Origin of the sequence: Pseudovibrio sp. W74 (assembly GCF_001623085.1) — a bacterium.
In the GTDB taxonomy this organism is placed as follows: domain Bacteria; phylum Pseudomonadota; class Alphaproteobacteria; order Rhizobiales; family Stappiaceae; genus Pseudovibrio.
This window is the reverse complement of the sequence record NZ_LMCJ01000060.1, coordinates 97,675-155,345: the sequence shown is the minus strand read 5'-3', so window position 1 is coordinate 155,345 and position 57,671 is coordinate 97,675. Positions and strand designations below refer to the sequence as shown.

Sequence of the window (57,671 nt, the reverse complement as noted above, 5' to 3'; positions counted from 1 at the left end):
TGAACATATTCTGGATGCAGTCGAGCGTCTGGTTTGCATTGAAGGAACTCGTAAGCTGACCATTGATGCCGTGGCGGCTGAGGCCGGCATGTCTAAAGGCGGGGTGCTTTACAATTTCCGAAGCAAGCATGAGCTGTTGCTGGGTGTGATCCGCAGAGTTGTTTCTGAGGTTCGTGAACGGACTTACACGCTGAGCGACAAGTTGACAGAGCAGGGAGTGGCCTGTCCCATTTTGCGGGCCAGCTTCCAGATCTACAAAGAGTACAGAGAGAAGACCGCTCCGAAAGCATTGTTTGCTCTTGCTGCTCAAGAGCCTGAGTTGATTGTTGAATTTCAGGAGATGAGTGCTGAATTTGGAAGAGCAATCAACTGTGAGGTTAGTGACCCGGTTACGGGGCATATGTGTTTGCTCATAATAGACGGGCTTTATTATCGCCAAGCGCTGGGTATTGAACAAAACAGCACTGGTGAAATTGATGAACTTATTGATCGCGTGTTGGAAATCACCTCCCAGAATAACCGGTACGCCGAACTGAACGCTGAAGCTGGAAACTAAGGTAAAATGCAGAAAATAAGCGGAAAAAGTAGAATAGGACGCCTGAGTGCTCCTGTTTTTGTTGGGGCACTTGCTCTGCTGCTTGCAAGTTGTCAGGAGCAGGAAGTTGTTGAAGCACCGAAAACGGTTGCTCCTCGTCCTGCTCGTGTCATGGTCGTTTCTGAGATTGATGATCTCTTTACGCGTAACTTCACTGGTCGTGTCGATGCGGTTCAGACCGTCGATCTGGCGTTTCGTGTGTCTGGTCAGCTTGTTGAAATGCCAATCATTGAAGGGCAGCGCATTGCAAAAGGTGATCTGATTGCAGCGCTTGACCCAACTGACTACGAAAACACTGTTCGTGAAGCTCAGGTCAACTTTGAACAAAAGAAGAAAGATCTGAAGCGCTTTGAAACGCTGAAAGACAAACAGGTTATCTCTGAAGGTCAGTACGACAATGCAAAGACTGCATTTGACCTTGCCGAAGTGACCCTTGATAAAGCCAAGCAAAACCTTGGTTATACGAAGATTGTTGCGCCTTACGATGCAATCGTGACCTCTCGTTCACTTGATAATTATGCGATCATCAGTGCTGGTACCAGCATTGCCCGGTTGCAGGATGTGAGTGAAGTTCGTATCGATATCAACGTGCCTGAAACACTGTTTGCTCAGGCGACTGAATCTTCTGTTCTAAAGATGACTGCTGAGTTCCCTTCCCACCCGGGTAAGGTGTTCTCATTGGAATATCGTGAGCACAGCACGGAAGCAGACAAGGTTGCTCAGACCTATCGTGTGACTTTGGCCATGAATAACGATGATGGTTACAACATCATTCCTGGCATGACTGCGAGCGTAAAAGTTAAGCTCAATGGTCTTGATAAGTCTCAGACCACCGCCTTCTTCGTGCCGACATCTGCAGTTGGCTCTTCTCCTGACAAGAGCCCGTATGTGTGGGTTGTTGATGAAAGTGAAAAGCGTGTTGGTCGTCGTAAAGTTTTGCTTGGAACTGTGCTTGGCAGCTTCATTCCGGTGCTTTCCGGCTTGAAAGACGGCGAGATGATCGTAACGGCTGGTGTGAGCCACCTGAGCGAAAATCAGCTGATCGTGCCTAAGCTGTAAGAGTAGCGTCTAGGAGTTATTGATATGGATATTGCACGCTACTCGATCGAGAAGCCGGTCAATGTCTGGATGGTTGTTCTGATTGCTCTGCTTGGGGGCATTTGGGCTCTGGGCGGCATTGGACGACTGGAAGATCCGGCATTTACCATTAAAGAAGCGCAGGTGATCACCTCCTATCCGGGTGCCAGCGCTGCGGAAGTTGAAGAAGAAGTTACTGAACGGCTGGAAAGTGCCATTCAGCAGATGCCTCAGCTGAAAGAAGTTCGCAGTACCTCTGAACCGGGTCTCTCCCGTATTCAGGTGGAAATGAAAGACACCTATGATGGCACTGAGCTGCCTCAGGTGTGGGATGAGCTGCGTCGCAAAGTGAACGACGAAGTGCCAAATCTGCCAAATGGTGTCCGTACTCCGATTGTTTATGACAGCTTCGGTGATGTGTTCGGCATGTACTATGCTCTGACGGCTGATGGATACTCCAACCGGGATATCCGTAAGACCGTGAAAGAGCTGCGTCGTGAGCTGCTGACTGTCGATAATGTTGCTAAGGTTTCTATTCTTGGTGAGCCTGAGGACGAGATCATCATTGCGATGGATCAGGACCGTCTGGCACAGCTGGGAATTACCATTGCGGACGTACAGAATGTGCTGAATGCGGAAAACGCTATTCAGGCGAACGGTACGACTGTTTCCGGTGATCTGCGCATTCGTATCTCGACAGTTTCTGCCTTTGACAGCTACCGTAGTATTCAGGATCTCGTGATCGGTAATCCGGGTTCTACAGCGATGGTTCGTTTGTCTGATGTGGCGACGCTTTCTGTGCAAGAGCCTGAAAATCCAAAGGTTTTGGTTCGTCATAATGGCCAGCGCGCGGTTACTCTTGGTGTTGCTGCTGTTGAAGACACAAACGTTGTGGCCGTTGGGCAAGACGTTGAAGCGCATCTGAATGACTTGCGTGCGAACCTGCCTATTGGCATGGAAGTCATCCCTATCTACGAACAGCACAAAGTGGTTGATCAGGCCGTTGGTTCCTTTGTTTGGAACCTTGTGATGTCTGTTTCCATCGTGATTGTGGTGCTCGGCATCTTTATGGGCTGGCGTGCAGCTGTGGTGGTTGGCTCGGTTCTGTTGCTGACCGTTCTTTCTACGATCTTGCTGATGAAGCTGGGCAGTATTGAGCTTGAACGTATTTCGCTTGGTGCGCTTGTTATCGCCATGGGTATGTTGGTGGACAATGCGATTGTTGTTGCCGAAGGGATGATGATCAACATGCAACGCGGTATGCGGCCTATCAAAGCTGCGTCGACCGTTGTTGAACAGACCAAATGGCCACTTCTGGGTGCAACCGTTATCGGCATTATGGCGTTCTCAGGTATTGGTCTTTCCAGTGACAGTACAGGTGAGTTCATGTTCTCGCTGTTTGCTGTGGTTGGCATCTCCCTCTTGATGTCCTGGTTGTTTGCGATCCTTGTTACGCCGTTGTTTGGTAGGTACTTCTTCAAGATGGCTGCCATCTCCGGTGATGAGCATGATCCTTACCGCGGCTTCATGTACACCATGTTCCGTAAGATCCTGGTGCTGACGCTGAAACTGCGTTGGTTGTCTTTGGCAGCTCTGATCGGTGTGACTGTGGTTTGCTTCTGGTCCTTCCAGTTTGTTGCAAACTCTTTCTTCCCGAACTCTGCGACGCCGCTGTTCTACGTGAACTACTGGTTGCCGCATGGTACCGACATTCATGCGACTGCGCGTGATATGGAGAAGCTGGAAAACGAGATCTTGTCTTTGCCAGGTGTCGTTTCGACCAACTCCTTCATCGGGCAGGGTGCGACCCGCTTTATGCTGACTTACTCAGCTCAAGACGGTAGCTCCAACTATGGTCAGGTGATTGTTCGGACTGAAAACACTGATATCATTAATGATCTTGCACTGAAGATCCGTGCATTCGGTGTTGCTGAGTTGCCTCAGGGACAGGTGTATACCGAGCGTCTGGTGTTTGGTCCGCCATCTGGTGCTGATGTTCAGGCTCGTATCACTGGTCCGGATGCTGATATTCTGCGAGCTATCTCTGAAGAGATGATCCAGATCTTCAAGGATCCTCAGTATCGCTTGAGTGATGTTCGTACCGATTGGCGTGAACGTGAGCTGGTGATGCATCCGAAGTTTGATGAGCAGCGGGCTCGTATTGCTGGCATCACGAGACAGGACCTTTCTACTGCGGTTCAGTTTACCTCTGATGGTATCCGTGCAGGCGACTATCGTGATCTGGATGAAGACATTCCGATCATCGTGAAACGTAAGCGCGGCGAAGGTGAGACTGCGTCCGAAGCCCTTATAAACACACTGGTTTGGAGCTCTCAGCAGCGCAAGTATGTGCCGATTGATCAGGTGACTTCCGGCATCTCTACTGAAGCTGAAGATACTTTGATCCGTCGTCGGGATCGTGTGAAGACGTTGAGTGTGCTTGGGGCGAGTGCTCCGGATGAGTTGGCGTCGGTTGCTCATGCTCGAATTCGGGGTGCGATTGAGAGTGTTCCGCTTCCTGATGGGTATTCCATGGAGTGGGGTGGTGAGTACGAGAACTCTCAGGATGCGAATGCGTCGCTGGGCAGTAAGGTACCTGTTACCTTCCTCGTAATGATTGTTATCTCCATCCTGTTGTTCTCTAAGGTGCGGGAACCACTCATCATCTGGCTGATCGTACCGATGTCTATCAACGGTGTTGTGATTGGTCTGCTTGGGACAGGTATGCCGCTCGACTTCATGGCGATCCTTGGTGTGTTGTCGCTGTCAGGTATGTTGATCAAGAATGCGATCGTGCTTCTGGAAGAGATCGATTTGCAGCTGGAGCTTGGTGGAGACCGGTTTGAAGCTGTTGTTAATGCCAGTGTTTCTCGTCTGCGTCCGGTGTCTATGGCGGCGATCACGACGATCCTTGGTATGGCTCCGCTGATTGTTGATCCGATGTTCGCGAGTATGTCTGTGACCATTATGGGTGGTCTGACGTTTGCGACGCTGCTAACATTGCTGGCTGTTCCGCTGCTGTTCATCATCTTCTACCGCATCCATCCAGGTGAGGGTGCAGGGAAAGGTAAGGCAGAGAAGTCTTTGAAAAAACTGGAAGAAAAACCTTCCATTGATCAGAAGGCTGAGCCGGAACCGGCTTAAGAAAAAGGTCTTCCCGGTTACCTAAAACCGGGAAGACCCATGAGATAAGCAAGGGGCGGCGTATATTTACCGCACACTCCGTCCTTTGCTCCCCCGCGTCGCCTCTGCCCCCAACACCAGAGGCGACGCATCTTTTTTGCCTTCACGGCACTTCCCACAACAACTTGATCAGGCACTTTGCGCGAATTTGCGTTGTTTTGCGCAATTTAGCGTTTTTGTGCGTTGGTTCGCGTTGCTATGTGGATCTTTACCTTAACGGAAATAGCGGAATACGGAATTCAAATCTACCGTGATCCGTGTTGACACTTCCAAGTTGGTACAGTGTCACCCGGGTACTTTGAGGCTGAGTAGACTCCGCGGGCGATGGCACGGGAGACTGTCTGAGCTGCGTATGCACCCAGTTCCAGCAGTTCGACCATTGGTTCCTGCATTTTTCGTTTGCCGGTAGAAATCACGAAGAGCAGGTCGCCGTCCATTGGTGTGTGTGCTGGCCAGAGGGCGCGGGCGTAGCCGTCGTGGGCGGCTGTGGCAATGCGTTTGGCTTCTGACTTTGTCAGGATCAGGTCCGTTGCGACAACACCGATGGTGGTGTTTGTGTTCGGGGATAAGTCGATTGTGCCGAGCGTGAACTTGGTTTGCACGGTGCGGTCCATGCCTGGCATTTCGGTTGGCCAGCCCAATCCGCCGAATTCTTCGTGCTGTTCGCTTGGAGCTGCCCAGAAGTAGGGTGTGTCGCCAATGGTGGTGCGGCCCAGTGCGTTGACGGCGATTAGCGCGCCGACGGTGCCGCCGCGGGGGAGGGCGAGGGAGGCTGAGCCCAGTCCGCCTTTTAGATCAGCGGTGGTTGCTCCGAAGCCCGCGCCTGCAGTGCCGAGTTCGAACTCGTCGGCTGCATTGTCGACGGCCTCGATGCCCATTTCGCGATAGATTGGATTTCTGCCCCACGATTTATCCCCTCCGTTGAGAAGATCGAATAGAATGGCTGTGGGGGTAATTGGAATGACAGCACTGCCAACACTGAAACCTTTGCCAAGTTCTGCCAGTCGAACCTGTGCACCGCTGCCTGCATCCAGTCCGAATGCTGAGCCGCCTGACAAGACGAGCGCGTCAATGGCATTGACGGTTTGCTCCGGCTCCAGCAAGGCAACGTCACGTGTGCCGGGGGCTCCGCCCATGATGGCGACGGAGGCAACGGCTTGCTCGTCGGGAATGAGAACGGTGACACCTGATTTGGTCTTTTCGCAATGAGCGTTGCCGACCTTCAATCCCGGAACATCGGTGATCAGGTTGCGCGGTGTTGGGGACATGGTGTTTCCCTAATTTATTATTAAAACGTACAGGAAGCGCCTTAGCGATGAAAAAACGCAGGGTACTCTAACTAATTGTCTTTATGCATATCTTGGTTTGAAAATCTGTAGGCCCTTTCGGGCAAAGATATGTCCGAAGTCCCTGTTTCAAGATAAATCTATTCCGAAAACTGGAATAGGGAACACCCTTAGACTGAATGGTAATTTCGGTCGAGGTAGATCAGAGCGGGTGCAAATTCACCCAGACGTGCAGCGACCACTTCACCAAATAGAACTGAATGGGTGCCGACTTCTGTTACTTCTTTGATATGGCAATCGAAACTGACACGTGCACTTTCCAGAACAGGACTTCCTGTTGCCAGGGTGCCCCAGCTTCCTTTTGCGAAGCGCTCTTCCATTGGCAGGTCGCCCTGGCCAGCGAAGACGTTCGACAAGTCTGTATGATCATGAATGAGTGTGTTGATACAGAACACGCCGTTGTCTTTGACGATCTGATTCACCTTTGCGCTGCGGTTGAGGCAGACAAGCAAGGTGGCGGGATCATCAGAGACGGAACACACAGATGAAACGGTTGCGCCAATGCGCCCTGCTGGGCCAGCACTGGCCAGCAAATGAACGGAAGCGCCTAAACGACTCATTGCCTCTCTAAATTCATGCGAGGCGAGACTTTTATTCGTATTTTCAGTTGGCGCCATGGTTAAAGCTGTCGTCATCCAGTTCGTTCCAAGATATTCCCACAGGTATGATCTGTGTTTCACACTGTACAATATTCATTAGTACTTTTCAGTCGCCTAAAAACGACAGGTATTTGAAATAGAGTAGTTATAGCCATTTGCTGAGAAAAGCTAGTTCTACTGCGAAAAACTGTTTAATATAACAGAGGCTATATTCTAGTTTTAGGCGCACATTTTGCTGTTCCGGAATTTTCATTGAAAATTGAAGGCCCAACAAGGTCTTCACGCGCGGGCAAATTGGAAATCTTCAAAAAATCCTGGGTACCATCTTGCAGTTTTTGTCCGGATATGGTCAGTATACAACAACTGTGATATATTACAGAATAAGGAAGAGGCTTTCTACGGATGAGGAAAATTCACGTATGGGTTGTGGTGCTCTGGTCTCAGAGACTGTCCTAGTGGATTGTCGGGAGTAGGAATAAGTCCAGATTTTGGATTGTATGAAATAAAAATGCGCCTGACGCGTATAAAGAATAGGAAAATTCCAAAATACGGACTTATAAGTATGGGTAATATACTTACAGGTCGGCTTACCATAAAATATTTGGGGTCTGAATTCGGAGGCATTCAGACTGGACAGCAACTAAAAGCTGATCTCATGCGGGGAACAAAATAAAACATGGATTACTTTCTCCAACAACTTATCAATGGTGTGACGCTGGGGTCCATTTATGGTCTCATCGCCATTGGCTATACAATGGTCTATGGCATTATCGGCATGATTAACTTCGCCCATGGCGATATCTTCATGGTCGGATCTTTCGTTGCACTTATTCTAATTGTTGCATTTGGCATTACAGCCGCTACACCGGTGCTTCTTTTGATTTTGGCTCTGGCCCTCGTTCTTGTTGTGGCCATGGCTTTGACTGCTGTTTGGGGGTGGACAGTAGAGCGCATTGCCTACCGGCCTTTGCGCGGATCATTCCGTCTTGCACCACTGATTACTGCAATTGGTGCATCAATTGCTCTTCAGAACTTCGTGCAGGTTTCTCAAGGTGCCAAGAATAAGCCATTGCAACCTCTCTTTTCCGGCAGCTTTCAGCTGACTGATGGTGGTGCAGATGGTTCTGGCTTTATCGTAAACCTGTCTTACATCCAGATCTTGATTGTTGTGACGACGGTCATTTTGATGGGTGGCTTTACTTATCTCATCAACAACACCAATCTGGGCCGCTCTCAGCGTGCTTGTGAGCAGGACCGGAAGATGGCGTCCTTGCTGGGTGTGAATGTTGACCGCACAATCTCTCTTACCTTTGTGATGGGTGCGTCTCTGGCTTCGGTCGCAGGTCTGATGTTCCTGCTGTATTACGGTGTGGTAGATTTTTACATCGGCTTCCTGGCTGGTGTGAAGGCCTTTACCGCTGCGGTTCTGGGAGGAATCGGATCGCTGCCGGGTGCAATGCTGGGTGGATTGCTGATCGGGCTTATCGAGACGTTCTGGTCTGGCTACTTCTCCGTTGAATACAAAGATGTTGCCGCGTTTTCGATCCTGGCGATTGTTCTGATCTTTATGCCGGAAGGACTTCTCGGCCAACCTGAGGTGGAGAAGGTCTGATGCAAGCAAGACAAAAAGACAGCTTGCTTGTTGCAAGTGTAAAAGACAGTTTGGGTGCTGCGGTTATTACGTTCGCCCTTGCCTGTGTCATGGTTGGTTTGCGCGTTGATGTGGCGTCAGGCCGCGGCGCGGAGCTGTTTCTGGAACACCGCTGGTTAGCGGTTGCAGTTGCAGTGCTCGTAGTGTTCGCTGGCCGTCTCGCCATGAACATCTTCTTCTGGAAACGGGAAGACCCGCCGTCTCTCAACCTCTCTGGCCTATTGCCAAAGGGTGGATTGGGAGGAGGCTCCTCTAATGTGCTTAAATATGGCCTGGTCGTTTTGGCTGTTGCGCTTCCATTTGCGTTGATGTTCTGGCTCGGTGCCCGTGGGTCGCGTCAATATATCGACCTTGCTATTTTGGTGATGACCTATGTGATGTTGGGCTGGGGCCTGAACATTGTGGTTGGTTTGGCTGGATTGCTGGATCTGGGCTATGTGGCGTTTTATGCGGTTGGAGCTTACTCCTATGCATTGCTCGCGCATTACTTTGGCTTCTCCTTCTGGCTCTGCCTGCCGCTTGCCGGTATTCTGGCAGCGTTCTGGGGTGTCATTCTCGGTTTCCCGGTTTTGAGGCTTCGAGGGGACTACCTTGCCATTGTGACGCTTGCGTTTGGTGAGATCATTCGTGTTGTGCTGCTGAACTGGTATCAGTTTACAGGCGGACCAGATGGTCTTTCCGGAATTCCGCGTCCAAGCTTCTTCGGCTTGGAATTTACCCGTGGTGAAGGCGGCTTTGCGAGCTTCTTTGGGCTGGATTACAGCAGTATTCACCGCATCATCTTCCTGTACTACCTCATCTTCGCAATGGCCTTGTTTACGAACTTCGTGACCATGCGTTTGCGCCGGATGCCGATTGGTCGTGCATGGGAAGCTTTGCGTGAAGATGAGATTGCTTGTCGGGCTCTTGGTATCAACACAACGAATACCAAACTGACAGCCTTTGCTCTTGGTGCGATGTTCGCTGGCTTTGCAGGGTCCTTCTTTGCAACGCGTCAGGGCTTCATCTCTCCTGAGAGTTTCACCTTCCTTGAATCTGCGATCATTCTTGCGATTGTGGTTTTGGGTGGTCTTGGCTCACAGATTGGCGTGGTGATTGCAGCGATTGTGATGATCGGTGGCTTTGAATTCTTCCGCGAGTTTGAAGAATACCGCATGCTTGTCTTCGGTATGATCATGGTGGTTATCATGGTTTGGAAACCGCGTGGATTGATCTCAAGCAGAACGCCAAGTGTGGCGCTTTCCAGAAACGCTAAGGGCATCTCTGCCGATCTCGTTCAGGAGGGCCACGGATGAGCACCTGGGACAACAACCCTGTTCTGAAGGTTGAGCACCTGACCATGCGCTTCGGCGGATTGACGGCGATCAACGACCTGAGCTTCAACATTGGGCGTGGTGACATTACTGCGCTGATCGGGCCGAACGGTGCGGGTAAAACCACAGTGTTTAACTGCATCACCGGTTTTTATAAGCCGACTGAAGGCCGTCTTGTCATGAACCGCTCCAATGGTGAAAAGCACCTTTTGGAACGGATGGCAGACTTCAAAATTACGGCGGACGCGAAAGTTGCCCGTACGTTCCAGAACATCCGTCTGTTTGGCGGCATGACCATTCTGGAAAACCTGATGGTGGCACAGCACAATCCGCTGATGGTTGCTTCCAACTGGACCATTGGTGGTCTGCTGGGGCTTGGTGGTTACAAAAAGTCCAATGTGGACGCGATTGAAACTGCCAAGTACTGGCTGGAGCGCATTGATCTGATCGATCGTGCGGATGCACCTGCGGCTGATCTTTCCTACGGCGATCAGCGCCGGTTGGAGATTGCCCGTGCCATGTGTACCGGCCCTGAACTTCTTTGTCTGGACGAACCAGCTGCTGGTTTGAACCCGAAAGAAAGTCTGGAGCTGAACAATCTGCTTCAATACATCCGCAAAGAGCATGACACTTCGGTTGTTCTGATCGAGCACGACATGTCTGTTGTTATGGAAATCTCCGACCACGTTGTGGTGCTGGATTACGGCGTGAAGATTTCTGATGGCTCTCCTGAGTTCGTCAAAAACGATCCGCATGTGATCGCGGCGTATCTGGGGGTTGAGGATGATGAAGTCGATCAGGTTGAAGAGGAGGTGGGCATAGCATGAACGCTCAACAACCACTCCTGAGCATTCGCGGAGTTAAAACCTTCTACGGCAAGATTCAGGCACTGCATGGTGTTGATCTTGATGTGTATGAAGGTGAGATCGTGACGCTGATTGGTGCGAACGGTGCAGGCAAGTCTACGCTGATGATGACCGTTTGCGGCACGCCGCAGGCTCGTAACGGGTCTGTGACGTATTGCGGTGAGGACATCACCTACAAGCCAACCTACGAGATTATGCGCACCGGTATTGCTCAGTCACCAGAAGGTCGCCGTATCTTCCCACGCATGACGGTTTTAGAGAACCTGATGATGGGCGGTATGGTTGCCGGGAATGAGCATTTTGAGGAAGACCTGCGTCGTGCGTTTGAGCTGTTTCCGCGTTTGAAAGAACGTCAGCAGCAGCGCGGCGGGACTTTGTCGGGCGGTGAACAGCAGATGCTGGCGATTGCCCGTGCCTTGATGAGCCGTCCGCGTCTTTTGTTGCTGGATGAACCGTCTCTGGGGCTTGCTCCGATCATCGTGTCGCAGATTTTTGATGCTATCCGTGAGCTGAACCGGGCCGATGGTCTGACCGTGTTCCTTGTTGAGCAGAATGCGTATCACGCACTCAAGCTGGCTCATCGGGGCTACGTGATGGTCAACGGTACAATCACCATGACCGGCACTGGTAAGGAGCTTTTGTCTCGTGAAGAGGTGAAGGCAGCTTATCTTGAAGGCGGCGCGCACTAAGGAGGCGAAGAGATGGGTATTCTTTATGGCAGCTCAATGCCTGCCTTTATCATGCTGGTTGTTGTGTTAGGCGGTCTGGCTGCTGCTGCGACGGGGCGCTCTATTGCGACCACGTGGCGGCCTTTGCCGATCCTGTTCTGGTTCATCTTCCTGTTGTCATTGGCCATGCGATTCTTGTCGTTTGCGCTGTTTGAAGAGCCTCTGCTTTCCATTCAGTACCTGGTGGTGGATTACGCCATTCTCATCGGCATTGCGTTGGCGAGTTATCGCATGACACGGACTAAGCAGATGGTGACGCAGTACAGCTGGCTTTATGACAAAACAGGTCCCTTTGGCTGGAAGCTGAAGCCGGGCCAGCAAGATAATTACTAATTCGCAAAATTACTTAGATAATTGTTGCGCATTCGGTCAGTTCTGGGTCACACTGGTGACTGGCTAGGCATCCAGATGATGAGTACGGAGAGGTCTCATTGTCGGAAGCATTGAGCAGGCGAGGGGTTTGCCTGCTCTGGTGGGAGACGATTGCGTTTCCCGCTCAATTTCAATTGAGAAATGCACCTGACTCGGGGAGTTTTTTATGAAAAAGTATCTTTTGGCAAGCGTTGCCGGTGTTGCTGCTATGGCAATCTCTGGCGCGGCTATGGCTGAAATCACTATTGCTACTGCAGGCCCAATGACTGGTCAGTACGCATCGTTTGGTGCGCAGATGAAAGCTGGTGCTGAACAGGCTGTTGCTGACATCAATGCTGCTGGCGGTGTGAACGGCGAGATGCTTGTTTTGGAAGTTGGCGATGATGCATGTGACCCTAAACAGGCTGTTGCTGTTGCCAACCAGATGGTTGGTAAAAACGTAGCCTTCATGGCTGGTCACTTCTGCTCCGGTTCTTCCATCCCAGCTTCTCAGGTATATGCTGAAGAGGGTATCATCCAGATCACTCCAGCATCCACCAACCCGAAGTATACTGACGAGCGTCCAGGACCTGGTACCTACCGTGTGTGTGGTCGTGATGACCAGCAGGGCAGAGTTGCCGGTACGACGCTTGCGACTGAGTTCGGCGGTCAGAACATTGCTGTGATCCACGACAAGACTGCTTACGGTAAAGGTCTTGCTGACGCGACTAAGGCTGTGATGAACGCTGCTGGTAAGCAGGAAGCGCTTTATGAAGCTTATACCGCTGGTGAAAAAGATTACACCGCGCTGGTTTCCAAGCTGAAGTCTGAAAAAGTCGACGTTCTTTACGTTGGTGGTTACCACACTGAAGCTGGTCTGATGAAGCGTCAGATGGTTGATCAGGGCATGGACACCATTCTGGTTTCCGGTGATGCTCTTGTGACTGATGAGTATTGGTCCATCACTGGCCCGGCTGGTGAAGGCACACTGATGACCTTCCCGCCGGACCCACGTAACAACGCTGAAGCTGCTGCTGTTGTGGCTGCTCTTGAAGCTGCTGGCAAAACCACTGAAGGCTACGCACTTTACACCTATGCTGCGATCCAGACATGGGCGAAAGCTGCGGCTGAAGCTGGTTCTACCGACTATGATGCAGTTGTAGAGAAGCTGAACGCTGGCAAGTTCGACACCGTTCTTGGTGAGCTGTCCTTCAACGAGAAGGGCGATGTGTCTCTGCCAGGTTACGTTTGGTACGAGTGGAAAGACGGTTCCTACGGTTACCGCTAAGATTTAAAGCCTGAGTTTATTCAGGTTTTGTGAGGGTTCCGGGGCGATGCTCCGGGACCCTTTTTTGTTGGAGTTTAGGGAGGTTGGAAGAGCCCTATTAAGGTTGAATGCGCTCTGTTCTTATTGGCTACTTCTGACTTAAGGTTCCGCGCGTACACTGGCGCCTTGTTTATTGAAGGTGCCCAATGATCATTCGATGTTTGGTGTTGATTGCATTTCTTTGTTCTTCCGGCGTTGCTGCCGCGCAAGGGCCTAACACGCCGCGACCTGAAGAAATCAAGGAGTTTCATGAGTGCCTGCGAAAAGGGGGGCTTGTGTTCAACGACAGAGTTCAGTGCATTGGAAAGGTCTTTGAACATTGCGCCATGAAGTTGCAGGACCAGACCAGCATGGGTATGCGGGAATGCTACTCGCGCGAGACAGCCCTTTGGGAAAAGATGATTTTGAATTCTGAGAAGGAGTTGAGGCGGAATGAGAACAAGCCCACCAAGACCGCGCTTGTTGAAGCTGGTCGGAACTGGAAGGCCTTTCGCAACAACACCTGCAATATTCCGTATGCCATGAACCCAAAGGGAACGCTTGCTCCTGTACTGGGCATGGAATGCTACAACCGTTTAACCGCGCTTTGGGCGCTACAGCTTTCTGAATTTGCGACACCATTAGGGAACTAGGACCATATGAGATTATGGGTATGTGTGATTGTCTTTTCAGTTTTTGGGGTTGGCTCCGTAGAGGCGGCCCAGCAGGTTGACCTGCCACTTTGTAAAGCAGGGGATGGCAAGACGCCTGTCCCGCGTTGGGAGGTGACTGCAATGCCTGTTGACGTGCCTGCCGGCGAAGAGGCGAGGCCGTTTGCTTACAGTGTCACCGCTCCACCACCTGCCTATCATGGTCTGATGGGGCATCTAAGGGTGAAGCTGGGCAATCTGGATGAACAGTATTGTTCTGCTTTGCGCGAGGAGCTTACCCAGATCAAGACCAGTACCGGGCAGTCTACACCACTGGTTATCGAATGGCTGGTTGATGACAATGGCCCGCAGGACGCAGTGCGCTCCCTGGACTTTTACGAGCTGCCTGAGTTTGTGCAGGATGGATGCTGGCTGGATGGTGTCTATCAATTTGTTGCGCTTGGACACTCAGGTGTGGAAGCCGACCAGTACATGCTGAATCTGGTCCCTCTTGAGGCAATCCAGGAATCCGGATCCTTTTGTCGCCCTGTCCAGGAAGGGTGATCCGCCTTTCAGTCCTGTGCAACTTCCCCTAGCGCGTACTTGCGTTCACCGAAGCTCATTTTCGCCTATCTTTACTCTTGAACCGGGTTCCCCTTTTGAGAAAAGCGAGTAGGATTGGTTATTGCTTACGCAAGGGCATAAAGGGGCTGTGAGCCAGATGATTACCCATGACACGATAGAGATCAGTGCTGTGCTGGAGGCATCTGCTGCGGATGTGTTCTCAGCATGGGAAGAGCCGAAAGCCCGGATGGTGTGGGGAGTGCCTTCCGATGATGAAGTTATTGAGTTTCTTGAAAATGATTTTCGCGTTGGTGGCCTAGATATTCATCAGTGCGGCCAAAAGGGCGATTTACGGTTTCGCGTTGAGACACGCTATCATGATATCAGAGCTCCGGATTGCTTGCTGTTTACAGAGCTGGTTTCAACCAGTGATATGCTGTTGAGCGTCTCTTTGATCGCTGTTGTCATGGAAGAACAAGGAGGTGCTACCGAGCTTCGCGTGACCATACAGGTGACGTCGATGGTCGGCGCGGACATGATTGAAGCAACGCGCGGAGGCTGGCAGGCTTCTCTGGCTCAGCTGGCAGGGTATCTGGAGAGCTCAAAGCGCGAAAACTCGGAGGCGTGATTGCCTCAGGAAGATGCTTTCTGTGGCCCTGTCAAAGAAGGGTGATATCCCGTTCGCAGTATTATGGTGCACCTTCTTTGTAATTATCTGAAATGCAGTATGTATTCATAGTGTTGACTGCTGTGATGCGTATGAGGAACTCACTTTAATAGTGAATACTTCAGAGTTTGCCCTGTTCAAATCACCTTCAGATTTACTAGGTTAAATTATCAATTTAATTCAATTTTTCTATATTGGGAAAATTAGTGGAGTGGGTGCAGGCAGCAAGTGTGGGGCGTTTGAGTGCTTGTCTGTGCATGATCAGGGGTATTCATGCGGTTCAAAACCTTCATTATTTCAATAGGTTTTGCAGTGGTAGGCTGTGTGCCGAACTATGTCGGCGACGCTCCTGATTTCACCGAGGCGGCGGTTAAAAAATCTAACGCAAAACCGACCGTTGTGAGCGCTCAGAAAACGGCTGAAGAGCTGGCAACTGTTGTTGTGCTTGCAGGCAAATGGTCTGTAATGCGTGGTGAGGGGCAAAACCCGTGCGCACTCCAACTGAAAACAGCACAGTTCGGTGAAAATTATGTAGCAAGTTCTGTGTGTTCCGGTACGCCAAATGTATGGGCGTGGAATGTGAGGCAGGACGCTCTGGTTCTGTTCGATCACAAAAATGAAGTGATCGGGTCCTTTCATGAAAGCGGGAATGGCCGCTGGGAGGAAGCGCAAGAGGGTGGGGCCCCTGCGCTTGGTCTTGTTCGCCTGGGAAACTGACAAGACGATAGATTACAGAGATTTAGGGCGTATTCTTTGGGGGGGAATGAAATGAAGAGATTTATTGTTGTCGGGAGTCTGCTAGCGCTTGCAGGTTGCCAAAGTGCCGGGGGAGGTGCTGGACCCTACGCTGCGCCTGTGCCTGCTGCGCAACCGCCTGCCAATGCTGCTTCCAACCAGAGAGTTGTCGCGCAGGAACAGACCACACAAAGTAATATGGAAGCTAAGGCGGATGGCACTGTTGTCACAAAGACGACAAGTAGTTCAGCTCAGGCAACTGTTGATCCAGGTACTGCGACGGCGTTTCTGGCTGGTGTGGTTGCAGCAGCAGCTCTTGGAAAGAAAGAGGAACGCAGTTCGCAGCCTATTGTGCAGGTGAAGGATATGGTTGGCGGCTGGACCGTTTATCTGACCTCTGATGAGCGTGTCTGTGAACTGACACTCGGTACAGAACCTAAGGATAATGGCTACTCTGCCAGTTTCAATCACTGCATGGATGGGGATCTGTTCTTTGTGTCCAACTGGCGCATGAAAGGGCAAGAGCTTGTTTTGTTTGACAACTTCTCCCGCGCCAAAGGCAGTATACGCATGACAGAATGGAACCGCTGGGAAGGCCAACTGGCAAGCAACAGCAAACCAATCACCATCGCGCGATAGATGAGCGAGGCTTAACCCGGCACTGCGCTTTTGAGGGCAGTGGTGAGTGCGGTGACCGCTTCGTTCGGTTTTCCGCTGCGAACTCTTGTATGCAGCATGATTGGCAAGGCGGGCAGATCAGGCAGGCCGAGCTTTTCTCCCACATCAATTGCGCCAATTGGCAGCATACGGCGAGCGAGAGCTGCTACGCCCAACCCAGCCATCACGGCGGCTGATACAGCAGTGACGCCGCCGCCAACGAAGATCTCCCTCCATGGAATATCGGCCTGATCGAGCAGGTGTCCAGCCATGATGCGCACGCCGCAGGGTTCCGGCATGGTGGCAACGGGTAGGGGCTCGTTGGCGCGAGGCTGCCAGTCTTGCGACGCAAACCAGCCGAACTTCTCATTTGCGATCAGCTTGCCATCTTCTCTGCTTTCGTGCTGGCGCACAATCACTGTGTCGAGTTCTTGCCGGTCAAAGCTTTTTAGCAGGTCGCCTGAGGAGCCAATCCGTATTTCAATCAGGAGTTCTGGATCCTGCGCGTTCATGCGGGCGATCAGCATTGGAAGTTCTGGCCCTGCAACATGATCACTGATGCCGATGGTCAATCGCTGACGGGCATTGGTGAGGGAGGCAAGTGCATGGTCGTGTTGTTTTAAAAGTTCCCGCGCATGTTCCAGAAACGTCACGCCTTGTGCAGACAGCTGCACGTAACGAGGGGTTCGCTCTATGAGCTGGCAACCTAACCGCTTCTCCAGCCGTTTTAGCTTCAGGCTTGCAGTTGATTGGGTCGTCTGCATGGCCTCAGCAGCCTGAGTGAAGCTGCCAAGTTCTGCAATTTTAACAAATGTGCGCACTGCGTCTAGGTCAAGCGGGCGATCAGTCATTTAGAATTTCAATTTCTGATATAGTTAGTGATTGTATATTCAAATATTAAAGTCGCGTCTAGAGTTGCCTCAGCGAACCAGAGGAGGAAACGCTGATGCCACTTGTTCATATCTCATTGCGGTCAGGAAAATCTGATGTTTACCGGCAGGCGATTTTTGATGGTGTTTATCATGCCATGCGTGATGCGCTTGAGACGCCAGAGGACAATCAGTTTATGGCGATTACAGAGCATACCAGTGCCAATTTTCGGTTTGGCGGCTCATATCTTGATATTGCCCGCAGTGAGGATCTGGTTTTTATCCAGATTACGCTCAACAACACCCGTAGCTCCGCGCAGAAGAAGGCTCTGTTTCAACGCATTGTCGAGCTGCTTGGAGATAAGCCTCAAATCCGGTCAGAGGACGTCTTTATGAATCTGATTGAGGTGGAAAAGGAGAACTGGTCGCTTGGCAACGGCATTGCTCAATACGCATGACACCATTGCCTTTCATGGCGCATTTGAAAGCCATTGAAGGAGGTGACAACGCTGAGTGACGTTTGATACGTGGATGTATCAGACCTGCTTGTCCATGATTTCGGCTGGAAGGTGGGCCATCCATTTGCGGCGGATTGCTTTTTCCAGATCGAGATCATTGCGGTCTGCATAAAGGAGAAGGTGGGCCAGCAGGTCTGCTGCTTCATCTTCCTTTTGCATATGCAGTTCTTTTGGAGTTGCTGAACCGGAACGTCCGCGGCGGGTGGCCTTCAAATGGGCTGCCGTCAGCTCTCCGAGCTCTTCCTGAAGTTTCGCAAGATACCAGATCTCATCACGGTTGATGTTGAACCGTTTGGCGTAGATTGCTGATACTGTTTTTACAATGTGCAGAAGTACTTTGAATGTCATCGGATCTGACAGAAAGGTTGGGCTTTCTGCGTGGTCTCACGCAGGCGAGCCGAAGGTTTGCCGGGAATGTGCGCTAGAGGAATCTCTTGGTGGCATCATATGAACTATTTATGCGCTTGTCATTCAAGGCGAGGCAAAGATCTTTAACTGCATCCAGGGAATGGATTGCCCGAAACTCGTCGGTATGCGGCAGTATTGCTTGAATTCCGCGTGCTTTGGCCTCAAACTTGTCGTAGCGCAGCAGCGGATTGAGCCAGATGAGCCGTCTGCAAGATCTGTGGAGACGGTCCATCTCAACGGACAATTCATCGTAAGCTTCCCGTTCCAGCCCATCCGTGATGAGCAGGACGATTGGTCCGCCGTGGCAGACACGTCTGAGCCAGGTGCGGTTGAAGGTTTGCAGAGAGCTGGCAATGCGGGTGCCGCCGGACCAGTCCTCCACCTCATCGGTACAGGCGGCGAGGGCCTCATCAGGGTCTTTCATACGCAGGGCGCGGGTGATGTTGGTGAGCCGTGTGCCAAACAGGAAGGTGTGGGTTTTGCGCTTTTCTGACAGAGCATGCAGGAAGTGCAGCATGATGCGTGAATACTGACTCATACTACCGGAGATATCGCAGAGGGCGACTACGGGTGGATGAACCTGAGCGGGCGCTTTGTGCTTGAGATCTATGATGGAGCCGCCCGCCTTGAGCGTGGCGCGCATGGTTCTTCTGGCATCCACCTGTTTGCCCAGAGTGTGCGAATGGACGGGTTTGAAGCGACGGGAACGGACCTGATCTGCTGGCATGGTGAGGCGGGCGAGGGATCTGCGTGCTTCCGCGATCTCCTCAGCTGACATCTGGGCGAAGTCCTTCTTTTGCAGGACTTCCTTCTCCGAGACGGTGAAGCGGGCGTCTACCTCCACCAGTGGTTTGGTTTCTTTGGCGTCGCGCTGCTTGTTGGCCTCAAAGGCATTGGCGACGCGGGATTGTGCAGCGCGTGGCTTTTCAGGCTCTCGTTGTCCGGCAGGGGCGACCGGAGACAGCAGCGCCAGCATCTTTTCAACGAGGCCCTTGCTTTGCCAGTAAAGGCGGAAGGCTTCGTCGAAGACCGGTTGCTGGTCGCGTTTGTGGACGAAGACGGAATGCAGGGTCCAATAGAGGTCCTGCTTGTTCTCAATGCCGTTGATGGTGACTGCGCTCACTGCATCCACCACAGAAGACGGGCCAGCAGGCAGGCCCGCTTTGCGCAGGGTTCTGGCAAAGTGGACGATGTTTTCGGTGATGCGCCCGTGGGGTGGGCGCGGGGATGGAGCGGGGGCGAGCGTGTCCTGCATCAGGCAAGGCTATGCTGTTGGAGCAGGCATGCTGCCAGCAATGGTGGCCTGTGAGTTGGCTTCCATGCGGATTTCATCGAGGATTGCACGGGTTCTGGAGCCTTTGATGCGGTCGATGTCCTCCTGATACTTGAGCAGGACGCCGAGTGTGTCTGACACCATTTCCGGATCGAGCGCGACTTCTTGCAGCTCTGTGAGTGCCGTTGCCCAATCCAGCGTTTCGGCGACGCCTGGCTTTTTGAAGAGCGCGTCATCCTCTCGCAGCTTTTGCACGAAAGCGACGACCTGAGCGGAAAGGGCTGCGGCGGCTGTTGGCAGTTTGGTCTGCACGATTTGCAGCTCGCGCTCTGCTGTTGGGTAATCAACCCAGTGGTAGAGACAGCGGCGCTTCAGAGCGTCATGAATCTCGCGGGTGCGGTTGGTGGTGATGATGGTGATCGGCGGTTCTTCAGAGGTGATGGTGCCCAGCTCCGGGATCGTCACCTGACTGTCTGCCAGCACTTCCAGCAGGAAGGCCTCGAAGGCTTCGTCGGTGCGGTCCAGTTCGTCGATCAGGAAGATAGGCGCGCCCAACTCTGTGGTCTCCAACGCCTGTAGGACAGGACGTTTGATCAGGAAGCGAGGGCTGTAGAGCGCTGTATTGAGATTCTCACGGTTCACGCTGCCGGAGGCTTCTGCCATGCGGATTTCGACCATCTGGGCAGCATAGTTCCACTCGTAGACGGCGGAGGACACGTCCAGCCCTTCATAACACTGCAAGCGGACCAGCGGGCGGTTGAGCGTGGCTGAGAGGACTTTGGCGATCTCGGTTTTGCCAACGCCAGCCTCGCCTTCAAGGAAGAGGGGGCGTTTCATGCGCAGGGACAGGTGCAGCACGGTTGCGAGTGCGCGATCTGCCAGATACCCGCCAGAACTTAAGAGCGTGAGGGTTTCCTCAATGGAGTTTGGTAGATCAACCTTGCTGCTCATAAATAGTCTGCTCCCGCCCTGTCATCTGCTGCGCTTTGATTTGCGCCTTGCGATCATAATAGGGAGAAAAACGTATATTGAAAGCGGATTGTTATCGGCAGGTTAGCCGTGTTGCTCAACGGTTTGTGAGGCCAAGGCCCATGCCGTCGCGCATGACGGTGGTGGCTTGCTGTGTGAAGGTGCCACCTGCTTCTTCATGCAGGGTGAAGCCCGGCAGGATCTGGAGCGGGGCTTTGCTGGCTGCCACTGCGCGGACAATGATGCGGGTGGCTGGTGCGTCTGCAGTCGGGCGGATCGGGATGATATCGATGGCACCGAAACGGCGTTGCATGGGGTCGAGGAGATCTTGCAAGCCATCTGCTCTGAAGATGATGGAGAGTGTTCCACCGTCCTTCAGCAGATCTTTCGCGGTTTTGATCCACGGCTCGATGCCGCGTTCATCCAGCGCGTGGGCCGGGGCGCGGTCTGACTTTGGAGTGACGCGAAAGCGGGCGCTGTCGTAGTAAGGCGGGTTCATGATCACATGATCCGCGATGGAAGACCCAAGGCCGCTTTGGTGGCGAATGCTGCCCTTTGCGGTGAGGTTGGATTCCAGAATGGAGACGCGATCCGCAAAACTTTCGTTTTCCGGCAGGGACAGGCCTTTGCGGGCCAGTGCTGCGGTGACGGGGTCAACCTCCACGCCGACGGCTTTGATGTTTGGCAAGCGGTGGGCGGCACAGAAAGCTGCAGTGCCGACGCCGGTGCCCAGATCGTAAAGCGTGCCTGTGGTGCTTTGCGGAAGGGATGCGGCCAGATAGACGGCATCAAGCCCGGCTCTATGACGGCCTTTTGCAGGTTGCTCAACCATGACTTTACCGCCGAGGAACCTGTCCCTGGTGGTTTGCTGCTGAGATTGAGGTGTTTCAGGGTTGGTCATGGCGGCGCCGGATCAAGAAAAATCGCAATAACGCACTGATACAGGCTGCCGGTTTTCATGCAATCCCTATTGTTTATCTAAAGAGAAGTTTTCACGCGTCTTTTAGGTAGTGACCCAGGTCGGCATCACGCATAAGTTGACAAGCTTCATCCATACGGTCTGCTTCCACCATGATCCGGCGCGGCAAAAAGCCAAGAGAGCCGTCCAGTATGCTCATGTTGGTGTCAGCGACAAAGTAGATGATCTCGGCATCTCCCAGCAGGGCTTCAAGATGCGAGATGAGGACGGGATCTGTTGTTCTGATGAGTTCTTCCACGATGATGTCCTCTTGAAGAGAGTTGCCTATTTTGCCAGAAAGTATGCAGGTTAGGGTTGGTATTGTGAAAAAAACTAATTGTGATTGGTAAATTATCCCTTCGACACTACTTTATTGGCAGCAAATTCTTACTAAAGCTTGCCCGAGACTATCTACCAACCTATTGTCCCGTTGGAATCAAAATAGAGGTATCCCGTGGGCGTTGTTGGTCTTCAATCTCAGACAGCCAAACCAGCTGGAATTCAGGGGCTCGTAGAGCTCGTTTCAGGTGACATGGAGAAGGTGAACGAGCTGATCCTCTCCAAAGCCGGTTCTAATGTTGAGCTGATCCCGGAAATTGCGCGCCATCTGATCGATTCAGGTGGGAAGCGTTTGCGCCCGATGCTGACACTGGCGTTTGCACAGATGTTTGGCTACGAAGGCGAGGGACATGTCATCCTTGCAGCATCTGTAGAGTTTATGCATACGGCAACTCTGCTGCATGATGATGTTGTCGATGAAAGCGATATGCGCCGCGGTAAGCTGGCTGCTCGCAAGCTTTGGGGCAACCAGGCCAGCGTGTTGGTGGGTGACTACCTGCTTGGTCAGGCTTTCAAGATGATGGTTGATGTGCACTCTTTGGAAGCGCTGCGCATTCTGTCTGAGGCCTCCGCGATCATTGCTGAAGGTGAAGTGCTTCAGCTGGGCGCCGCTCAGGATACCACCACGACCTTTGAGATGTACCTGCGGGTGATTGAGGCTAAAACAGCTGCTCTGTTTGCAGCTGCGTGCGAAGTGAGCCCGGAGATTGCCGATAAAGGTGACGAGATGCGTGCTGCTGCGCGCAAGTTCGGCCTTGAGCTTGGTTATGCCTTCCAGCTTGTTGATGATGCGCTGGATTATGGCGGAGCGACTGTTGATCTTGGCAAGGACGTTGGTGACGACTTCCACGAAGGCAAGATCACACTGCCTGTCATCTACGCGATGGAGCGTGGCAGCGATGAGGACAAGGCGTTCTGGAAACGTTGTCTGGAAGATGGAGACATCAAAGACGGCGATCTGGATCATGCCATCAAGCTGCTGAACGACACTGGCGCTCTGGCCGACACAGTACAGCGTGCACGCGACTACGGCGCCTCTGCAATTGAAGCTCTGGCCAGCCTGCCAGACGGTCCTGCCAAGCAGGCGCTGAAAGAAGCCGTCGACTTCTGTATTGCCCGTGTGAGCTGATCAGAGAGCAGTTCGAAGAAATTGAAAAGCGCCGCAGCAGAAATGCCCGGCGCTTTTTTGTTGGCTGTACTGGGAGTGAGACCTGTGTACCAAGGATCAACTGATAGAGCATGGAGAGACCACATGACTGCAAATCAGATTGTGCTGACTATAGTTCCTGTGGTGATTTTTGTGCTCGCACTTGCCATCTTTTTGAAAGTAAGGAGTGCAAAGAAGACTGTGCAGCCTAAGGTTCATGGCCCGCATACTCCGGGTACAGGTAATGATCCCAAAGAAATGATACGCAGCAAAGCACATACTGGTTTTGATGGCGGATGTTGAAAAAGTGTTTTGAGCAAAAAATCTAAATTATATAGCGGTTGGCACTGCTGCCTGTTTTAAGTTAAAGTGCAGCAGTGCATTGAAAAAGCTACTTTAAATCATACCTTTTGCAGCTTGTGGTCGTAATAATCCCGATAATTCTTGTTGTACTCTTCCTGTTCAATAGGCAAATTAAGTGATGCTCGCAATCTGTTCGCGATATGTTGTCTGGACCAGGTAATAGCTGCGAGCTCAGAATTTGCTTCTGCTTCAAGCTCCGATATGACCTGAAGGATTTTGGCGCTTAAGTCTTCCTCATTTTGACTCGCGCTCCAGGCATTGCTCGCAACGACAGATGCTCCTGTGGCGACAGCCATCGTGGAACCGCGCGTTAAAAGCATGCGTCGATTGATATGGGTATCGTTACCTTTGAAATCCATTGAATTTTCCCCTTAGAATGTACTTCGGCAATTGTGGATCAGGGGCCTTTATTGGTTGGTTGGTCGGCTTTGGCAGAGCCCCTGATCTTTGGTTATCAATGTAATTTAGATGTCTTTTACATCTGCAATACTGATGTTGAGCGCAGCTGCAACACCTGTGCCGTAAGCAGGGTCCGCGCGGTAACAGTTGCGGACATGACGGTGTTGGATTTCGATACGTGTGGGGCTAAGCGAGCGGGCTGTGTTTGCAAACAGAGCTTCTTTCTGGTCTGCATTCATTGAGCGGAAAAGAGCGCCAGGCTGAGAGTAGTAATCTTCATCCTCCCGATGGTCCCAATGACCCGCAGCTCCTTCTATGGAAAGTGGCGGTTCGGAGAAATCTGGTTGCTGTTGCCATTCGCCAAACATGTTCGGCTCATAGCCAATGCGTGAGCCGTTGTTGCCATCAACTCTCATGGCTCCGTCGCGGTGATAGGAATGGAATGGGCAGCGCGGTGCATTGACCGGGATTTGCGAGTGATTAACTCCAAGACGATACCGCGCAGCATCCCCATAAGAGAACAGGCGGCCCTGAAGCATTTTGTCGGGAGAGAAACTGACGCCGGGCACAATTGTGGACGGCGCAAATGAAGCCTGCTCAACTTCAGCGTAGTAGTTTTCAGGGTTCCGGTTCAGTTCAAGCACGCCAACTTCGATCAGCGGATAGTCGGACTTGGGCCAGACTTTGGTTAGATCAAACGGGTTGATGTGATAATTGCCGGCCTCTTTTTCTGGCATAATCTGGACTGACAGTGTCCATTTCGGAAATTCACCATTCTCGATGCTGTCATATAGATCTCGCTGATGACTTTCGCGATCATTTGCAACGATTTGAGCGGCTTCTTCATCTGTCAGGTTTTTGATACCTTGTTGGGTTTCAAAGTGAAACTTAACCCAATACCGTTCGTTGTCCGCGTTGATGAAACTGTAGGTATGACTGCCAAATCCATGCATATGGCGATAAGTCGCTGGGATGCCGCGGTCTGACATGACGATTGTGACCTGGTGCAGAGCTTCAGGAAGATTTGTCCAGAAATCCCAGTTGTTATCCGCACTGCGCATGTTGGTGCGCGGATCTCGTTTTACTGCATGGTTCAGATCCGGGAACTTTAACGGATCGCGGAGAAAGAAGACTGGTGTGTTGTTGCCCACCAGATCCCAATTGCCTTCCTCAGTGTAGAACTTTATGGCGAAGCCGCGAATGTCCCGTTCTGCATCAGCAGCGCCACGTTCTCCTGCCACTGTCGAGAAACGCATGAACAAGTCAGATTTCTTGCCAACTTCAGAGAATATCTTAGCGCGAGTGAACTTGGTGATGTCATTGGTTGTTGTGAACGTTCCATAAGCGCCAGAACCTTTGGCATGCATTCTGCGCTCAGGAATAACCTCACGATCAAAGTGGGCCATTTTTTCGAGGAACCAAACATCCTGCAGCAGAGCTGGACCGCGAGGGCCTGCAGTTTGAATGTTCTGATTGTCGGGGACGGGGGAACCAAAAGCAGTGGTCAACTTGGGCTGATTAGTCATATTCTCTCCGCATATTATTATGCCTGAAGGATGATTTCAGAGCGGAGAAAATCAAAATCAAATAAACTTATTGAGTCATAACTTGTCTTGATGATGTCGTCACATCAGTTGAAAAGATGCGGCAGATCAAGAGTTTACCTTTGGGAATTTAGCTAGTTGTTGTGGCGTGTATGTGAGGACAACTTTGGATTGAAGGTAAAATTGCGAGGCAAACCGGATCACAGCAGACTTTCCTCGGCTTCTGAATGATCGGGGTAATCTGTGAAGGGTAAAGGCGTGTCTGCTCTGGGTAAAAAGATGGGGACGTGAGCTCCCATCACGGAACCGCTTGGCAGCATAGATGGCTTTTAAAAAGAGACTTATGGCAAAGCCTGGATGCACATAAGTTTGGTTTCCACGCTCAGCCTAAACCCGTGCCGCCTTGATCCACCAGTTTCCTTTAGCTTCCTGCAAGTGGGAGGCTATGGCTTGGGCGGCTTCTAGGGTTTCAATGAGGGCGAAGCAGGTGGCGCCGGAGCCGGACATGCGGGCGAGGAGGGTATCTGGCTGGGAGGCCAGCAGGTCGAGGACCTCAGAGATTTCTGGCGCTTGTGAGATAGCAGGTTTTTGCAGGTCGTTGCGGCAGGATTTGAGCCAGTTGGCGAAAGCTTTCATGCTCTCGAACTCTTCCGGCATTTCCGGCAGCGGGGTGTTGTTTTTCTTTTCCAGTGCGTGGAAAATGGCTGGGGTGGAGACCTCAATCAATGGATTGACCAGGACGATTGCGCCGGATGGGAGATCTGTCAGCGGTTCGATGATCTCCCCGATGCCGCGAATGCGAGCAGGCTTTTCATCCAGACACATAGGCACATCAGCGCCGAGGCTGAGGGCAAGTTTGGCAAGGTCTGTCGGAGAGGGAGACACGCCCCAGATCCTCGTGAGCGCGCGCAGAGTTGCGGCTGCATCCGCGGATCCGCCACCAATGCCTGCTGCAACGGGGAGCGATTTTTCGAGCTCGATCTGAACTCCTGATGCGGAGGGCAGGTGTTCTGCGAGCATGTTTGCGGCTTTGATGACCAGATTGTCAGCAGGATCGCCCTGTATCTTCGCAGAGAACTCTCCAGTGATCTGGAGTGAAAGGTCGGGGGCTGGTTCAACCGAGATCAGGTCGCCGATTTCAGGGAACACCACAAGGCTGTCGAGCATGTGGTAGCCATCTTCCCGTTGACCGGTGATGTGGAGGGCAAGGTTCACCTTGGCACGGGCTAATTCCTCAACCCGTGCTGCCTTTGTATCTTCCAAAGTCATCATAATATGATCGTGTTATGAACTACTTGTTGTCAGTGGAACTCGCCAGACCAACCGGAACAGCCTCGTCCATGCCGTTTTCGATTTTGTCGAGAATGCGCTTCAGATCTTCTGGCTCTGGCTCAAGGTCGCGGGCATGGTTCCACTTGAACCGTGCTTCCAGTTTGCGGCCAACTTGCCAGTATGCGTCGCCCAGATGATCGTTGATGATTGGGTCATGTGGACGCAGAGCAACGGCTCGTTCCAGCTTTTCAGCGGCTTCTTCATAGCGACCCAGTCGATAGTAAACCCAGCCGAGACTGTCGACGATGTACCCATCGGTTGGGCGCAGGCGAACAGCGCGTTCAATCATCTTTTGGGCTTCATCCAGCTTCAGACCACGATCCACTAGGGAGTATCCGAGGTAGTTGAGGATCATTGGCTGTTCAGGCTTGAGGGTCAAAGCTTCGCGGAAATCTTTTTCAGCAGCGTCCCACTTGTCCTGACGTTCGCGGGTGATGCCGCGGAAATACAGGATCGTCCAGTGGTTTGCCTGAATTTCGCTGAGGGTATCCAAGCCCTGATTGTAGGAGGTCTCGGCTTCCTCAAAGAGAGAATGGCCGCGCAACACGTTGCCCAAAGAGGTGATGGCCTCTATGTCACTCGGATCGGATTCCACCAGCTTTTCAAGATGGGCGCGGGCTTCTTCCAGATTATCCAGAATGTTGTAATGAAGCGCGATCTGGATTTCAGCTTCGCGTTTCATTGGAGAGCCGTCTGACACCGCTGACAGGTACTCAATGGCGCGCTCGTTGTCGCCAAGCTGCTCAAACAATGAGGCCAGACCAATCAGGGCTGAATCATTCTTCGGATTGAGGTAGGCGGCGAGTTGCAGGTAATTTGCGGAGAGCTCTTCGCCTTCTTTGCTGACTGCGATGCCGAGACCGTGCAAGGCTTCCGCCAGTCCTTCAGCTGGTGATTTGGCGACGGATTCAATAACCTCGCCGCTCTCAATCTTCTCTCTCAGAGTGACAAGCAGCGGATGTTCTGGAATGAGTTGCTCATATTCGGCAACGATGTCCAGCGCTTCTTGCTGTCTGCCGGACGCAGCGAGCATACGGGTGTAGGAAATGGCGTTGCGCAGGGCGCCGCGGTCAATCTCGTAGGCTGCCTTATAAAACTCGGCGGCCTGATGCGGGTTGTTGTTGTATTCAGCCAGCAGGCCCGCGTTGAAATTGATGAAGAGGTCAAACCACTTGGCACCGGTGGTGCTTGTCAGATCTGCGATGGCTTCATCTGTCTTACCCTGACCTGCTTTGACCCAGGCTGAAACAAGAGCAAAGCTTAGACGGGACAGCGGGTTGACGTTTTGCGTGACGGCATCTGGCAGTTCGGTGGTGAAGTCACCTTCATGAATGCGCTGCGCGGCAACGGCCAGCTGTGCAAGGAAGTGCTCGTTGTCTTCTTCCAGAATGCGGTTTGCCAGCGGGAGTGCTTTTTCGACATTGCCGTTTGCCAGTGATGTGACAAATGCGCGGTCGAGAATATAAAAATTATCCGGGTCACCTTGCAGAGCTGAGGTGAAATAGTTGGACGCGGCGGCCAGATCCTGAGCAAGAAGGGCGCTTCTGCCTGACAGGTAACTTCCTGACAGAGAGCTTGCAGCCGGCAAGGACTGGGAGTTTGCCTTCGCGCTTTGAGCGGGAACTAATGGCGAGCTCACCATAACAAGCGCCAGCGCTGAGGCCATTAAGGCCCTTTTTGAGAATCTGTTTTTATTAACAGAATGATAGGTCATACGGCCATTGTTCTGAGCAGAAGCAGAATTGGAGCGGAACAGCGCAAAATAGCTTGTCAGGGTCATATATGTCTCTCATTGAGAGCCGATTGCGACTCAATATTACATCAATCTGTTAGTAGCGAAGAATGGCGTTTTTATAGCAGCCGGATAACTCACCGCATGTTGTTAAGTGTATCCGAACATTCTTTCAATTGAACCTACATTTTTTCAAGTATCTGCGGATAAGTAAGTATATTGATATTTCTCAAGAATTCAGAAGTATTTACGCAATAACACTAAGGTCGAGGTCTGAGTCTCTTGCTATAATGACCCTGTTCATTGCAGATAGTGGGCAGTGGTGCAATTCCAAGTGAGATTGGTTGTCGTCTCACTCAATAAAGGGGGGTGTTATGACCAAGTGGGTCTACATCTTTGGAGAAAACAAAACCGAGGGCGATGCTTCTATGAAGGAGCTGCTGGGCGGTAAGGGTGCAAACCTTGCCGAGATGAGCAGACTAGGATTGCCTGTCCCTCCCGGCTTTACCATTACAACGCAAGTTTGCACGCACTATTATGATGAAGGTCAGCAGTATCCTTCCGAGCTCAAAGAGCAGGTTCATGCTGCCATTGCGGCTGTTGAAGAGCTGACAGAGCGTAAGTTCAACAGCACGACCAAACCGCTGCTGTTGTCTGTGCGTTCCGGTGCCCGTGTTTCCATGCCGGGTATGATGGATACGGTTCTGAATCTGGGTCTCAATGACCGGACTGTTGAAGCGCTGGCCAAAGATGCAAACGATGACCGGTTTGCTTATGACAGCTATCGTCGTTTCATCCAGATGTACTCTGATGTGGTGCTGGACGTAGACCACGACCACTTCGAAGAAATTCTGGAAGATTTCAAGGACGAGCACGACTACTCCCTTGATACTGACCTGACCGGCGACGACTGGAAACTGATCGTCGCGGCTTATAAGGACAAGGTTGAAGAAGAGCTTGGTCGTCCTTTCCCTGAGGATCCTGAAGAGCAGCTCTGGGGTGCCGTTGGCGCTGTGTTCAAGAGCTGGATGATCCCACGGGCCAAGACTTACCGCGCCCTGCATGAAATCCCAGAGGACTGGGGCACCGCAGTGAACGTGCAGGCGATGGTGTTTGGTAACACAGGCGAAAACTCTGCGACTGGTGTTGCCTTTACCCGTAACCCGTCCACTGGTGAAAACGCGCTTTATGGCGAATTTCTCATCAACGCGCAGGGTGAAGATGTTGTTGCGGGTATTCGTACGCCGCAGGATATCACCGAGAAAGCCCGCATTGAGGCGCATTCCGAAAAACCATCTCTTGAAGCGACCATGCCTGAGGTGTTTGCGGAGTTCCAGGCTGTTTGTGACAGGTTGGAGACCCATTACCGCGATATGCAGGATCTGGAGTTTACTGTTGAACACGGTAAGCTTTGGATGCTTCAGACCCGTAACGGTAAGCGGACGCTGAAAGCTGCGCTGAAAATTGCGGTTGATATGGCTGAGAGCGGCTTGATCACCAAAGAAGAAGCCGTTGCGAGTATTGCGCCGTCTTCTCTGGACCAGCTGCTGCACCCGACCATTGATCCTGCCAGCGAACGGGATGAGCTGACTGTTGGTCTGCCAGCTTCACCGGGTGCTGCCTGCGGTGCGATTGTGTTCAACTCTGACGATGCTGAAACAGAAAAGGCCAACGGCCGCTCTGTTATTCTGGTTCGTACAGAGACCAGCCCTGAAGACATTCACGGCATGCATGCTGCGGAAGGCATTTTGACAACACGTGGCGGAATGACCAGTCACGCGGCTGTTGTTGCACGCGGTATGGGTAAACCTTGTGTTGCTGGCGCTGGAACCATTCGTGTTGACGCCCGTAATGAGACCATGACGGTTGACGGTCGCAGCTTTGGCAAGGGTGATACAATCACCATTGATGGCGGCAATGGCCAGGTGCTTGCTGGCAAGGTCCAAATGCAGGAGCCTGAGCTTTCCGGTGATTTCAAAAAGCTGATGGAATGGGCTGATAACATTCGCCGCATGAACATTCGCACCAATGCAGAAACACCTGCTGATGTGAAAGTTGCGCTTTCTTTTGGGGCTGAAGGTATTGGCCTGTGCCGTACCGAGCACATGTTTTTTGAAGGCGAACGTATCCTTGCGGTGCGTGAAATGATCTTGTCTGACACGGTGAAAGAACGCAAAGCTGCGCTTGCGAAGTTGCTTCCGATCCAGCGTCAGGACTTTATCGATATCTTTGAGCTGATGGTTGATCGTCCGGTCACCATTCGTTTGCTTGATCCGCCACTGCATGAATTCCTTCCTAAGACGGAAGAGGACATTGCTGAGGTTGCCAAGCAGATGGACATTGATCCGGAAGAGCTGCGTGAGCGTGCGGAAGAGCTGGAAGAGTTCAATCCGATGCTCGGCAATCGTGGTTGCCGTTTGCTGATTTCCTATCCGGAAATTGCAGAGATGCAGGCGCGGGCTATCTTTGAAGCCGCTCTTGACGTTTCCAAGCGTCATGGTCGCAAGGTGGCACCTGAAATTATGGTGCCGCTGGTTGGCTTGAAGAGCGAGCTGGATATTGTTCGCGAGAGCATTGACGGTACAGCGGCAGTTGTGGCCAAGGAGCTGGGCGAAAAGCCTGAGTACTCTGTTGGCACCATGATTGAGTTGCCACGGGCCGCGCTGCTTTCTGAAGAGATTGCTGCGTCTGCCGAGTTCTTCTCTTTTGGCACCAACGATCTGACGCAAACCACCTTTGGTATCTCTCGTGATGATGCCGCGTCCTTCCTGGGCAAGTACCAGGAACGGAAGGTGATGGAGAAAGATCCGTTCGTTTCTCTGGATGTGGACGGTGTTGGCCAATTGGTGAAGCTTGCAGCCACGAATGGTCGTAAGACGAAAGCTGATATCAAACTTGGTATTTGCGGAGAACATGGGGGTGATCCAGCCTCCATCGCCTTCTGCGAAACTGTTGGTTTGAATTACGTGTCCTGTTCTCCATTCCGTGTTCCTGTTGCGCGTCTTGCTGCTGCTCAGGCAGTGCTGGCACAGCGGAACAAGGGGTGAGTGGCTTTGTGAAAAAAGGGAGGAGCTGGCCTCGGTCGGCTCCTGCCAATCTGGAAGACCTGAGAGCTGGCGGTAAGCCAGCTCTTGCGCGTTTGCTCAGCGCTATTGAGAGCTATGAGGGGCATCCTCAGCTGATCTCTTTGCTGGATGAAGCGTTGCAAAACCCAATCGCGCATGTGATCGCGCTGACCGGACCTCCCGGCGTTGGGAAATCCACTCTGACAAATGCAATGATTTCGGAATACCGCAGCGCGGATCAAAGCGTTGGCGTCATTGCGGTTGATCCCTCTTCTCAGGTGACTGGTGGATCGTTGCTGGGTGACCGGACACGACTTTCAACAGATCCGGAAGATCAGAAGATTTTTGTGCGTTCCATGGCGGCGCGGGACCGGCTTGGTGGGCTCTCCGAGCATGCAATTGCTGCAGTGATCCTGATGCGGGCTGTGATGGACCGGGTGATCGTGGAGAGTGTTGGTATTGGCCAATCTGAGGCAGATGTGGCTCTTGTGGCTGATACCTGCGTGCTTTGTATTCAGCCGGGATCTGGTGACAGTCTTCAATTCATGAAGGCGGGCATCATGGAGCTGCCGGACATTATCTGCGTGACCAAGGCTGATATGGGGGACGTTGCCAGCCGTGCCCGTGCGGATGTGGAAGGTGCCATGAGCTTGAGTGCAAAGCGAGGGGACTGGAAGGTGCCTGTGTTGATGCTGAGTGCAATGGACAACAGGGGCCTTAGTGAGTTGATTGATGCCAGCGACAGACATCACTCTGTGCTGCACGATAATGGTGGTCTTGCGGTTCAACGCCGTGATCAGGTGAAGGCCTGGCTTGTTGACCAGCTTAAGATGCAGTTTGGGCAACAGGGTGTTGCAGTGCTGAAAAATTCCGGTGTGCGCTGGGAGGAAGCGGCCAAGCGACCTTTTGCTTTCAAGCAGGAAACCAGCGAGACATTTGCTGCGTTCTGGAAGAGTTTTTCTGAAAACTAAATTGAGATGACAGCCGATCGCGAAGGGCGCAGATTATTCTGCTGCGCCCACTCTGATTTTGCGTGGCTTCTGTTCCACTTCTTCATCCCTGTCATCACGCCATAGACGGAACTTGCCAAGTGGGATTGGGCGGGAGAACAGATAACCCTGCATCATTGGGCAATCCATGGTGAGCAGCAGTTCTTTCTGCTCTTCTTCTTCCACGCCTTCAACACACACATCCATGCCAAGACGGAGCCCCAGCGTGATTGAGCTTGCCAGAATTTCTCTGGCTTTGGCATCAGTCACCGCACCATTGATGAAGGAACGGTCGATCTTGATTTTGTCGAACAGATCGCGGCGCAGGTAGCTGAGAGATGAGAAGCCAGTTCCGAAATCATCCAGCGCAATTTTTACGCCGAGATTACGAAGACGCTCGATGACTTCAACCACTGTTTCTGAGTAGTTGATGAGAACGTCTTCTGTGACTTCCAGTTCCAGGCGGTTAGGTTCCAGCTGGTATTTCTCCAGCAATGTGTTGACCAGCTCAGGGAATTCCGGATGACGTAACTGGGTTGGAGAGACGTTCACGCACATGGTGACGTCATTCAGGGTTGAGCCATCCTTGATCGCGTTCTCCAGCACCCACTCACCAATGCGATTGATGAGCATGGATTCTTCAGCTACCGGCAAAAATGCAGCTGGTGGCAAAAGACCTTTTTTCGGATGGTTCCAGCGAATGAGGGCCTCGGCTGCCAGAATGTTCTTGCCGGTGTTGTCCATGATCGGCTGGTAGTAGTTCTGGAATTCGTTGGCATTGAGCGCGCGTTTGATGTCCTCTTCGATTTCACGGGAGATCTGAAGGGTGTCCTCCATCTCCTTTTCAAAGAGCACATAACGGCCGCGGCCAAGTTTCTTTGCCTGATAGAGCGCAATGTCTGCTCTGCGCAAAAGTTCAGTCAGGTCATGACCATGCGACGGGGAGAGTGAAACGCCCATACTGGCCGTGGTCAGAATTTTGTGTTTCTCAACCTTGAAGGCATCAGAGAGCATTTTCTCGATGTACATACAGGTTTCGATGATCTCATCCATGTTGGTGCGGTGCGCCAGTACGATGAGGAACTCATCTCCACTGACGCGCGCGACCCGGTCTTCCATGTTGATCGACACTTTGAGGCGTTCGGCGACGAGCTTGATGACTTCATCGCCGATGGAATGGCCCAGGCTGTCATTGATCTGCTTGAAGTGGTCCAGATCCAGAAACACGATGCCGGTAATGCGTTGCTTTTGCCGGTCGCGCCGCAGCACGTCAGCTGCAAAAATCTCAAACCATGTCCTGTTGGGCAGGCCGCACAAGGCATCATGGAGTGCTGCATGGGTTGCATCTGCCTCGTTTTGCAAGATGCGGTCTGTCATCTTGATGTAGCGAAGCAGAATGAGAATCGTCATCAGCAAGATCGCGATGATGGTTCCCAGAAAATAAGGTGATGAGGTGGTGTAGATCGCGCCAGAGGCTGCGGTGGTTTTCCAGCTCAGGTTGGCGATGATCTCGCCGTTGCGACGGAGCAATGGCAGGGATACACGCTGGAAATCGGCTTTTGGCTTGTTCGTGGTGATGAACATTTCCGACAAGCCCGTTGATTCCTCAAAGGATCTGATGGACCGGATGTCCAGTGACCGTACCCAAAGTAGATAACCGGCAACTGTTGGCATACCTTTTGGTGGTGCTGTTGACGGAGTGATTGCTGCAACTGTGGCGAGGCCGATTGCACCATCAACCAGAACAACATCGCGCAAGCTCAATGCCAGAGGGGCGTGGCTGCGCAGTGGTTCTGGTACACGGAACTGGGTTTGCTTGGTGTTGGCCCGTGTTTCCAATTCAGACAGCGTGGCATCAAGCTGGCCGCGAAGCTGATCTTCAAAGACTTCACTGTGCCATGGCAGATCGCGGCGGTAGGTGTAAAGCGGCTTCATATCCTTGTTGAGGATGACGAAGATATCCCGATCACCACGAGTGCTTGGGGTCGGTGTCAGATCCTCATCCAGCAGGATGTTGGTTTCTTCTGACAGGACCGAAGCATATGCCTTGTTAGAGATGGCGATGCGCTCTGCTTCATTTGCGAGCCCATTGCGGAACACTTTGAGGTTGCTCTGTACGAGGCGAACTTCTTTATCGACCTCGAAGTCGAGCGCACGCTGGGTTGACCAGTAGAACGCCAGATACCCAACAGCCAAAGCTGCAGCTACAACACACAGGATCAACAGAGCCATCATGCGGGCTCCGATTTTTTTGCCTCGTGTAATCGTATTGCCGAAAGTACTGCCCAACACTGCTGAAGTCATGGGAGTTTTCGAACTCGGTTGTCCCGCCATCGGCAATTTACTCATGCTGCCTTTAAAACTCTTGATTGTATGCGAAAACGCACTTGCCCATGCTTATGTTCGGAGATTTTGCTTGAGTGAGCCTGTACAACCGACGTGTTTTATCGATCACTTGGGAAATTTATGTGAATGGAGTTCTGCTGCTGGGGATAGCTTAGATGAGTTGAAGGCCTCTGAAACTGACGTGACCTGAGCCGGCTATGATGATGTGATCGTGCAGAACTATGCCTAAAGGCTCTAATGTGTTTGAAATTTTCGTCGTCATTTCAATGTCTTGACGGGATGGCGTCGGATCGCCTGATGGATGGTTGTGGACCAGAATGATCGCGCATGCTGACAATTCCAATGCCCGTTTTGTAACTTCGCGCGGATAAACGGGTGTGTGGTCAACCGTTCCGGTTTGCTGGACTTCATCTGCGATGAGGCGGTTCTTTTTGTCCAGAAACAGGATGCGGAATTCTTCTTTGTCGTTGTGCGCCATAGCTGCGCGAACGTATTCCAGCACTTTGCTCCAGGAGGAGAGGGGATCGCGCTCTACAACCTGTGCTTTAGCGTAGAGAATAGATGCGGCCTGCATTTCTTTGAGGAAGGTCGCTGTGCGTGGTCCGCAGCCGGGTACTTCTTCCAGCCGTTGTTTTGGAGCGGCCAGAACTTGTGCGAAGGAGCCAAACTGGGCCAGCAGTGCTTTTGCCAGCGGTTTGGTGTCACCTTGTTTGATAGATGAGAAGAGGAGCATCTCCAGCAACTCATAGGACTGGAGGCCATCCAAGCCTGTTTCCTCAAACCGTTCGCGTAAACGTGCACGATGACCGTGGTAGTGCTTGGCTGCTGGCTTAGGGGATTTGTTTTGCTTGGCAGGTGACGGAACTGGGGGAGTTTCCGGTTCGCCCAGAGGGATATGGCTCTGGAGCGCAGGCACGGCGAGTGCCTGCTCCTGAGGAGAGGGAGTTACCTCATGAAACCCGAAACTGGTTTGTTTCATTCCCCCTCCTTACTTGGTGCGGTTAGGCAGCGGCTCCGGCTTCCGGTTCCATTGGATTGAACAGGCCTGCTGGTGATTTTGTGAAGATATCGCAGCCTGTTGAGGTGATGCCGATAGAATGTTCAAACTGAGCAGACAGTGTTTTGTCTTTGGTTTCAGCCGTCCAGCCGTCTTTCAGCACTTTCACATCTGGCCGTCCCAGATTTACCATTGGCTCAATTGTGAAAATCATGCCTGGTTTCAGCTCGATACCGGCACCTTTTTGGCCGTAGTGCAGAATATTTGGCATGTCGTGGAACAGTTTGCCTACGCCGTGACCGCAGAAATCGCGAACAACAGAACAGCGCTCTGATTCTACGTATTCCTGAATGGCGTGACCAATGTCGCCTGTGGTGTTGCCCGGTTTGGCAGCTTCCAGAGCACGCATCAGGGATTCGTGAGTGACTTCGATGAGGCGCTTGGCTGCGGGCTTGAGTTTACCAACCGGATACATGCGGGAACTGTCGCCATGCCAGCCATCAACGATGTAGGTGACGTCGATGTTGACGATGTCACCTTCTTTCAGCTTCTTCTTTGAATCAGGGATCCCGTGACAGATAACGCGGTTGATGGACGTGCAGCAGGACTTGCTGAAGCCACGATAGTTCAGTGTTGCCGGGACGCCGCCGCGCTCTTTACCAAAGTTGAAAACGAAGTCGTCAATTTCCTGCGTTGTGACGCCCGGTTGCACCAGCGGCACAAGTGCGTCAAGGCACTGCGCAGTCATCTGGCTTGCTTTGCGCATACCTTCAAAATCTTCCAGACTGTAGATCTTGATCTGGCCGGTATTTTTCAAGGGCGCGTTGGCAGCGTCTACGTAGTCGATCATTTTCCCGTTTTTTCCTTGTTCCGTTTCGCGCAGGGACGAACGCAGATTACATCATGAGGAACTGTAAAATGTCATTATGCTTGCTTGCAAGCCCTGCTTCTCCGTAGAAGCTTCTCCTATTTTTTTAGGGGCATTCTAGGGAGTAATCTGGTGTTTCCCCACTTATATCGGGTATTTTTGAAAGGTGTAGAGAAAAAAGGAGGTCAGATCCTTAACTGCGCACGCATTTTGTGAAGCCCGTTGCTTTCCGTGGTTCCTGTAGGGATTCTATCGATTTTTTCAGGTGCTTAATCCGGGATAAGCCATAGGAACTTCTTGGATAACGGAAAAGAGGCACTTGCACGAAAGTGGTTTGCTCGTGTACTCAGGTGCCTGCAAGCGGTCGTGGTGGAATTGGTATACACAGCAGACTTAAAATCTGCCGCCCTTGGGCTTGCGGGTTCGAGTCCCGCCGTCCGCACCAAATTACTTTCCCAAAAAACTTAGATAGTAAATTGGTATTCGCCTTCTTGAGCGGAGACTGCTGGTGGTATGCGGTTTTCTTCGAAGAGGTCGTAACCCTGTTTGAGGTTGCGCCAGAAGTTCAGCCAGTTTGAGTTGGCGTGCTTGCTGAGTTTTTCCTCTGTCATCTCAAAGGGAAATATGTGGACTGGGACAGTTCCTTGCCCGTTCTGAAGGGCAGCTTCCACAAGCAGGTAAATTTCCTCGATATGTTGGTTGGTCATGGCATAGCAGCCGATGGAGAGGCAGTTGCCGTGGACCATCAGGTAGGAGCCCGTGCGGTCCAGTGACTGGTCAAAGGCATTCGGGAAACCGAGGTTGAAGGAGAGGTGATATCTGCTGTTTGGGTTCAGTTGTCTAGCTGACACATTGTAAAAGCCCTCAGGAGACTGACCGTCGCCTTCTTTCAGTTTTGGCCCCAGATCACCAGAGTATTTGCAAATCTCCCATGACTTGTAAGGCTGATAGGTTTTGCCAGACCGGATCCACGCTTCCAACCGGCTTTCTTCTTTGAAGACGCGTAAGAAAACAGGGCTTCCCAAGGACATTCCTTTGAAAGTCAGATCTGCGCGCAGGGCTGGCAAGCGCTCATCTTTAACTTTTGTGAGATTTGCGGAACCGGGTAGATCATAGGGCAAGAGTAAGTACGTGGCGAAGACTGCCAGCATTACGAAAAAGGCCGTGCCGACTGCCCAAAGGAGCGGACGAGAAATGATTTTTGCCATGGAAGGTCCGATTGCAAATCACTGGAAACTGAGAGTGGCAGATAAGAGAGGCAATGTGGCCAAGTCATGGTTCGCACTGGAAACCCTGTGAAAAGGTCGCTCTGATATTCCTGTGGCGTAAGTACGCAGCGTATTTGTTTTGCTTTTCTTTGAGAAAACAGATGCTAATGCAGTTCGCATCTGGGCAGGACCTAGTGAACTGCATTAGCATTTTTTGCTTGCGTATCTTTATCCGAAAACCGGCTTCCACTTTTCGGCGATACGCTATAGTGTCCGTGCCCATTCTGATCTGATTGCTCTATTGTGCTATAGAGCGTTTCTATCAAGCGTTGTGTAAAGGGTGATCTTCCTTGGATATTCGGCAGTTACAATACCTCGTTACTCTGGCTCAAGAGCGGCATTTTACGCGTGCCGCTGCGGCTTGTAATGTGACGCAGCCAACGTTGTCAGGCCGAATTCGCCAGTTGGAGATTGAGCTGGGTGTTCCCATTATTGAGCGCGGCAAGAAGTTTCATGGACTGACGGCAGAAGGTGAGCGCATTCTCGTTTGGGCGAAGAAGGTGCTTGCGGACTGCAACAGTTTGCGAAACGAGGTGGCGGGTAAAAGCGCTGAGGTGTTCGGTAAGGTCAACATTGGCGTTATTCCGTCTGCGGATGTTGCGACAGCCTCCCTTATTCTGGATTTAAAGAAGAGCCACCCGCATGCACATGCGACGATCCAATTGATGAGCCATGATGAAATCCATAAGGCTCTTGAGGATTATCAGATCGATGCGGGCATTACATACACTCAATTCAGCGATGCAAAGAAACACAGCAGTTTCACGCTGTATGAGGAAGACTATCGTCTGTTCATGCCAGCAGGGCATCGCCTGCAAGGGGTAGACGCAGTAGAATGGGAGACGGCTGTGAATGCCGGGGCGATGGTGGCGCTTTCGCCGAACCTGCAAAATCGGTTGATGGTAGACAGCACGCTACGGTTTTTAGGTGTTGAGTTGGATCCTGAGATTGAGGCCGAGACGATCCCATCGCTTGGCGGGTTTATCCGTGCGGGGTATTGCGCGATCTTGCCGGAGTTTTCTGCCTTGTCGCTTGGGGCGGGGATTGTTTCCGTACCGCTGATCAAACCAGTTGTTTCGCACAGCATTGGTATGGTGATGACAAAGCGTGAGCTGGAGCCAGCGATTATCACATCTCTGGCAGATTGCGCCGCACAGTATAAGAAGCCGCTGATACCAGAGCAGGCTGATTAGCAAAGTAGCATTGCTTTCGAGCCCGTTGTGTTCATTTACATTCACACCTCATGCTCTAACTCCTTTATTCTGAGCGAATTCTTGTCGTTTGATTGGATACAATCAAACGGAACGCGCTCTAGAGCTGCTCATAAAAAAAGCCCGCGATGATCGCGGGCTTAGTTGTTTGGGTTTGCTTTTTATTCAGCAGGCATTGGTGCAGATGTTTGTTTGCCAGATGTTGCCGGTTTTGTTGTTTTAGCTTCTCCTTCGCCCAGTGCGTCCTCAGCCATATGATACTTCGGATGGACTGGCTTCATGAGAAGGTTGGAAACGAGTGCCGCGACGAGCAAACCAGCCATCACATACATTGTGGTGTTGTAGAGGCTCGGAGTTGGATCAACTGTGCCTTCTGGAGCTACTTCCATCAGTCTTGAGACAGAGATGGATTTTGCTGCGATGAGCTCAGCCAGTTTTTCTTTACCTTCACCGAAAGTCTGGAGGAATACGGCTGGGTCAACCTTTTCCGCAAGCTCATGGATTTTAGTGTTTACAGACCGTTCGCGCAGGAATGTGATGAGGAATGGACCAGCAACACCTGCTGCAGACCATGCGGTGAGCAGGCGACCATGGATACCGCCGACGAATTTGGTGCCGAAGATATCTGCCAGATACGCTGGGATTGTTGCAAAACCGCCGCCGTACATGGTGAAGATGGTCATGGTGGCTGCGTAGAACATCACCAGCCACATCACGGAGGGGCTTGCACCTGCTTCTACTGCGATGAGCGGAATGGAGAGGTATAGGAAAGAGCCCAGTACGAAGAAGACGGTGTAGGTGTTCTTGCGGCCAATATAGTCAGAAAGAGTAGACCAGCCGAGGCGACCCATGGCGTTGAAAACGGAGATCATCAAAACGTAGGTTGCGGTGAAGGCTCCGTCTACGATGGTTGGCATGCCGTTGCCGAAGATCTCATAGATCATGGTTTTGGAAACGGAGATCACGCCAATCCCAGCTGTCACGTTAAAGCAGAGCACGATCCAAAGCTGGTAAAACTGTGGTGTCCGCAGTGCTGTATCAATATGCACATGGTTGCGAGTGATGAGGCCTTGTTTTGCCGGATCTTCCTGTGGTGGCTCCCAACCTTCCGGTTTCCAGCCTGGTGCGGGAATGCGGTAGGCGAAGGAAGCGAGGATCATCACGAAGAAGTAGACAATACCCAATGTGAGGAAGGTTGAGGCTGCGCCAGTGTTACCTGTGCCTGCTAGGTAAACGCCTGCTTGGGCACCGTCAAAGGCAGCTTCTGCTTGAGATGCACTGACGACAATGGCTTCCAGCTTCTGGCCTGCAACCTGTACGTAGCGCACACCGTTTTCTACGGTCGTTTGTACGTCAGCGAGAGGGCCGAGATAGTCAGGTGCTTTGGCATAGAGGCCCAGAAGCCAGCTTTTCAGCGGAACTGCGATGATTGCGCCGCCGCCAAAGCCCATGATGGCCATGCCAGTTGCCAGACCACGACGGTCAGGATACCAGCGGATCAGGGTGGAGACTGGTGAAACATACCCAAGGCCCAAGCCACAGCCACCGATGACGCCATACCCCAGATACAGCAGCCAGAGCTGGTGGGTCATGATGCCAATTGAGCCGATGATGTAACCACCTCCCCAGCAGAAGGCAGCTGTTGTGCCAACGCAGCGTGGGCCAACTTTCTCAAGCCATTTGCCTGCAACAGCGGCAGACAGGCCAAGAAACAGAATTGCGACTGAGAAGATCCAGACCACAGAACTGAGAGACCAATCTTCAGCTGCTGGCGCTATGCCGCCGATTTCTCTTACAAGTGCCGGATTGTAGATACTCCATGCATAGGCGGAGCCGATGCACAGGTGAATTGCAATGGAAGCCGGTGGAACGAGCCAACGATTGAAGCCCGGCTTGGCTACGATCGCGTCTTTCAGCATAAAGCTTGGTATTTTAAACATCAGCAAACCCCTAGAGCAATCAAAGCAGTTTGCATTGCCTCGCCCGGCAAACCGCTTCGATCTTTTGTTGCGACTACATTCTGTTTTCCGAAAATCGAGCCCCGTTTCGGGAATGCGCCTAGGAGGCAGGCGAGAGGGAGGAAGCCTGCATCCATACGTTGAGTCTGCATCTAACACATGGTTAGTTGAAATCGCCAGAGTCTATCACGTTATAGATGTAATCTATTACAGTGTGGGTTTGTGGAGGATAGGGCAAAGCCAAAAACAGAAAGTGGTGCGGTGAAAAATTTTGCACGCTCTGATTTATTTTGAAATATCAGAGGAGTAGGGCTGCTTGGTGCCTATGAATATGCCAGATGAAGGTGAGGTTGTCATCCGTACTGTGCGTTACTGACGCCAGGTTTTACGCAGGTGCGTATTGTCGCAGTGCCTAAGGAAACGAAAAAAGCGCATCGCTGGGCGATGCGCTTTTAAGATTTGGTTTGGTTCAGCTTACAGGAGAGCTGGAATACCTGGGAGCATGCCAACTGCAGCCATTGCCAGAGTACAGATGATCACTGCACCTGCTGGAATGATGATGCGGTCTGCAAAGCTCAGACGTTCTGCACGTTCCTTATCGCCAATGAGACCATTGTTGTCGAGGAACATGGTGATTGCCCATGCCAGAACAGGGTTGGTCACGATGGCTGCGAAGATGCAGATACCAGCGGAGTTGGTGTCGTTGCTGGATTTCACCATCTGCAGGCCAGCTTCCAGAAGTGGAAGGAAAACACCAACCAGAAGAGCACAGGACATCACTGGCTGCCATACTGCTACGTCCATTGGGTAGCCGATGGTTGCGATAACGATGCATAGTGCGCCGAGCAGGATTGCGCCTGCAGGGATAGGACGCTTCGCGATCGCTGCCGGGATCATGTAGGTGCCCCAGGAGGAGGTGATGTTACCACCGCCGAAGAATGTACCGGTGAACTGGCGCAGGGAGCAGCAGGTCATGGTGTCATCAACGTCCATCAGAACTTTATCGGTGTTCTTAGGGTAGTTGAGTTCCTGGAAGATACGGTGGCCGAGGAAGTCCGGGGACCACATTGCGACTGCCAGAATTGCCCAAGGCAGAGATGCAACGAAATGGTTGAAGCTAGGGATGCCAAGCTGCCAGCCGGTCTCAGTAGATCCCCACCAGTACCATGGGTTCATGTTTGGCAGGCCAGGAGCTGTGGTGAACTGAAGGTCAACACCAGCGCCAAGTGCGAGAGCCAGAACAACCGCTATAACGGAGCAAGCTGGAATTGCGAGCCAGCGCTTACCGACCTTTGCGAGGAAGGCGTAGAGCACGATGTTGACGGCAAAGATTGCCAGAGCGACGTAAGAGAGGCTGTAAGCAAGGTCATGCTTCGCCTGCAGGCCGCCAGCCCAGCTGAAGAGGGATGTGATTTGCCCCTTTGCCCCCATGAAGCCAAGGAACACGAGCAAACCGCCAGCAACGCCCTGACTGGTCAGGTTCACTAGACGAGAGCCGCCTTTAAAGTAGCTGAGGAGTAGGCCGAAGGCGCAGACGAGTGCTGCCAGTGCCAGAGGGTGTGCGCCTGCAAGAGCGATGGAGCCAATGAGTGGGATCATTGGACCGTGGTTGCCTGCAAGGTTTGCGCGTGGGTTGAGGAAGCCTGAACCGATGATGCAGAAGAGCAGCGCCGGGATGAGCATCTCAACACGGACCACCTCAATGATCCATTCAGCACCAAGGTTGACGTGTGGCCATTTTGCTGTGAGGCCGGTTGCCCATGCTGTCATAACCGCAGAGTACATCACGGAGATGCCGATTGTTCCTGCAATTGCGGGAACAAAATCTTCCATTTCAAAACGGAAGTCGCGGCCCGGCAGGTTGAGACCCCAACGGCGTGGTTTCATAATCTGGAGTTCGTGGTCCAGATAATCAGACCGTTGTTCGAACTCACTCGCAGGCTTGTGTGCCTCGCTATAGGATTCTTCGTGTTTGTCTGTCTGCTGAAGCATAACAGCCATTCTCCATAAAACTGACGGAGGAAAGGAGAGTGTGGCTTCACGGTGCTTGCTTGGTGAGCGAAGCTGATGAAGGCATCTCACGTCATGGCCTTGATTTCTGGTTTGCTGGGAGGAGTTGGAACCGTCGGGATTTTCGGGTTTTGAGTTGCAGCTTAATGGGAGGTGTTAAAGTGCAACTGCGTCAGCGGCTTCAAACTCGCTGTAACTTTCCTTCCGGGTTCCAGGGTCTTTTCAAGAGACCGTGCAAACCACAAATTCAGACCATGAATACCCTTCCCCTGTTCTTCAGTTCCGAAAGGCCCCTACCTGAAATGACGTAGGGAAGCTTACGGTGTTCAGCGAGAACTTGCAGAAGGATGTAGCTTAAATAAAATCGTATGAGTCTATCGCGTCATTGATGAAATCTATAAGACGAAAAACTGCGACAATATGAGCTATCTAATTGATTTTGTTGAACTGCCTCGTTTTTAAGTGCTGTGAAATTTCAGGCTGCAATATCTTATTTAAAACAACAGTATAATGAAATTAATTCACTTTGAGCGGGTGTTAAGGCTAATGAAAAACGTGATCTGAGGATCACATCCTGTCGCGGTAGAATGACTTATAGGTAGTATTGTCGCAGCGCTGTGGGAACTTGTAATACAAGTGTTTTTCCGAGTTTAAATTGGACTTTGCTGACACCAAGTTGGCTCCACGCCCGGTGAAATTGTACCGCGATGGCTATGCACTTTGCCGGGGTGAGAGCATTCCGGATAAGAAAAAACTTGGCTGCCCCCTACTTTTGGCGTAGATAGGCGATCCATCCTGCCGGACTTATCTGCGGGCTCGTTATGAGCCTTCAAATTTTCACTTCCCAGTAACCTCAAAAATCATCGAACCGATTTGTTGTGTCTGTTTGCTGAGAAGTTTAACCGAGTTTCTGTAGGATTTGAGATTAAAGCGTGTTGGTGCGCTCGCCAGAGGCGAAGCCCATCTGAAAATGAGAGATATTATGGCACTGGTGGGTCCCGTATTACGGGTGCTTGGATATTTTCTGGTTGGACTGGCCATTTTGATGCTGGCACCTGCATTGCTGGACATTTACTTCAGCAATCCGGACTGGATTGCGTTTGCACTCTCTTCTCTGTTTGTTGGTTTGCTTGGCCTGCTGCTTGCTGTTTCTACGGCCAACTACAAACTCGAACACCTCACCATTCGACAGGCGTTTTTGCTGACCACAGCATCGTGGATTGTGATGCCAGTCTGTGGCGCTCTGCCATTTCTCAGCCTCGGGATCGGCTTTGAGAACGCTTTTTTTGAGAGCGTCTCGGGGTTTACGACCACAGGTTCCACGGTTCTGATTGGTCTGGATGGTATGCCTCCGGGTTTGTTGTTCTGGCGTTCCCTGACCCAGTGGATCGGCGGTGTTGGCATCATCGTTATGGCGATCTTGCTCATGCCTTTGCTGCGTATTGGCGGGATGCAGCTGTTTCGGACAGAAAGTTCTGACCGCGGAGAGAAGATTGTTGCCCGTGCGACTGATTTGACGCGCTTGATTGGTGGCGTCTACATCATGCTGACGTTGACCTGCACAATCCTTTATGTGTTTTCTGGCATGACGTTGTTTGATGCTGTGAACCATGCAATGACGACATTATCCTCTGGTGGTTTTTCTACTCACGATGCGTCCTTTGCATATTTTGAGAGCACTGCTGCAGAATGGGTGGCTGTGGTCTTTATGCTGGCCTCAGGACTGCCGTTTGTTGTGCTGATCAAATCCTTGACCAAGAATCCGAAAGCACTTCTGCAGGATCCTCAGGCACGAGTCTTTATTTTTGTTATCATTGTCCTCTCCAGTTTGACTGCTCTGTATCTTGGCATTGAAAATAAGTTCACGTTTGGCCGTGCCGTGGTTGAAGCGCTGTTTGTGGTGATTTCAATCATCACCACAACGGGCTATGGACTTGGTGATTACACGGCCTGGGGCCCGCCGATGATGGGCTTCTTCCTGATGTTGACGTTTATTGGTGGCTGTACAGGTTCGACCAGTGGTGGCATCAAGATTTTCCGGTTTATCGTGTTCTTTGGCACTGTTCGTGCGTACATGAATAAGATGATCCGGCCTGATCAGGTGGTTCCTGTCCGGTATGGCGATACAAAGATCACGCCTGAACTGGCGTTCTCGGTTCTTGCGTTTTTAGTGGTCTATATGGCCACGGTAGGGTTGATTACCGTCATTCTTGGTGGACTTGGTCTGGATCTGGTGACGGCTATGAGTGCAGCGACGACGGCGGTTTCTAATGTCGGACCGGGACTTGGTGATGTGGTTGGCCCCGTTGGAAACTTTGCTGACATCCCCAACAGTGCGAAAATTGTACTTTCTGCGGCAATGTTGCTGGGGAGATTGGAACTCTTTACGGTGCTGGTGCTGTTTAATCCTCAATTCTGGCGTTGACGCTACGTCCCTGAAAGACTAGGGATTCCGTGCATTGAGCATGTTTGGGCTATCCGGTTTCATTCTTGTTGTGTGAATAGGTAGTTGCCCGATTAATTCAATTGCCAGATATCACTAAGTGGCCTAAAACCAATGCTTCATAAATGTTTGAGAGCATACCGTTCCAATCTCGTCCGTTAAGGGACAATATGTGACTAGCGGGCGGGTTAAATTGGATTTTATATCGGCGGATTGATTTTGGTTTCCATACGACCGGTTTTAAGTGTGCTTGGGTACCTTTATGTCGGCCTCGCTGCTGCCATGCTTGTCCCTGCATTTGTGGATGTTGTGTCGCGTAATGCTGACTGGCAAGCCTTTATTATTTCATCGTTAATTACCGGTCTGGTTGGCATGTTGCTCATCGTGGCCATGGGTGGTGCGCTGCGTGATGGGCTGGATACGCGCCAGACCTTTATCCTGACAACTTTATGCTGGGTCTCATTGCCTGCATTTGGGGCTCTGCCGTTTTTGTGGCTGGGTATTGCGTATGTTGATGCTGCGTTTGAGGCCGTGTCGGGGTTCACCACCACCGGCTCTACAGTTCTGACAGGTCTTGATTCACTTCCACCGGGGCTGCTTGTTTGGCGTTCGCTGATGCAGTGGATGGGCGGGGTTGGTATCGTCGTTATGGCGATCGTGCTTTTACCGTTTCTACGCATTGGTGGAATGCAACTGTTTCAGACCGAAAGCTCCGACCAGAGTGAGAAGATTGTTAGCCGTTCCATTGAGTTGATCCGCCTGATCAGTTTGACGTACCTGTTTCTGACCAGCCTTTGCATCGTGCTTTACTGGTTCTCTGGCATGACGATGTTTGATGCGTTTAACCATGGTCTCACGACAATTGCGACAGGTGGTTATTCCACGCATGATAACTCCTTCGGGTACTTTACCAATCCGGTGACTGGTTGGATTGCGGTTGTCTTCATGATTGTGGGCGCGCTGCCATTCGTGCTTATCATTCAGGCGCTGCGCGGGCAGCCGCTGTTGCTGTGGCGTGATCCTCAGGTGCGGGCGTTTCTGTGGCTGGTGGGTCTGATCTCTCTTGCTCTGACGATTTATCTCGGTACTTCTGGCAATGCTGATAGTTTTGGCAGTGCGATCCTGCAGTCTGCGTTTAACGTGATTTCTGTGGTGACGGGTACTGGCTATGCCATGGGGGATTATACTGCTTGGGGAGCTCCGGTGATTGGACTTGCGTTTCTGCTCAAGTTTGTTGGTGGCTGTACAGGCTCGACAACGGGCGGCATCAAGGTCTTCCGTTTTCTCGTGTTCTTCGGAACCGTGATCGCGCATATGCGGCGGATGGTGCGGCCTAACCGCGTGATCTCTGTGAGCTACGGTAACACGCACCTGACACCAGAACTGACGTTCTCTGTTCTTGCGTTCCTCGTGGTTTACATCGGCACCGTTGGTATACTGACGCTGATCCTTTCTCTGTTCCATCTGGATCTGGTGACTGCTGTGTCTGCCGCTGCGACATCCGTTGGTAACGTTGGCCCGGGCCTTGGCACCATGATCGGGCCATCTGGCAACTTTGCTGCGCTGCCTGATCCAGTGAAATGGATCTTATGCTCTGCGATGTTGCTGGGGCGTCTGGAACTGTTTACGGTTCTCATTCTTCTGGATCCTGATTTCTGGTCCAAATAATCTTCAGTCTTCATTTTGGCGCGTATTCTTGTCCGAAAACCGGAGCCACTTTTCGGGAATACTCTGAATAATTTGGAAGGTCGCTATGCGATTTGATGTACCGCTGGTCACTGGCCGGCTGATTAAGCGTTACAAACGGTTTCTGGCTGATGTGGCCCTCGATGATGGCGGTGCTGAAATCACAGCGCACTGCGCCAACTCGGGCTCCATGATGGGTTTAAAAGATCCGGGCATTAAGGTCTGGCTGACGCCTAATGATGATCCGAAGCGCAAGTTGAAATACTCCTGGGAAATGCTCGAGATTGACGGTGCGATGGTGGGTATCAATACCAGTCGTCCGAATGGCCTGGTCGAAGAGGCGATTGAAGCAGGGCGCATTCCTGAGCTTGGCGGTTATGAAAAGCTGCGCCGTGAAGTGAAGTATGGCAAGAACTCCCGCATCGACATTTTGCTGGAAGGTGAGGGTGACAAGCGCACCTATGTTGAGGTGAAGAACGTGACGCTGGCCCGAGAGGGTGGTGTTGCTGAATTCCCTGATGCTGTGACCGCACGTGGTGCGAAGCATCTGGATGAACTGGCAGATATGGTCCGGGAAGGCCATCGCTCAGCAATGGTGTTTTTGATCCAGCGCGATGATTGCGATGCGCTCGTTCTGGCCCGCGATATTGACCCGAAGTACGGAGAGGCTTTTGATGCGGCTGTGAAAGCCGGCGTTGAAGTCTATGCGATTGGGTGCCGCTTGGATGCTAACGAGATCATCGCAGACCGGGCTATTGAGGTGCGGTGCTGAGGCGGAAGAGCTTAAGAAGAGCAGCGTATCAAATGACTGTGGCTTGGCTAAAAGTACGTTTTCTGATGACAAGTCTGCCCCTGCACTGAAAGCACCGCATGGCACCCCATGCAGCGTTGAACTGAAGTTCCCGGAAGTCGGGATGAGCAAGGCGGCAGGCAACGCCTGCGCTACTTGTTAGAAATGAGTCTTTGGCATTGGCTACGCGCCTTGCCCGGGCATTTTGATATGGACAACATCGCCTCTTATCCTGAAAGACACGATAGCCAGTTTCCTGGAAAGACAACGGCTTTGCTTTGGCAAGTTTCCCGGCCTAAACAGGTCCTCTGTCCCTGACATTTATTGCTCTGACCAGCAAATGCCACTGCGTGATGCCCCTCATGCTTGGGCCCTTCCTCTCAGACCATGCAGTCACGTCTGAAAATCGGTTCCACCGGACCTTTGAAAGATGCGTTACCTCTCTCAAAAGCCCCACCCAGCCCACGACACGCTGACGGACGGTCCGCCAGCTGCCCGTCACGTGGGCATGAAGTTAGTATGGGGGCATATTTGCTTAAGGGGGATAAGTTTTTTCTCAAATACCACTCACCATCGTTTGCCCGCAGGCATGCAAAGAACATTAAGCAGCTTTCACATTCTCCAGGAAGCTTGCCACTTCAGATCGTAAGTTCTCGGAGAGATGACCCAGCTTTCCAGCAGCCTGATGCAGGTCATTCGAAGCATCTTTTGTGCCCTGAAACCCACTATCCAAATCCAGCATGTCTGTCGCAACCTGCGACACATTCTGGTGCGCGCTATTCAGATCCCGAGAGATATCCTCAGTTGCCTGCTTCTGATCACCAACAGCTTCATTAATGCCAGTTGATAAGGAATTGATCTGCTCAATTGTCTCTCCGATTGAGCGGATCGCTGTCACAGCTTGCTCAGCAACCTTTTGCACCGACTCAACCTGTGTTGAAATCTCTTCGGTAGCTTTTGAGGTTTGGCCAGCAAGGTTTTTCACCTCACTTGCAACCACAGCAAAGCCACGCCCCGCTTCCCCTGCACGTGCTGCCTCAATTGTTGCATTCAATGCCAACAGGTTAGTCTGGTCAGCAATCTGATCAATCAGCTCGATCACCTCACCAATAGCCTTCCCGCTTTCCACCAAACGCCCAACAATCTCATTGGTCTTGTGCGCATGCACGGCAGCATCCTGCGCAAAACGGGCAGCTTGTGTGGTGTTATCACCAATCATCCCCGAAGAACGCGACACACCTTCTGCCGCTTCAGCCAATGCTTTCACTGAGGTTTGTGTGGTTTGCGCGACATCACTGGAAGATGTCATGGCACTGTGAGCACCCTGCACGCTCGCATCCAGCTCTCTGGAGCGTGTCTCCACTGCCTGACTGATCTCCAGCAAATCATGCACGACATGACCAACTGAAGCCTCAAACTCCTGGGCAACACTGGCTAACGCCTGTTTGCGTGCATCTGCAAGTTCCAGCTCCTGCTGTATTTTTGCTTTTGCATCTGCTTCAGCCCTATCTTTCAGCACAACACGGAACTGAGCAATAGAACGAGCAATCGCCCCGATTTCATCTCCACGTTCTATGCATTTGATCTCAGTGTCCAATGCCCCTTCAGCCAGCGCATCCAGACCACGTTGCAACGCAGCCATGTTGTTTCGCATGCCCCGTGCAATGACGACAGCCACAACAAAGAACAGAGCTCCCACAGGCGCACAGACCATCACAATGTACATGAGATTGTCGACAAGCAGCGACTCTAGCGCGCTTTGCCCATGATCAGACATAAGCTGCGACCTTAACGCCTCATCTCCCAGAGCAGACGTCAACGCATCGTATATTGTGACAAAGGAAAACAGCGTGCCGAGCGACATGATTGACATGGCCAGAAATACGACCAAGACAAATTTGCCTACCATCGACAGCTTAAAAACATGCGGTTGGGTAACCATCAATAGCCCCACTTCACCCATAAGTTTAATGTGAGTAATGTTACCCATGTATGTAAACAGAACACTACCATGAGGCTGTGAATTGCATACATTTTCGAAAAAACAGCGATAAAATTTAATTTTCTGCAGAGATTCCTGATTCTGCGCTAATATTCAAAGCTCAATCAATAAAAAATACTTCGAATATTAAAATCCAGTCCAACGTGTGTCGTCAGCTCGACCAGAAACTTCTGGCAGCACTTCTCCAGATACAGTCAGCTTAAACAGATCACTTCCCGCAGCAGCTTTCCCGCCTTTATCATCAGGTCCGATAAGCTTAGTTTCAGGAGACGTTAGACGACCGGTCAAAACAATAAAGTTTGGATCATCTTTCACACCTTCAAAAATGAAGGCCGTCGCACTACCAAATATGCGTGCTATTTCTCGCTCAACAAAGTAGGCGACTTTGCGGTATCCAGCCCAGGTAAAGTAAACCCCATCCTTCGCCCTCAATCGGCGGCGCTTACCAGTAATGTCCGGGCCATGAGGCGTATATTCCCCCTCTTCACTTTGGAAGGCAGCCCAAATGTCGACAAAGATACCTCCAGCTGGTTCAACTTGCTCTTTGAACAAATCATTGAGATAGCTGAAGTTAGCACTCGTAAGATACTCTTCTGCAGGCGCAAGGCCTACCCAAATCAGAGGCAATTGCTCATTCCGGACGGCTGCAACCAAGGACGCTGTCCTGAAGCGGTATTCTTTCTTCCACTCTTCCCCTTGAAACTGCAGCTCCTCAGCGTAGCTGGCAGGCTGCCCATCAATAACACCTTGCCCTACAACTTTGATGTTTCGGTTATCGCGTGCGCCCAAAGAAACAACCACAAGACCCACATCTTCGCTCTTCAGCACAGCTGTCACGTCTTCCGGCCAGTCCGGATTTTTATCTGCAACAAGTCCAGTTTGAGGATAAACAAGCTTCTTGACCTTAATCGAAGGCGTTTCAGCATACACGGCCTTCAAACCATCAGCCAATCCCATCGCCAGATCATCACCAATGACCAGAAGGACCTTAGCGTCCTTACTCTTTTCTTTTTCAACGATCTTGGGAGTGTTTACTGCAGCAACGCCAGCACTACGGTTTTTTCGCGTTGTACTTCTGCGTCGCTTCTTCCTTGTAGGATTCGCCTGCTCGATTCTTTTATTTCCCCCACCAAACAACCAGCCAAAGAATGACTTGTTGCCTTTTTTGGGGGCGCCTGTGCTGTTGGTTCTCACCTGAGCTGCAACCTCAACGGGCACAACAGAAACACTGACAAAGCAAAGGCTTATCAGTGCCACAAACACAAAGGACAAAAAGGATCGTTGCATAATCGCGAGTCTCCAGCAGGAACCAACCACCAGCATTGGTTTCCTGCCATTAGGAAACCCGATTATGTTCTACCTTGCAACCTATTAAGAAGCTTTATTGAATCGTGACCATCTGGAACCAGTCCCGACGCTTTTTGATAAGCCTGAATAGCCTGACGGGTCCTCTGACCAATCTTTCCATCTACAGCTCCAGGTTTATAACCCTTCTCGGAAAGCCCCTTCTGAAGCGCTTTTTTCTCGCTAAATGTCAGAGGGCGATCACCACGCGGCCATTCCACAGCAAAACCAGAAAGTCCCAACAATCGATCAGAAAGGTGCCCAACCCCAAGCGCATAAGCACTTGAGTTGTTATAGCGCTTGATCACGTAGAAGTTTTTGAGCAGCAAGAACGCAGGGCCCTTCGCTCCAGCAGGTGTATAAAGCCGTGCCATGTCAGCACCACGTGGGAACTTCGAGCCATTCGCCCGCTTCACACCAAGCTTGCCCCAACTCACAACAGACTGCTGTTTGCGTTGGTTGCTTAAGCGGTAATTGAAGTTCTTCGGCAAAGTAACTTCATAGCCCCAGGTCTGCCCTGACTGCCAACCCATCTTGTTGAGATAGGCTGCTGTTGAAGCCAACGCATCAGGGATGCTATTCCAGATATCTCTTTTTCCATCACCCGTAATATCGACCGCATAGGCCTGATAAGTCGTCGGGATGAACTGCGTATGCCCCATGGCACCCGCCCAGGACCCCCGCATTTGCGTAGGCGAAACATCACCATTTTGAAGGATTTTGAGAGCAGCAATAAGCTGCTTGCGTGCATATTTTCCGCGACGGCCACCATTATAAGCCAGTGTCGCTAGAGCACGAGGCGTTGAACGAACAATCGATGTATTATCGAGAATACGCCCATATGAACTTTCCATGCCCCAAATCGCCAGCACGACATGACGGTTTACGCCATATTTTGCCTCGATTTTATCAAGCCAACCAGACCATTCATCCACCATGCGGCGCCCGTGGAGCACCCGATCCTCTGAAACGGCGCTATCCAGATACTGCCAGATAGCACGCGTAAACTCAGGTTGGTTCTCTGCACTCTTCTTAATTCGTGGATCAGGGGTCATCCCCTTGAAGACACGATCATAGAGTTGAGCGTTAACGCCTTGAGCTACAGCAGTCCGCTTATAGCTTGCAATCCATTTTTGAAAATCATTCCCCTGAGCAAAGCCGTAGGAGTTGCTGAAAAATAGAAACCCAGCGCACAGGACAGCTGGCAAAGAAGAAAATCGCATACTGCTTTCTCCAGTCACCCGAATGGGAGGTTGTTAGGCGCACTTTGCGCAGTCTTTTTGCTTAGCCCTCGGAGGCATTACTGCCATGACTGTCAACCATGGTAAAAAAAAGGCCGTTTTTAATCAAAACCCCTTTTTAAGCTTGTCAATTTTTACTAGATGCATCTCTGAAAAATTAACGCGCTCCAAAACACTTCAAGAATTCAGCGTCTTATCCGAAGGCCAGCTTCAATGAGGCTGCTCGTATAGTTGCTATTTGGCGAGGAGCTCTCAAACGCACGGAACGTATAACGAGAAAGCAGTGCTGCATCCTTGGAGAAAGCCCACACCAAGCCGAAGGATCCAGTTCCCTCCTGCTCAACAATATCTACCCCTTGATACGTCCTGTAAGTGTAGCCAAACTGGACATCACCAACCAGGTCCTGAGTAAACTGATGTGCATATCGAACATCACCCGCATAAAGAATTGAACCAGAAGCTCCACTGATATTGGTTCCGCTAAAGCTGGTTGCTCCACCAACGGTCACAGTATCCCGGCGTGTAGGAGACCAAACAAAAGCTCCATCGAAAATCAGCCCCTGCAAAGCATCAAGGCGATTGTCATCCAGATACTCAGCCCGATAACCAATCCCAAACTCACCCCGAAGCTTAGGTCCACGATCAACACGAAGACCAGATTTTACAAAGTAACCACGCGATGTTCTATCGAAGCAAGATGGATCACCGCTACAATCTTGATCGTATTTTCGGACAAGAAACCCACCTTCTAAGTAAGGTTCAAATGCAGCTCCATTATCAAATGACGTACGCAGAGTGGCATCAAATACAGTATTATCGCGAGGCTGCGAACTGCTCATTTGCCCACCGTAAATCGTACGGTCTACACCAATGCCACCACGCAGCTGAACCAACGAAACTTGCCTGCTGAGTGAGAATCTACCTCCAATTTCCTGCACAGAATTGGTACGCCCAGTCGACGCCTCATTTTCAGCAGAGGACCGCTCCTCTCGCGAAAATGAATAAACACCATCAATACCGGCAGTTGTCAGGTCACCCAGATCGAGACGCACATTCCCACGACCGGTGACAACAGGCTGGTTATTGTCAGGTTCACTAAAGAAAGCGCGAAGGCTACCCCGAAGCTCCAACCCGAGTCCGTGCCGCTCCCAATTTGAAACCACACCAACTGCCGCATCAACTTCATAAAACCCATCCGGCGTACCGCCATTTGCCTGCTCAGCATTGTCGGTCCAGCCAAGGCCAGCATCAAACGACGGCGTCAGGCGTAACGACCCAAGCTGAATGCCAATAGGTCGGTCCTGAACAGTCTCTCCATCAAAAATACCCTCATCAGAATTCCCACCTCCACCAACGGGTCGTGAAAGACGAGAAGCAGCTGCAACTCTCTCCGAAAACTTAGCTGCCCTACTCCTGCGACCAGTACCAGTGAGTTGCTGGTTAACAGTCGGGACGAGAGCCTGAGCTCCAATGCGTGATGGTCCTTCTTCAATCAACTGTTCAAAGGGCGCCGCATCCGTTTCAGAAGGATTTTCAAAGCCCGCACTCGGATCACTCTCAAAAGCAAGGCTATCCCTTAACTCCAGATCACTGGTTTGCGCGACTGCATAACACCACGGAAATGCACCCAGCATCAAAACACAGGTCAGAATTGACCTGCTTTGAATGCTCTTCAAAACGTCTGGGCGCAACCACATAAAATATTCCAGCAATCCACCTTCAAATGAAGGAAATTCAACAAGCCCCACACTCGCCGAACATGGTTAACGTTTCCTTGCAAAGAGACGCTCTACCTCTGATTGTTTTATCCATTCAGATTTGGTAGAGGGGAAACCAAGTCTTGCCCCAGAGTGTTCACAATGCACTCTTATTTAGTGCAGGAATCTTGCTGCAAAAGCGTCATTGTGCTCCTGAGAGCAAAGCTAAGAAGTAGTGCCAAATGCATATGCCATCATTTCTAACGCATGAAGACCGTCCTCTGCGCCCGGCTGATGAGTGGATACACTCCGCTGCAAAGACAATTGAAACTGAGATTGCTGCGCTCAACGCGTTACAGGCAAGTCTTTCCAACGGCTTGGCAGAGCCTTTCACAAAGGCGGTAGAGACAATCGCTCACTCAAAAGGTCGCGTAATCGTCTCCGGTATTGGCAAGAGTGGAATCATTGGTACCAAACTGGCTGCGACGTTAGCATCCACCGGGACGCCCGCTTTCTTCGTACACGCAAGCGAAGCAAGCCACGGTGATCTTGGCATGATCACCGAAGATGATGTGGTTATTGCGCTGTCCTGGTCAGGCGAAACCCAAGAACTTGCAAGCCTCCTCGGCTTCACACGCCGTTTTAAGGTGCCGTTGATCGCTATCACCCGCAACGCAGCTAGTGCACTTGGTCAAGCCTCAGATATCTGTCTAACATTGCCTAAAGTACCAGAGGCTTGCCCTCATGGATTGGCTCCCACATCCAGCACCTTAATTCAGCTCGCCCTGGGAGATGCACTTGCAATTGCGCTCTTGGAAGCAAAAGGTTTTACAGCCCAAGACTTTAAGGTCTACCATCCTGGCGGTAAACTAGGTGCGAGCCTGATGCATGTAAAAGATGTCATGCACACGGGGGATCATTTGCCAGTTGCTCAAAACGGTATGCTCATGAAAGAAGCTCTCGTCTTGATGACCCAAAAAGGGTTTGGCGTTCTTGGCATCACCAATAATGACGGAGTACTCATTGGCGTCATCACGGATGGTGACTTACGCCGTCATATCAGCCCGAACTTTCTCGATATGAAAGTTGAGGATGTCATGACGCACAATCCAAAAACAATTGAAGAAACACTTCTGGCACCATCAGCACTGGAAGTAATGAACTCACTCAAGATCAGCTCACTATTTATTGTCAGTAATGACAAGCCAGTTGGAATCATACGCACACTTGATCTTCTGAAAATCGGCGCGGCCTGACCCGCACCTGGAACAAGCTCTTTGATGCCCGAGATGTGTTCATCCTCGGGCATTTTGATTCTCATAGCCATCCATTTGGTTCACATCTTCCAACAGCACAACCCAATTTTTCCCATTTATTAGGATTTGGTTAGCCTTAATACCCCAAATTAACACTAGTTAAATTGCCTCATCAAAGGCGCACATTCGGGTAAGCTAAATGGATCTAGCCACGATAATCGGCGTTATCGCTGCTTGCGTAACTGTGCTGATAGCTATCTTTCTGGGTGGAAGCTTCAGCCAGTTCGTTGACCTTCCTTCCATCTTGATCGTGGTAGGTGGCGGCCTCGCAGCCACACTCGTCAGATTCCCGCTAAATGGGTTGCTAAGTGCTTTTGGAATGGGAGCGAAACTCGCTTTCACCCATAAGAAGATCGAGCCTCGCGAACTTGTCGAGAATATCGCTCATCTTGCAGAAACTGCTCGCAAGGAAGGCCCTCTCGGTCTGGAGAATGTCGAGATTGAGGAACCTACCCTCGCCAAAGGCATGCAGTATGTAGCTGACGGTTACGACTACAATCTCATTCGCGACTCGATGGAAAAAGAGCGTGATCTCTATCTGACCCGCTTGAATGAAGGCGCCCGCGTATACCGTGCACTTGGCGACTCAGCTCCCGCCTTTGGAATGATCGGAACACTTGTCGGCCTGGTACAGATGCTTGCGACTATGGATGATCCATCCACAATCGGTCCCTCCATGGCGATTGCGCTATTAACAACGCTGTACGGCTCACTCATCGCAAACGTAGTGTGTATCCCAGTCGCCGATAAACTGGATTCCAAATTTGAGCAGGAAGAGCTAAATCAAACCCTTGTCATCGACGGCGTTTTGCAGATTCGTGAAAGCAAAAGCCCATCGTTGATCCGTGAAATGTTGCTGGCTTATATCCCAGAAAAAGGCCGCAGCGACATGATTGAAGCGGCGGCTTAGTCCTTCGGGCAAGGGAGAGACACAATGGCAGGTAGAAAAAAATCAGCTCCCGCAGGCGCACCCGCATGGATGCTGACGTTTGCAGACTTGATGTCTCTGCTCGTGTGTTTCTTCGTATTGATTATTTCGTTCTCGGTACAAGACAAGCAAAAACTTCAGGTTGTTGCGGGCTCGATCAAAGACGCATTCGGCATCAAACAGGTGACCAAACGCGCTGGTGTTCTTGAAATCGAAGGTGTGCCACTACGCGATTTCATGAAAGACATCACCTACGAGAAGCAAATTACAGACGCTGATTTTGCAACTGAAAGCCATCCGGAAAAGCGTAAACAAGGCCCGGAAGCAAACACCCACACCACCAAGAAGGCAGATATCGAGAAGCCGAGGCAGTTTGCAACCGCAGTCGTTTCGCTCCGGCAGGCATTTCAGGAAATGCCTGAGATCACAGAGATCTCCAACAACATCATTCTTGAAGAAACAGATGAAGGCCTTAACATCCTGATCGTGGATCAGGAAGGCCGTTCAATGTATCCGGAAGGGTCAAAGTACCCTTATGAGATAACAAGGCAGCTCCTCGCTAAAATGGCACCTGTTCTGGCAAAGATGCCAAACCGTGTCCGCATTACCGGACACACGACGACAGGACAGCTCATCACAGCTCCAAGTGAAACTGGCTGGGAACTCTCAGCAGATCGCGCAAACACAGCACGACAGATTCTTTCTGAGTATGGTCTGCCCTCGAACAATATTCATTCTGTAGTGGGAAAAGCTGATTCTGAACCTCTCTTCCCGAATGACCCATATCTTGCAGCAAACCGCCGCATCTCAATTCTGCTGATGGCAGAAGAACCGCCGCTGCCACCAGATTTCAATCCATACCAATAGGCCTAGGCCTCTTCGCCTTCTGAAGCCGCTTCCACAATGAGAGTTGTGCCGTCTTGGCCGACGACTTTCACATGGGCACCTGCTGGTAAATCCGGGCCATTTACACGCCAAATAGAGTCACCAATCTCAAGCGTGCCTTTGCCATGAGCGAGTGCCTGCTTCAACACAAACACACGTCCTTGATATCGGCTCCCTCTTTTATTGAGATGCGGATCACCTTCTTTGTCATCATCTTTAACAGTCAAACGACGACCAATGAGGAGGAAGCTGACGGACAAGACACCCCACAGCACAAGCTGCCAGCGCCAGTCCATATCAAAATATGCAACCAGAGCGCCAACAACGAGAGCCGCTGCCCCAAACCAGATCAGGAATGAGCCAGGAACAGCTAACTCAAGCCCAATAAGAACAAGCCCGGAGGCAAACCAAACCCAAGGTTCAATACTGTTTTGGAACAGCTCAATCAGCATATCGATCAGCCCTCTGAACTACCGGTGTTTGGAATA

Annotated in this window: 49 protein-coding genes and 1 tRNA gene (1 of these 50 running past the window's edge); 27 read left to right on the top strand and 23 right to left on the bottom strand. The window is 51.5% G+C overall.

Annotated features, from left to right (window positions below; all coding sequences use genetic code 11):
- The 3 genes in view from PsW74_RS25850 to PsW74_RS25840 are tightly spaced (at most 24 nt apart) and all read left to right on the top strand, a layout consistent with a single transcriptional unit that may run on beyond the window.
- Positions 1-556 carry the 3' portion of a TetR/AcrR family transcriptional regulator gene (locus tag PsW74_RS25850; protein WP_063289566.1) on the top strand. It extends 14 nt beyond the left edge of the window, so 556 of the gene's 570 nt are visible here — the last part of the coding sequence; its start codon lies off the left edge, out of view; it ends in the stop codon at positions 554-556.
- A gap of 6 nt (positions 557-562) precedes the next feature.
- Positions 563-1,654, top strand: coding sequence for an efflux RND transporter periplasmic adaptor subunit (locus PsW74_RS25845; protein ID WP_063289565.1), 1,092 nt, complete (start codon positions 563-565; stop codon positions 1,652-1,654).
- A 24-nt stretch (positions 1,655-1,678) separates the two neighbouring features.
- On the top strand, positions 1,679-4,816 hold the full coding sequence (locus PsW74_RS25840; protein WP_063289564.1) for an efflux RND transporter permease subunit: 3,138 nt from the start codon (positions 1,679-1,681) through the stop codon (positions 4,814-4,816).
- A gap of 284 nt (positions 4,817-5,100) precedes the next feature.
- Here the strand turns inward: PsW74_RS25840 and PsW74_RS25835 are convergent, their stop codons facing one another.
- A complete protein-coding gene (locus tag PsW74_RS25835; RefSeq protein ID WP_063289563.1) occupies positions 5,101-6,123 on the bottom strand; it encodes a P1 family peptidase in 1,023 nt (340 codons plus the stop codon).
- Positions 6,124-6,311: 188 nt separating this feature from the next.
- Positions 6,312-6,761: a flavin reductase gene (locus tag PsW74_RS25830; RefSeq protein WP_244271768.1), complete on the bottom strand. Its 450-nt coding sequence runs from the start codon at positions 6,759-6,761 to the stop codon at positions 6,312-6,314.
- A gap of 715 nt (positions 6,762-7,476) precedes the next feature.
- Here PsW74_RS25830 and PsW74_RS25825 point away from each other — a divergent pair.
- The 11 genes from PsW74_RS25825 to PsW74_RS25775 all read left to right on the top strand — a co-directional run bounded on the left by PsW74_RS25825 (position 7,477) and on the right by PsW74_RS25775 (position 16,270).
- Positions 7,477-8,412 (top strand): branched-chain amino acid ABC transporter permease LivH, encoded by a 936-nt coding sequence (locus PsW74_RS25825; protein ID WP_063289562.1) that lies wholly within the window; start codon positions 7,477-7,479, stop codon positions 8,410-8,412.
- Positions 8,412-9,746, top strand: a complete 1,335-nt coding sequence (gene livM, locus PsW74_RS25820) for a high-affinity branched-chain amino acid ABC transporter permease LivM (RefSeq protein ID WP_063289561.1) — start codon at positions 8,412-8,414, stop codon at positions 9,744-9,746. Before PsW74_RS25825 ends, livM begins: the two co-directional genes overlap by 1 nt.
- Positions 9,743-10,591, top strand: coding sequence for an ABC transporter ATP-binding protein (locus PsW74_RS25815; RefSeq protein ID WP_057462561.1), 849 nt, complete (start codon positions 9,743-9,745; stop codon positions 10,589-10,591). The genes livM and PsW74_RS25815 overlap by 4 nt, the downstream gene beginning before the upstream one ends.
- Positions 10,588-11,319: an ABC transporter ATP-binding protein gene (locus PsW74_RS25810; protein WP_057462560.1), complete on the top strand. Its 732-nt coding sequence runs from the start codon at positions 10,588-10,590 to the stop codon at positions 11,317-11,319. The genes PsW74_RS25815 and PsW74_RS25810 overlap by 4 nt, the downstream gene beginning before the upstream one ends.
- A 12-nt stretch (positions 11,320-11,331) precedes the next feature.
- Positions 11,332-11,691 (top strand): DUF6867 family protein, encoded by a 360-nt coding sequence (locus tag PsW74_RS25805; protein ID WP_057462559.1) that lies wholly within the window; start codon positions 11,332-11,334, stop codon positions 11,689-11,691.
- A 205-nt stretch (positions 11,692-11,896) separates the two neighbouring features.
- Positions 11,897-12,997 (top strand): branched-chain amino acid ABC transporter substrate-binding protein, encoded by a 1,101-nt coding sequence (locus tag PsW74_RS25800; protein ID WP_057462558.1) that lies wholly within the window; start codon positions 11,897-11,899, stop codon positions 12,995-12,997.
- Between the two features lie 185 nt (positions 12,998-13,182).
- Complete coding sequence (locus PsW74_RS25795) at positions 13,183-13,668, top strand: lysozyme inhibitor LprI family protein (protein WP_057462557.1); 486 nt, start codon at positions 13,183-13,185, stop codon at positions 13,666-13,668.
- Positions 13,669-13,674: 6 nt separating this feature from the next.
- Positions 13,675-14,229, top strand: coding sequence for a hypothetical protein (locus PsW74_RS25790; protein WP_063289560.1), 555 nt, complete (start codon positions 13,675-13,677; stop codon positions 14,227-14,229).
- 157 nt (positions 14,230-14,386) lie between these two features.
- Positions 14,387-14,857, top strand: a complete 471-nt coding sequence (locus tag PsW74_RS25785) for an SRPBCC family protein (RefSeq protein ID WP_208988169.1) — start codon at positions 14,387-14,389, stop codon at positions 14,855-14,857.
- A 312-nt stretch (positions 14,858-15,169) separates the two neighbouring features.
- The gene (locus PsW74_RS25780) at positions 15,170-15,613 is read left to right on the top strand and encodes an AprI/Inh family metalloprotease inhibitor (RefSeq protein WP_063289559.1); all 444 of its coding nucleotides are present in this window, start codon (positions 15,170-15,172) and stop codon (positions 15,611-15,613) included.
- Between the two features lie 51 nt (positions 15,614-15,664).
- Complete coding sequence (locus tag PsW74_RS25775; RefSeq protein ID WP_063289558.1) at positions 15,665-16,270, top strand: AprI/Inh family metalloprotease inhibitor; 606 nt, start codon at positions 15,665-15,667, stop codon at positions 16,268-16,270.
- An 11-nt stretch (positions 16,271-16,281) separates the two neighbouring features.
- On the opposite strand, the gene PsW74_RS25770 is transcribed toward PsW74_RS25775, so the two are convergent.
- Entirely contained in the window at positions 16,282-17,139 is an 858-nt protein-coding gene (locus tag PsW74_RS25770) for a LysR family transcriptional regulator (RefSeq protein WP_063289557.1), read from the bottom strand.
- 95 nt (positions 17,140-17,234) lie between these two features.
- Here PsW74_RS25770 and PsW74_RS25765 point away from each other — a divergent pair, with 95 nt between their 5' ends.
- Positions 17,235-17,615 (top strand): tautomerase family protein, encoded by a 381-nt coding sequence (locus PsW74_RS25765; protein WP_063289556.1) that lies wholly within the window; start codon positions 17,235-17,237, stop codon positions 17,613-17,615.
- A gap of 78 nt (positions 17,616-17,693) precedes the next feature.
- Here the strand turns inward: PsW74_RS25765 and PsW74_RS25760 are convergent, their stop codons facing one another.
- The 5 genes from PsW74_RS25760 to PsW74_RS25740 form a co-directional block, all read right to left on the bottom strand.
- A complete protein-coding gene (locus tag PsW74_RS25760; protein ID WP_057462552.1) occupies positions 17,694-18,023 on the bottom strand; it encodes a hypothetical protein in 330 nt (109 codons plus the stop codon).
- A gap of 73 nt (positions 18,024-18,096) precedes the next feature.
- Positions 18,097-19,338 carry a VWA domain-containing protein gene (locus PsW74_RS25755; RefSeq protein ID WP_063289555.1) on the bottom strand — a complete coding sequence of 414 codons (1,242 nt, stop codon included), beginning with the start codon at positions 19,336-19,338 and terminating at the stop codon, positions 18,097-18,099.
- Positions 19,339-19,347: 9 nt separating this feature from the next.
- A complete protein-coding gene (locus tag PsW74_RS25750; RefSeq protein ID WP_063289554.1) occupies positions 19,348-20,307 on the bottom strand; it encodes a MoxR family ATPase in 960 nt (319 codons plus the stop codon).
- Positions 20,308-20,422: 115 nt separating this feature from the next.
- Positions 20,423-21,226: a methyltransferase gene (locus tag PsW74_RS25745; RefSeq protein WP_063289553.1), complete on the bottom strand. Its 804-nt coding sequence runs from the start codon at positions 21,224-21,226 to the stop codon at positions 20,423-20,425.
- A 91-nt stretch (positions 21,227-21,317) separates the two neighbouring features.
- On the bottom strand, positions 21,318-21,542 hold the full coding sequence (locus PsW74_RS25740; RefSeq protein ID WP_057462549.1) for a DUF2007 domain-containing protein: 225 nt from the start codon (positions 21,540-21,542) through the stop codon (positions 21,318-21,320).
- Positions 21,543-21,737: 195 nt separating this feature from the next.
- Here PsW74_RS25740 and PsW74_RS25735 point away from each other — a divergent pair, with 195 nt between their 5' ends.
- The gene (locus PsW74_RS25735; protein WP_057462548.1) at positions 21,738-22,751 is read left to right on the top strand and encodes a polyprenyl synthetase family protein; all 1,014 of its coding nucleotides are present in this window, start codon (positions 21,738-21,740) and stop codon (positions 22,749-22,751) included.
- Between the two features lie 123 nt (positions 22,752-22,874).
- Positions 22,875-23,072, top strand: coding sequence for a hypothetical protein (locus tag PsW74_RS25730; RefSeq protein ID WP_063289552.1), 198 nt, complete (start codon positions 22,875-22,877; stop codon positions 23,070-23,072).
- A 98-nt stretch (positions 23,073-23,170) separates the two neighbouring features.
- Here PsW74_RS25730 and PsW74_RS25725 read toward each other — a convergent pair whose 3' ends face one another.
- The 4 genes from PsW74_RS25725 to PsW74_RS25710 form a co-directional block, all read right to left on the bottom strand.
- Positions 23,171-23,491, bottom strand: coding sequence for a hypothetical protein (locus tag PsW74_RS25725; protein ID WP_208988168.1), 321 nt, complete (start codon positions 23,489-23,491; stop codon positions 23,171-23,173).
- A 105-nt stretch (positions 23,492-23,596) separates the two neighbouring features.
- Positions 23,597-25,057, bottom strand: coding sequence for a catalase (locus PsW74_RS25720; protein ID WP_063289551.1), 1,461 nt, complete (start codon positions 25,055-25,057; stop codon positions 23,597-23,599).
- Between the two features lie 405 nt (positions 25,058-25,462).
- Complete coding sequence (locus PsW74_RS25715) at positions 25,463-26,344, bottom strand: 4-(cytidine 5'-diphospho)-2-C-methyl-D-erythritol kinase (RefSeq protein WP_063289694.1); 882 nt, start codon at positions 26,342-26,344, stop codon at positions 25,463-25,465.
- 22 nt (positions 26,345-26,366) lie between these two features.
- Positions 26,367-28,187, bottom strand: coding sequence for a tetratricopeptide repeat protein (locus tag PsW74_RS25710; protein WP_063289550.1), 1,821 nt, complete (start codon positions 28,185-28,187; stop codon positions 26,367-26,369).
- Between the two features lie 326 nt (positions 28,188-28,513).
- On the opposite strand from PsW74_RS25710, the gene ppdK reads away from it, so the two are divergent.
- Both ppdK and PsW74_RS25700 read left to right on the top strand, forming a co-directional pair.
- Entirely contained in the window at positions 28,514-31,186 is a 2,673-nt protein-coding gene (gene ppdK / locus PsW74_RS25705; RefSeq protein ID WP_063289549.1) for a pyruvate, phosphate dikinase, read from the top strand.
- An 8-nt stretch (positions 31,187-31,194) separates the two neighbouring features.
- Positions 31,195-32,175 carry a methylmalonyl Co-A mutase-associated GTPase MeaB gene (locus tag PsW74_RS25700; RefSeq protein WP_208988166.1) on the top strand — a complete coding sequence of 327 codons (981 nt, stop codon included), beginning with the start codon at positions 31,195-31,197 and terminating at the stop codon, positions 32,173-32,175.
- A gap of 33 nt (positions 32,176-32,208) precedes the next feature.
- Here the strand turns inward: PsW74_RS25700 and PsW74_RS25695 are convergent, their stop codons facing one another.
- The 3 genes from PsW74_RS25695 to map form a co-directional block, all read right to left on the bottom strand.
- Entirely contained in the window at positions 32,209-34,497 is a 2,289-nt protein-coding gene (locus tag PsW74_RS25695; RefSeq protein WP_208988165.1) for a bifunctional diguanylate cyclase/phosphodiesterase, read from the bottom strand.
- Between the two features lie 193 nt (positions 34,498-34,690).
- Positions 34,691-35,518: a DNA repair protein RadC gene (gene radC / locus PsW74_RS25690; protein ID WP_063289547.1), complete on the bottom strand. Its 828-nt coding sequence runs from the start codon at positions 35,516-35,518 to the stop codon at positions 34,691-34,693.
- A gap of 22 nt (positions 35,519-35,540) precedes the next feature.
- On the bottom strand, positions 35,541-36,386 hold the full coding sequence (gene map, locus PsW74_RS25685) for a type I methionyl aminopeptidase (RefSeq protein ID WP_063289546.1): 846 nt from the start codon (positions 36,384-36,386) through the stop codon (positions 35,541-35,543).
- 378 nt (positions 36,387-36,764) lie between these two features.
- On the opposite strand from map, the gene PsW74_RS25680 reads away from it, so the two are divergent.
- Positions 36,765-36,849: transfer RNA gene (locus PsW74_RS25680), tRNA-Leu, on the top strand.
- 19 nt (positions 36,850-36,868) lie between these two features.
- Here PsW74_RS25680 and PsW74_RS25675 read toward each other — a convergent pair.
- On the bottom strand, positions 36,869-37,612 hold the full coding sequence (locus PsW74_RS25675) for a murein L,D-transpeptidase family protein (protein ID WP_082830712.1): 744 nt from the start codon (positions 37,610-37,612) through the stop codon (positions 36,869-36,871).
- 350 nt (positions 37,613-37,962) lie between these two features.
- Between PsW74_RS25675 and PsW74_RS25665 the strand changes: the two genes are divergently transcribed.
- Entirely contained in the window at positions 37,963-38,865 is a 903-nt protein-coding gene (locus tag PsW74_RS25665; RefSeq protein ID WP_063289544.1) for a LysR family transcriptional regulator, read from the top strand.
- Between the two features lie 179 nt (positions 38,866-39,044).
- Here PsW74_RS25665 and PsW74_RS25660 read toward each other — a convergent pair whose 3' ends face one another.
- A complete protein-coding gene (locus PsW74_RS25660; protein ID WP_063289543.1) occupies positions 39,045-40,823 on the bottom strand; it encodes an OFA family MFS transporter in 1,779 nt (592 codons plus the stop codon).
- Positions 40,824-41,315: 492 nt separating this feature from the next.
- A complete protein-coding gene (locus tag PsW74_RS25655) occupies positions 41,316-42,833 on the bottom strand; it encodes a DUF3360 family protein (RefSeq protein ID WP_208980702.1) in 1,518 nt (505 codons plus the stop codon).
- 1,027 nt (positions 42,834-43,860) lie between these two features.
- Between PsW74_RS25655 and PsW74_RS25650 the strand changes: the two genes are divergently transcribed.
- The 3 genes from PsW74_RS25650 to sfsA all read left to right on the top strand — a co-directional run bounded on the left by PsW74_RS25650 (position 43,861) and on the right by sfsA (position 47,752).
- The gene (locus tag PsW74_RS25650; protein ID WP_082830723.1) at positions 43,861-45,276 is read left to right on the top strand and encodes a TrkH family potassium uptake protein; all 1,416 of its coding nucleotides are present in this window, start codon (positions 43,861-43,863) and stop codon (positions 45,274-45,276) included.
- A gap of 234 nt (positions 45,277-45,510) precedes the next feature.
- Positions 45,511-46,962, top strand: a complete 1,452-nt coding sequence (locus PsW74_RS25645; protein WP_244271771.1) for a TrkH family potassium uptake protein — start codon at positions 45,511-45,513, stop codon at positions 46,960-46,962.
- A gap of 85 nt (positions 46,963-47,047) precedes the next feature.
- Positions 47,048-47,752 (top strand): DNA/RNA nuclease SfsA, encoded by a 705-nt coding sequence (gene sfsA, locus PsW74_RS25640; RefSeq protein ID WP_063289541.1) that lies wholly within the window; start codon positions 47,048-47,050, stop codon positions 47,750-47,752.
- A 619-nt stretch (positions 47,753-48,371) separates the two neighbouring features.
- On the opposite strand, the gene PsW74_RS25635 is transcribed toward sfsA, so the two are convergent.
- The 4 genes from PsW74_RS25635 to PsW74_RS25620 all read right to left on the bottom strand — a co-directional run bounded on the left by PsW74_RS25635 (position 48,372) and on the right by PsW74_RS25620 (position 54,054).
- On the bottom strand, positions 48,372-49,712 hold the full coding sequence (locus tag PsW74_RS25635) for a methyl-accepting chemotaxis protein (RefSeq protein ID WP_208980703.1): 1,341 nt from the start codon (positions 49,710-49,712) through the stop codon (positions 48,372-48,374).
- Positions 49,713-49,898: 186 nt separating this feature from the next.
- A complete protein-coding gene (locus PsW74_RS25630; protein ID WP_208980704.1) occupies positions 49,899-51,059 on the bottom strand; it encodes a DUF459 domain-containing protein in 1,161 nt (386 codons plus the stop codon).
- 62 nt (positions 51,060-51,121) lie between these two features.
- Complete coding sequence (locus tag PsW74_RS25625) at positions 51,122-52,339, bottom strand: lytic murein transglycosylase (RefSeq protein ID WP_063290283.1); 1,218 nt, start codon at positions 52,337-52,339, stop codon at positions 51,122-51,124.
- Positions 52,340-52,542: 203 nt separating this feature from the next.
- Positions 52,543-54,054, bottom strand: coding sequence for an outer membrane beta-barrel protein (locus PsW74_RS25620; protein WP_208988164.1), 1,512 nt, complete (start codon positions 54,052-54,054; stop codon positions 52,543-52,545).
- Between the two features lie 242 nt (positions 54,055-54,296).
- Here PsW74_RS25620 and PsW74_RS25615 point away from each other — a divergent pair, with 242 nt between their 5' ends.
- From PsW74_RS25615 to PsW74_RS25605, 3 genes are all read left to right on the top strand, one after another.
- Positions 54,297-55,310, top strand: coding sequence for a KpsF/GutQ family sugar-phosphate isomerase (locus PsW74_RS25615; RefSeq protein ID WP_057461829.1), 1,014 nt, complete (start codon positions 54,297-54,299; stop codon positions 55,308-55,310).
- 199 nt (positions 55,311-55,509) lie between these two features.
- On the top strand, positions 55,510-56,280 hold the full coding sequence (locus tag PsW74_RS25610) for a MotA/TolQ/ExbB proton channel family protein (RefSeq protein WP_008551696.1): 771 nt from the start codon (positions 55,510-55,512) through the stop codon (positions 56,278-56,280).
- Between the two features lie 24 nt (positions 56,281-56,304).
- A complete protein-coding gene (locus PsW74_RS25605) occupies positions 56,305-57,165 on the top strand; it encodes a flagellar motor protein MotB (RefSeq protein ID WP_057461830.1) in 861 nt (286 codons plus the stop codon).
- Positions 57,166-57,167: 2 nt separating this feature from the next.
- On the opposite strand, the gene PsW74_RS25600 is transcribed toward PsW74_RS25605, so the two are convergent.
- Positions 57,168-57,635, bottom strand: a complete 468-nt coding sequence (locus tag PsW74_RS25600; protein WP_063290285.1) for an NfeD family protein — start codon at positions 57,633-57,635, stop codon at positions 57,168-57,170.
- Positions 57,636-57,671: the final 36 nt, after the last annotated feature.

Bases quoted from the DNA above. Each gene is read 5' to 3' on its own strand.
- PsW74_RS25845 (WP_063289565.1), top strand. From the start codon at position 563: ATGCAGAAAATAAGCGGAAAAAGTAGAATAGGACGCCTGAGTGCTCCT.
- PsW74_RS25840 (WP_063289564.1), top strand. From the start codon at position 1,679: ATGGATATTGCACGCTACTCGATCGAGAAGCCGGTCAATGTCTGGATG.
- PsW74_RS25835 (WP_063289563.1), bottom strand. From the start codon at position 6,123: ATGTCCCCAACACCGCGCAACCTGATCACCGATGTTCCGGGATTGAAG.
- PsW74_RS25830 (WP_244271768.1), bottom strand. From the start codon at position 6,761: ATGAGTCGTTTAGGCGCTTCCGTTCATTTGCTGGCCAGTGCTGGCCCA.
- PsW74_RS25825 (WP_063289562.1), top strand. From the start codon at position 7,477: ATGGATTACTTTCTCCAACAACTTATCAATGGTGTGACGCTGGGGTCC.
- livM (WP_063289561.1), top strand. From the start codon at position 8,412: ATGCAAGCAAGACAAAAAGACAGCTTGCTTGTTGCAAGTGTAAAAGAC.
- PsW74_RS25815 (WP_057462561.1), top strand. From the start codon at position 9,743: ATGAGCACCTGGGACAACAACCCTGTTCTGAAGGTTGAGCACCTGACC.
- PsW74_RS25810 (WP_057462560.1), top strand. From the start codon at position 10,588: ATGAACGCTCAACAACCACTCCTGAGCATTCGCGGAGTTAAAACCTTC.
- PsW74_RS25805 (WP_057462559.1), top strand. From the start codon at position 11,332: ATGGGTATTCTTTATGGCAGCTCAATGCCTGCCTTTATCATGCTGGTT.
- PsW74_RS25800 (WP_057462558.1), top strand. From the start codon at position 11,897: ATGAAAAAGTATCTTTTGGCAAGCGTTGCCGGTGTTGCTGCTATGGCA.
- PsW74_RS25795 (WP_057462557.1), top strand. From the start codon at position 13,183: ATGATCATTCGATGTTTGGTGTTGATTGCATTTCTTTGTTCTTCCGGC.
- PsW74_RS25790 (WP_063289560.1), top strand. From the start codon at position 13,675: ATGAGATTATGGGTATGTGTGATTGTCTTTTCAGTTTTTGGGGTTGGC.
- PsW74_RS25785 (WP_208988169.1), top strand. From the start codon at position 14,387: ATGATTACCCATGACACGATAGAGATCAGTGCTGTGCTGGAGGCATCT.
- PsW74_RS25780 (WP_063289559.1), top strand. From the start codon at position 15,170: ATGCGGTTCAAAACCTTCATTATTTCAATAGGTTTTGCAGTGGTAGGC.
- PsW74_RS25775 (WP_063289558.1), top strand. From the start codon at position 15,665: ATGAAGAGATTTATTGTTGTCGGGAGTCTGCTAGCGCTTGCAGGTTGC.
- PsW74_RS25770 (WP_063289557.1), bottom strand. From the start codon at position 17,139: ATGACTGATCGCCCGCTTGACCTAGACGCAGTGCGCACATTTGTTAAA.
- PsW74_RS25765 (WP_063289556.1), top strand. From the start codon at position 17,235: ATGCCACTTGTTCATATCTCATTGCGGTCAGGAAAATCTGATGTTTAC.
- PsW74_RS25760 (WP_057462552.1), bottom strand. From the start codon at position 18,023: ATGACATTCAAAGTACTTCTGCACATTGTAAAAACAGTATCAGCAATC.
- PsW74_RS25755 (WP_063289555.1), bottom strand. From the start codon at position 19,338: ATGCAGGACACGCTCGCCCCCGCTCCATCCCCGCGCCCACCCCACGGG.
- PsW74_RS25750 (WP_063289554.1), bottom strand. From the start codon at position 20,307: ATGAGCAGCAAGGTTGATCTACCAAACTCCATTGAGGAAACCCTCACG.
- PsW74_RS25745 (WP_063289553.1), bottom strand. From the start codon at position 21,226: ATGACCAACCCTGAAACACCTCAATCTCAGCAGCAAACCACCAGGGAC.
- PsW74_RS25730 (WP_063289552.1), top strand. From the start codon at position 22,875: ATGACTGCAAATCAGATTGTGCTGACTATAGTTCCTGTGGTGATTTTT.
- PsW74_RS25725 (WP_208988168.1), bottom strand. From the start codon at position 23,491: ATGGATTTCAAAGGTAACGATACCCATATCAATCGACGCATGCTTTTA.
- PsW74_RS25720 (WP_063289551.1), bottom strand. From the start codon at position 25,057: ATGACTAATCAGCCCAAGTTGACCACTGCTTTTGGTTCCCCCGTCCCC.
- PsW74_RS25715 (WP_063289694.1), bottom strand. From the start codon at position 26,344: ATGACTTTGGAAGATACAAAGGCAGCACGGGTTGAGGAATTAGCCCGT.
- PsW74_RS25710 (WP_063289550.1), bottom strand. From the start codon at position 28,187: ATGACCCTGACAAGCTATTTTGCGCTGTTCCGCTCCAATTCTGCTTCT.
- ppdK (WP_063289549.1), top strand. From the start codon at position 28,514: ATGACCAAGTGGGTCTACATCTTTGGAGAAAACAAAACCGAGGGCGAT.
- PsW74_RS25695 (WP_208988165.1), bottom strand. From the start codon at position 34,497: ATGACTTCAGCAGTGTTGGGCAGTACTTTCGGCAATACGATTACACGA.
- radC (WP_063289547.1), bottom strand. From the start codon at position 35,518: ATGAAACAAACCAGTTTCGGGTTTCATGAGGTAACTCCCTCTCCTCAG.
- map (WP_063289546.1), bottom strand. From the start codon at position 36,386: ATGATCGACTACGTAGACGCTGCCAACGCGCCCTTGAAAAATACCGGC.
- PsW74_RS25675 (WP_082830712.1), bottom strand. From the start codon at position 37,612: ATGGCAAAAATCATTTCTCGTCCGCTCCTTTGGGCAGTCGGCACGGCC.
- PsW74_RS25660 (WP_063289543.1), bottom strand. From the start codon at position 40,823: ATGTTTAAAATACCAAGCTTTATGCTGAAAGACGCGATCGTAGCCAAG.
- PsW74_RS25655 (WP_208980702.1), bottom strand. From the start codon at position 42,833: ATGCTTCAGCAGACAGACAAACACGAAGAATCCTATAGCGAGGCACAC.
- sfsA (WP_063289541.1), top strand. From the start codon at position 47,048: ATGCGATTTGATGTACCGCTGGTCACTGGCCGGCTGATTAAGCGTTAC.
- PsW74_RS25635 (WP_208980703.1), bottom strand. From the start codon at position 49,712: ATGGTTACCCAACCGCATGTTTTTAAGCTGTCGATGGTAGGCAAATTT.
- PsW74_RS25630 (WP_208980704.1), bottom strand. From the start codon at position 51,059: ATGCAACGATCCTTTTTGTCCTTTGTGTTTGTGGCACTGATAAGCCTT.
- PsW74_RS25625 (WP_063290283.1), bottom strand. From the start codon at position 52,339: ATGCGATTTTCTTCTTTGCCAGCTGTCCTGTGCGCTGGGTTTCTATTT.
- PsW74_RS25620 (WP_208988164.1), bottom strand. From the start codon at position 54,054: ATGTGGTTGCGCCCAGACGTTTTGAAGAGCATTCAAAGCAGGTCAATT.
- PsW74_RS25615 (WP_057461829.1), top strand. From the start codon at position 54,297: ATGCATATGCCATCATTTCTAACGCATGAAGACCGTCCTCTGCGCCCG.
- PsW74_RS25610 (WP_008551696.1), top strand. From the start codon at position 55,510: ATGGATCTAGCCACGATAATCGGCGTTATCGCTGCTTGCGTAACTGTG.
- PsW74_RS25605 (WP_057461830.1), top strand. From the start codon at position 56,305: ATGGCAGGTAGAAAAAAATCAGCTCCCGCAGGCGCACCCGCATGGATG.
- PsW74_RS25600 (WP_063290285.1), bottom strand. From the start codon at position 57,635: ATGCTGATTGAGCTGTTCCAAAACAGTATTGAACCTTGGGTTTGGTTT.